Genomic DNA, 57,671 nt, shown 5'->3' on the forward strand with positions numbered 1-57,671 from the left:
GTTCCAAGTGGGGCTCACAATGCTGATATTTATTTAATAAAGCTTGATGTGATGCAGCATCTTGCTTTAGATGAACAAATACAACTATTAGATCAATTCTATCAGGAACAAAAAGATGTCGTAGAAGATACGCAAGATGCACTGCAAGAACTGGCTAAAGAAGATTCAAAAGATCACTGGTATGCAAGTAAAAGGTTTGAGTTACGACTACTGCAAGCAAATGTGGCAATTGAATGGATTGAGAAATTTAAACACGAATTGAAGAAAGGATGGTGAAAGAATGACAAAAGAAATAAAAATAGCCCTTTTAATGGCTGCAAGTCTCTTTATGGAGATTTTAGATGGAACAATTGTAACTACCGCACTACCTAAAATGGCTCAATATTTTCGTACGGGTTCGGCAACAATTGCTTTACTTATCAGTGTGTATTTGATTACAGTTGCCGTTTTTATCCCTCTGAGTGGATGGATGGCTAATCGATTTGGGAAAAAGAAAATTTGGATTATTGCTGTTATTATGTTTACCCTTAGCTCATTAGGTAGTGCAGTAGCGACAAGCTTCATTTTCCTTTTAATAATGAGAATCATACAAGGAATTTCTGGTGCCTTATTGACACCTACAGCAAGACTGATTGTGCTAGAAAAGACACCGCCTTCACTGCTATTGAAAATGTTTAGTTATCTCATTTGGCCTGCACTTGTAGCACCCGCAATAGCACCAGTGATTGGCGGATTTATTGTTACTTACTGGAGCTGGCAGTGGATTTTCCTAATTAATGTGCCAATAGGTTTAATTATCGTATTAATCGGTATAAAATTAATCGATACTGATCAGATAAATAAAACAGCTACTTTTGATCTTTTAGGATTTTTAGAAATTACCTTTTCATCCGCTATAATTTTAGTTGGAGCAGAGCTTGCCACTCACGGAAAAAATTATTGGCTTAGTGCATTAGGATTAATTGTTTTAGGCGTGATACTAGGCTTTATAGTATTCAAGCACTTGAAAAAAGTAGACAATCCATTATTTTCACTTGATGCATTAAAAATAACTTCTTTTAGAATCTGCCAGACAAGTGGTTCTGTTTTATGGCTATGTGTTGGAGCATTGCCATACATCCTAACAATTTTTTTACAAACGGTCTTTCATTGGTCAGCAGTAAAAGCAGGTAGCTATGTGTTATTTGTTTTTATTGGAAATATTGGAATCAAACCTTTTACCAATGCAATTATCCGTAAACTAGGCTATCGTGGGGCACTATTGTCATCATTTGTGATGATATTTACTACATCAATTGCTTTAGCTTTCATTCAAATTAATACTTTTCCTATTGTGATCATGTTTCTTGCATTAGTTTCAGGTGTAGGACGATCACTAGCCCTAACTGCTTACAGTGGATTGAGTTTTTCTGAAGTAGACATTAAAGATCGAAATAGTGCCAATACTTTGAATGCTGTCGTTTCAACATTAGCTCAAGGGATGGGAATATCAATTATGACAGTTGTTGTGGGTTTATTACAAATCTTCTACCCGATTACTATCGCTTACGAATTAGGTTTTGTCTTTCTTGGTCTATTGATGATATTCCCAGCAATTGAAGTACTGTTTCTACCTAAAAATATTGGCTATACGACAATCGGCACTGCATATGTAAAACATTGAGCATGTTTTTGTATGGTTCTAACCTGCATCTCTTATCGTCTTAGTGTGGTTTTTGTCGGGAATGTTAGTGGTACCCCCTCATTCCATGTGAGTGCATGGATGAATAGAGCAAATTTCTTTTTAACGGATTCCTTACACGACCAATTCCCCCTTGCTTTTATGCAATAATTAACTAACATTTATTATGTTGAAGTATAAAATTAACAGGGGAGTTGCTTATGAGGATTTTCATGAGTAAGTTTCTGAAGCGTTATACAGCGGTTTTGTTAAGCTACGCAATAGGTATAGGATTATTTTACGCTTTGGGATATAAGATGAGCGCTATGGGCTTCAATGCGATTTTAACAGGAATTATCGTTGGATTAATAATCAATTTTGTATTATCAAAGCGAGAGAAATAAACTTATGTATCCCTTGATTGCATCCACATCAGGGGATTTTTTATGTTATTAAAAGGAGTCATCTACTGGTGAGAATGCACATAGGGAAATGAATCAGTCGCTGGCAACACTGTGGATCTTTACTTGGCAATCGAATGATTTCAGGATGTTGCCTGTCCAATCTCATTCACGGAACACGTAAGGCCAAAAAATATAGAGAACAAGTATGTCAATTGCTTGGGATCGAAGAATAATCGGCTTTCTCCTACAGGAATACAGGGCAACCTCACTATATGTAAGCTACAGTGGCAAAGGACTCCAGGTTTATTTAATATAGATTGTACATAGGATGCTTAATACAAGGAGTGAATGAGAATGTTCTCTAGAATGGCAGAGCAGAAGATTGCCGAAGCGATGGCCAAAGGTGAGTTTGATCATTTGCCGGGAGCGGGCAAGCCACTGGTGATTGAGGATTTGTCACATGTTCCAGAGGAACTGCGGATGTCATATAAGCTGTTGAAAAATGCAGGCATTTTACCAGAAGAGCTGCAGCTGCAAAAGGAATGTGTCCAGCTACGTGATTTGCTTCACGCTTGTCATGAGGCAGGAGAGCAACAGCGGATCAGTCGCAGGCTGACTGAAAAATCACTTCGTCTTCGTATGCTGCTGGAGGAAAGAGGGCTGAATATGTCGTCTGTATTTTATGAATATGAGTCTGCTGTGCGTCAGCGACTAGAGGAATAGCAGCGAGAGGAGCCAAGGGCAGAATGCCCTTGCCCGTACATTTTGCTTTCCATGCCTTGTCCCATTACCGTTGCAGTGCAGATAATTTCGTGAGACATTGCTTGGTTAGGATAACTGGCTCCCGAGGGAGCTTGTCCAAATGAAAACCATCGATTAAATCCACAGCCTTCACAGGCTCGGGAGAATCCAACAGCCCGGAAAAGTAGGCGAGCCAGCCAATGACGGCTTCCGGTGTAATTCCTTGCCGACGCATGGCTCGGAGTGCTACGCCACCATGTCGTTTGGCCAGTCTTCGTCCATCAGGACCGAGGACAAGGGGAACGTGCGCGAAACGTGGCGGCTCTAAGCCCAGGGCTTGGTATAACAATAGCTGGCGGGGAGTCGAATCGAGAAGATCATATCCGCGTAGCACATCGGTCATATGCATATCCGCATCATCGATGACGACGGCAAGCTGATAGGAAAACATGCCGTCCGCCCGTTTGATGATAAAATCGCCCCCCTCCGACGCACGGAAGGATACATGACCAGCTACATGATCATAAAATGAAATAACAGCATCTGAATGCTGCGGCACTTTAAAACGAAGTGAAGGGAGTTTATGCTGTGCTTTAGCTAGAGCTTCTGAAGAGCTAAGGTTACGACATGTCCCTGAATATGCAGGTCCTTCACCCGACAGTCCGTGCGGAGCATGGGCGGCAGCCATAATGTCTGCCCGACTGCAAAAACAAGGATACAGTAAATCTTGCCCCTGAAGTTTCTCCAATGCAGATTGGAAGCGCTCCAGCCGCTGGCTCTGAGTGTAAGGACCGTAGGGACCGCCAATGTCGGGTCCTTCGTCCCAATCCAGCCCGATCCAGCGCAAATCCTCCATAATTCCTTGCGCCAATGCGCTGCGAGCTCGTGTCATATCAATATCTTCCATACGCAAAATATAGGTTCCGCCCAAGGAACGAACATGCAGCCAGGATAATAAGGCGGTGCGAGCATTTCCTAAGTGTATCCATCCCGATGGTGTTGGGGCGAATCGTCCTCTAATGGGTTGGGCTTGTAATTCCATACGAAAGTTACCTCGATTCTGTATTCCGTGTTTCTATATTCCGTCCTTCAGCCATCCTTATCACCATATTATAAAACGATTTTGGAGCGAGTGCATGTCGGCAGGTATAGGAGTTGGCAACAGAAAGCGTACATACCTGCGATGACCAGACGGGAAATTTAAATATCTGTATAATAGATTTAGAAGAATCAGGCGCGACAGATGAGACGAAGTCCCTGTGCTGTAGACAGCTAACATTTTTTATTCGATTTTCAATAATTACAGGTAGTGAAAAATTCACAATAATAAAAGAATTCAAACTTAGATTCTACGCCTCAAGCGTATCATTGGAGAGATTTCATTGACAGATAAACCATTGCCTATTATGCAAGTCATTCCCGAGCTTAAACGTGCATTGCTATCCCATTCGGCGGCGGTACTGATTGCACAGCCGGGAGCGGGGAAAACAACAGTAACACCATTAGAACTGCTGCATGAGCCGTGGCTAGCGGGGCAAAAGATAATTATGCTGGAGCCGCGACGTTTGGCAGCACGTGCGGCAGCAGCGCAAATGGCAAAAACGCTAGGCGAGTCAACTGGGAAGACCGTGGGTTACCGTGTTCGTATGGATACAAAGGTAGGACCAAGCACGCGGATTGAAGTGGTTACGGAGGGCGTACTGACCCGGATGCTGCAACATGATCAGGCTTTGGAGGGAGTCGGCCTGATTATTTTTGATGAATATCACGAGCGCAGCCTGCATGCAGATTTGGGATTGGCACTTGCCCTGCAAAGTCAGGCGCTGCTGCGACCGGAGTTGAAAATATTAATTATGTCTGCCACCCTGGAGGCAGAGCCTGTATGCAGACTGTTAGGAGATGCACCTTTACTGGAATGTCCAGGCACCGTATTTCCGGTAGAAACCTTTCATATGCCCAAGCCTTCATCAACCTCATTAGAGTCCTTTGCAGCGGAGGCGGTAGAAAAGGCGCTCCATGCTCATGAAGGAGATGTACTGGTGTTTTTACCAGGGGCTAGAGAAATTCATAGAACGGAACGAGAGCTGACGTCCAGAAATTTACCAGCCTACGTCAAAATCATTCCACTGTATGGCAGCATGAAGCTGGAGCAGCAGGATGAAGCAATACGTCCGTCGGTTCCGGGTAGCCGCAAGGTTGTACTAGCCACCTCGATTGCCGAGTCCAGCTTGACCATCGCCGGGATTACGGTGGTGATCGATAGCGGACTGTCACGGGAATCGGTATTTTCCGCGCGAACCGGCATGAGCCGTTTGACCACCGTCAAGGTGTCCAAGGCCTCCGCCGACCAGCGGCGCGGGCGGGCGGGTCGTCTCCAGCCGGGCGTGTGCTACCGGCTGTGGAGCGCGCAGGAGCATGCCGCGCTCCCCGATGCCAGCCGCCCAGAAATCGTGGTGGCAGATCTGGCCCCACTCGCACTGGAGCTGGCAGCCTGGGGCGTGCGCGAGCCCGCCGAGCTGGCCTGGCTGGATGCCCCGCCTGAGGCGGCGTACCGCCAGGCCACAGGTCTGCTGCGCCAGCTTGGCTGCCTGGAGGTCGCAGCCGACGGCACGGCAGGCGGCATCACCGCGCACGGGCGCGAGGTATCCGCCTTGGGCACGCACCCGCGCCTCGGGCACATGCTGCTGCGCGCAGCAGCCCTTGGCTTGGCTCCGACTGCCAGCCGTCTGGCGGCGCTGCTGCAAGAGCGGGACCCGTTCCGTGCTCATGGCGGAACGGATTTGCGCCCGCGGCTGGACGCTCTGCGCGAGGCGGTTCACGCTCGCAGTACGCATAGCCTGCTGGGAGCGGCAGACGATACGGTGATTCGCCGTATCGTGCAGGAGAGTCGGCAGCTACTAGCCACGCTGCCGACCACCGCCACAGCGCAGGACGAGCCTGACGGCTCCGCGGCCTGCGGGCTACTGCTGGCCTTCGCGTATCCGGATCGGATCGCGCAGGGCCGAGGGGATGGCCGCTTTTTGCTTAGCGGCGGCCGGGGAGCACGACTCCGACAAGTGGAGTGGATGTCACGTGCGTCCTATCTCGTCGCCGCCGAAGTGGACGACGAGGGAGCAGATGGCGCCATTCAGTTGGCGGCACCGATTGAACTACAGGAGCTGATCCAGCATTGCAGCGATTTGCTGCTGGAACAAGCCAACGTATACTGGGATAGCTCCGCTTCAGCCGTGAGAGCCCGCAAGGTACTTCGGCTGGGCTCGCTCATCTTAAAGGAAACATCTTACGAGCGACCTCCGGCTGAGGAAATCGCCGCTGCCTTAATGCAGGGGGTGCGGGAACGTGGTCTCAAACTGCTGTCCTGGAATCGACAAACCCTCCAGCTACAGGCACGCTTAATTTTTATGCACTTCTCAGCACCCGAGGAATGGCCAGACAGCTCAGAATCTGCCCTGTTGGGTTCACTGGAATCGTGGCTGTTTCCCTTTGCGCTTGGAGCCAAAAATATAGCTGATCTGCAACGGCTGGACGCTAGCGAATTGCTGCTGGGCAGGTTGAATTGGGAACAGCGGCAACAGCTCGAACAGGAAGCACCGACGCATATACGTGTACCCAGTGGTTCCCGTATTCCTGTCGATTATTCGCAGCCTGAGGCTCCTGCACTGGCAGTGAGACTACAGGAACTGTTCGGCATGAAGGATACGCCCCGTATTGGACGTGGACGTGTGCCGATTGTGCTGCATTTATTGTCACCTGCCCAGCGACCTGTGCAAGTGACTTCCGACTTGTCCAGCTTCTGGGGCGAGACTTATTTTGAAGTCAAAAAGGACCTAAAAGGCAGATATCCCAAGCATTATTGGCCAGATGATCCACTGGAAGCTGTGGCAACCAACAGAGCAAAGCCTAAGCGTTGATTGGTAAAATGAACTTAAAATAGATTCATTTTAATTTTGAAAAATCGTTTAAACGTCAGGATAGTGGGGTAATGAAAAAACGAACCACTCAACAAACAACATATTGGGAGGTAACTATCATGGCTAATAACTTAAACGATTATAATGAAAAGAAAATTGTTGGTGTTTTTGATACCGAGCAAGAAGCATCTCGTGCGATTGGACAGTTGCAGAGTAAAGGAATCCCGAGCAGTGAGATATCTGTCATCACCCGTGACCGTGAAGACCTCAAGACGATTAGTGAAGAGACAGGCACCAAAGCACCGGAAGGTGTGGCCACAGGTGCAGCTACAGGCGGCATTGTAGGCGGTGTTGCTGGCTTACTGGCAGGTATTGGAGCGCTGGCTATCCCAGGTATTGGACCTATTCTTGCAGCTGGACCTATCGCCGCTACCCTTACCGGAGCAGCGGTCGGAGCAGGGGCCGGTGGCTTGGTCGGTGGACTGGTCGGACTTGGCATTCCAGAAGATGATGCCCGTCAATACGAGACATACGTCGATCAGGGCAAGATTTTAGTGCTAGTGGATTCCGCTGATCGTCACAGGGATGTTTATGATATTTTCCGCACTAACCGTTCTCTGAATGCGGATCGTTACAGAACATATGACGATAGTGTTGCGGATACGCGAACAGATGCGTATACAGATACTAGAAGGAATCTGTAATTATCACACGGCTGGTGGAGAACGTCATTTACAACAGTCGGGCTCCTTCTTCATATATAGGCTTTCTACAGCAGCAGTCTCCTGACGGGGAGACTGCTGCTTTTATGTGTTGGCTATTTGTTGAATTACCTAAGACAGATGATGTTTTGCTAGGCATTGGCACGTTTATCCCTCTATATATTTTTATAGAATTGTCGTTATAATAGATTTATAAATTGTTAGATGTAACAGGAGAGTGACATGAGTCAAAAAGAGAGAATTTCCGAGGTCGCTTTGCTGAGGGGGTTGGCTTTTGCAGCCGTTGTTCTTCAGCATTCCATCGCTCACTATGCGTTTGCGCCGGGGGCACGCATTCAGGACGGAGTTATAATGACACTATTACTGCTGTGCTCCAAATTTGCAGTGCCTGTATTTGTGTTCATTACTGGAATGGTACTATTTTATAATTACGATGGCGCCTTAAAGTATGGCACGTTTTTACGTAAACGGTTCATGGACATCATCGTTCCTTATATCATATGGTCTCTTGTATACGAGTTGGGAAATCAGCTTGTCCAAAGTGGAGGATTTATTCACCCGTTAGATTTTTTCCAGAAGCTGTTGAATGGGAAAAGCAGCTATCATTTGTGGTACATCGTTATGATTATCCAATGTTATGTGTTGTTTCCCGTATTTCGTTATGCTGTACGTCGTTTGTCTGCGTTACTGCCGTCAACTTGGCGACCCGCTGCATTAGCTGGATTCGGCATACTCTATATTTTGCTTATGCTGGCGGTGGGACCCGTATATCATGTGATGGATCAGTTCCAGCTTCCCGTCATTTCTTCTTGGTTTACCATATACGCTGATCGAAATGTGATCTACTTTTTCTTTTATTTTATATTAGGAGCGGCGGCTGGGATGAACGTTAAGCGTTGGAATGCTTGGGTCATCAAGGCGCAGCTGGTATATTGGCCGCTATTTATCGTGCTTACAGGATACTTGCTGTATGAGATGATCGGGCACTTCCAGACACCGCGGGGTACGGTTCTTTCCTTTAACTACTTGTCTCTGCTGCGCCCGGTCATGGCTGTATATTGCATCACGTCTATTTTTGTAGCTTATCGGGTAGCGACTTGGATGGCTTACAAAGGAGGACGTGCGGCGCGAATGCTGACCGTCATGGGAACGTTGTCCTATGGAGCGTATCTGATGCATGCCTTTATGCTACGCGTAACCTATTATTTTGATGAAACGTTGTTTGCAGACTGGAGTCACGTTCTTCGTACACTGGCTTCATTCGTTCTCTGTATAATCTTTTCTCTTGCTGGAACATGGTTGCTGGCACATTTGCCTATGGGTAAATGGATCGTGGGGCTTCGGATTCGTTTCCGCCCTGCTGGAAGCCCGCCTGCCCTGCAGAAGCAAAATCTCAAAATCTAGTCATATACCATAAAAAGTAACCCGAAGCTCGGGAAGAAGATTGAGCTTCGGGTTACTTTTTTAAGTTTAATTATGTTATTTCAATATATGAAAAATTCAAAATAGAAAACTGTAAAATCATTCACTCAGCGACATGCATACTACTCTAGAACGCTTCATTTTATTGCACTCGCTACCTTCAAACAGGTCACAAGGAATGGAGAATTATCGTAAGCTCTCATATTTATGAAAGGAAATAGTCTATGGACCCAGAGTGGTTTATAATGGAAGGTAAGCTGCTTAAATAAGGTTTAAATAAGGTGTAGAGGAGGCTGTGAAATGGCGTTTATGATATCCCAGCGGGCTTTTATCAAAATTTATCTGATCACAATGGTAGAGAGGCATCGCGGATATGGATATCAGATGCTCGAATCGATGAAAGATGAGTTTAGTGGTTTCGGATATGTTCCGCCTCAAAGCGAGGTATACCGGGCACTGCATGAACTGGTTCAGGAAGGCGTTTTTTACCGTACCAAGAAGCTAAAAGGAACAGACCCGCGTGTGGATTTTCAGGAGATTGTGCTCTATCATTTTACAGACGATGGGGAGGAGAAAGCCCGGCTGTACAAAAAGCAGGTCAAAGCCGATCTGGACCGTTGCTTAGGTATGCTGCATAAAGCGGAACAAGACAACTATTCCTAACGACGAAAGGATGAGAATGATGGGTAGAAAGCTGAAATGGGGAATTTTAGGCACGGCGGAGATCGCCAAAATCGCTGTAATTCCGGCGATTCAGCAGTCCGAACGCGGAGAAGTGCTAGGAATTGCTAGTCGAAATGCGGATAAAGCCGCTGAGGCCGCCCGGGAGTTCGATATTCCGAGAAGCTATGGAAGCTATGACGAGCTGTTGGCAGATCCCGAAATTGGAGCGGTGTATATACCTTTGCCTAACCATCTGCATGAAGAGTGGACCGTTAAGGCTGCGGAGGCTGGGAAGCATGTTTTGTGTGAAAAGCCTTCCTCGCTCAGCTCGGCCGGGACAAGCCGTATGGTTGAAGCGTGTCGCCGTGCGGGAGTGACTTTTGCAGAAGCTTTTATGTATCGCTATCATCCCAAACACCGAAGAATTAAGGAAATCATCAATAGTGGGGAGATTGGTGACATTCGTGGCATTCATTGCACGTTTACATTCAACAATACCGATCAGGCAGATAATGTACGCTTTAATAAAAGCATGGGCGGCGGCTCGCTATATGATGTGGGCGTGTATCCAATCTCAGCCGCTCGTATGTATTTGGATCGGGAGCCGGAGGCAGTGACGGTACATGCTTTATTTTCGCCGGAGCATGACAACGTTGATATGATGGCCTCCGGTCTGCTGGAATTTCCGGGTGGAGTCAACCTTACTTTTGATTGTGGCATGTGGGCAGCCAACCGTTCCAACATGGAAATCCTCGGTAGCAAGGGGACGATTGCAATGCCCAAAATGTTCGGTTGGGAAAGAACGTCTGTCGTACCGCAAATTTTTGTTCACGTCGGTTCGGTTACGCGTGAGGAACGTCTAAAAGGTTTTAATTCTTTTGAACTGCAAGCCGATGCTTTTGCCGAAGCGGTGCTTGATGGTATTCCGCTGCCATATGAGCCAGAAGATGCGGTAAGTAATATGAAAGTGATCGACGCTTGTATTGAATCAGCTCGCAGTCGGAAGCGGATAGAAATTGGGTAGGCGAGCTTCTCGTATTCCCAGAAGACATAAAAAAAGCAGCCTGTCCAAGGGACAAGCTGCTTTTTTAGATGAACAAATACATAGGTATTTTTTAATGAGTCTTTGCACATTCGAGCATCACATATTTTCATCATAATCTGCGACGTCACGCTTGGCGGCTGTCGCAGGCGAGTTCGATGTGCCGTACTTTTCCACCGCGCCCCATGCGCCCGCATCGTCAAATCGTCCTGCATTGCGTTGGCGAACCTCACCTGCACCTTTGGGTGGTGGAGTCATAACCTGTTCCTCTATTGGACGGTCGTTCGATAAATCTCGTGCTGGCGTGTGCTCGACGGTATAGGCTGTATATGGAATAGCTTGCAACCGTTCAAAAGGAATTTCTTCCCCGCTCTCCACACATATTCCATACGTCCCATCTTCCATCCGTTGCAGCGCTGCATTGACCTGATCCAGCTCGCTTTCCAGCGACTCATTAATCGCCAGATCACGGGATCATTCAAAGGTTTCTGTCCCTATATCAGCGGGATGGTTATCATAGGACGAGAGTTCGCCTGTGGAATCTGTCAGTGTTTCTCCCAATTTCGTATTTTCCTGACCGTTTTGTTTAAAATGTTTTTCTAAATCCTTCTTCTGCTCCAGTAACATATGTTTCAGCTCTGCAAGCTGCGAATCGTTCAAATGGTTCACGATCATCTCTCCCCTTCGTGGTTTGTATGAGTGGCGCGTATGCTCCTTTATACCCGTTCATAGGACTGAGCAATCAGCAGAGACTTTTATTCCCAGCCTAGAATGTGATATAAAAAGAATAGTGTGTTAAGGAGGGAAAACCGATGGATGAACATATGAAGCGTCGTCTGGATAAGCAAAAGCAGTTGTTTAAACAACTGGGCATTCAGCTGGACGCGCTCTCCATTCATGAAAAACAGTTTAAAAATAAAATGCGCGGCTATGATCCAGACGAGGTGGACGCTTTTCTGGATGAAGTGATCAAGGATTATGAACGCTTTTATGCGAATATAGCCGACCTGATGGACAAGTGGCAGGAGCAGCAGGCAACCATACGTGATTTGAAAAATGCACCCAAGCCTGCCGCCGACTTTAATGGACTTGACCGTCGTCAACTGGAGGATATCATTAAGCAGTTGGAGTATAGTGTGCGCCAATTAAAAGTGCGAGTACGTCCAGAAAATGACTATTTTCCGGAGTAAGGAACAGTAAGCACTGTGTCGCTGCCTCTAATGTGGTATGATGTAAACATGCATTTTACCAAGCATTTAATGAGGCACACATATAAAGGTGGTTAACATGAGTACCCATTTTTCCGTTAGTATCCATTGTCTGCTTCTTCTGGCCGAAGGGGCACCCGAGCGAATGACTTCGTCACTTATTGCTTCCAGCATCAATACCAACCCGGTAGTGGTGAGAAGAATTATGAGCCGACTTAAGCAAGCTGGTTTGGTGGATTCGTCACCAGGAGCGCGCGGCTTTCGTCTAAGCATGTCGAGTTCAAACATTAATCTGAAAATGATCTATGAAGCGACCAAGGATGAAGGTCCGTTGTTTGCTATTCATACCGACAGCAATCACAATTGCGAAGTGGGCAGGAACATAGATGCTTTGTTGGATGGTTTATATACCGTGGCAGAGCAGAAAATACAGGCGTTTTTCGAGACCGTTACGTTGCGAGATCTGGAGCAGACGCTTCAGCAGCGGATTGGACAACAAAGTTCATCCGTGTAAAGACGCCGGTAAGGAGAAATTGATATGAAAATCATCGTACTTTCAGACACTCATATGCCACACAGAAGCAAAACGCTTCCTAGTCGGCTTGTCCAGGAGCTAAAAGGCAGTGACCTTATTCTCCATGCCGGAGACTGGACGGATTGGTTCGTCTATGAACGTCTAGCTGAATTTGCGCCTGTGCAAGGCATTGCCGGGAACAATGATGGAACCGACATCGTGGAGCGTCTGGGCTACCAACGAATCGTGGAAGCCCAAGGCAAGCGGATCGGCATGGTTCATGGTCACGGCTGGCGCGGCTCAACAGAAAATATCGCACTGAATACATTTAAGGGAGAGACGCTGGATTGTCTGATTTACGGGCATTCGCATATTCCTGTGGTGAAAAAGATAGATGATTTGCTTGTCCTTAATCCGGGGTCTCCGACGGACAAGCGCGGCGAAGACGAATATTCATTTATTGTGCTGACGATTGAAGACGGGCAAATGGAAGCACAGCTTGTTCTTTATCCAGATAAACATTGATTTTAAGACCAACAACTGTTGATTAAAGGGGAAGCTATGGCTATTTTTGATTTAGAACCAATGAAGCATCATGTCTTGATCTGCAATGGAGGCACATGTATGCGACATGAGGGTGAAGAAGTTACGCAAGCAATTCGGGCTGAAATTCGTAAACAACATGCAGAAGCCTATATTCATACGACCAGAACTCGTTGTAATGGGCGCTGTCATGACGCTGCGGTTGTGATTGTATATCCGCAAGGGGACTGGTATGGTCAAATGACTCCCGCCTCAGGTACAGAGCTGGTGCAGAAGCTCGTAGCAGGAGAAAAGCTGGAGCCGCATCTTTTTCATGAGTGTACACGTAAATCCAGCTCGGAATAATCAAGTCAACTATCTATAAAAAACAATGAGTAGAGAAAATCTTTCGGAGATTTTCTCTTTTTTGCGTTTAATCCCCAACCTGAAAGGTAAAAGTATACTGTGGATACCAAATCCGATAGGGAGGGAAGAAAGATGAAACCATTTGAAGAAAGTCTGCACGGTGAGAATGAGCTAAAGAGCCAGACAAGGAAAGGGACAAAAGAGTCTAAACATCAGGAACAACCGATTAATCGTGATCATGCAGAGCAGTATCCGACAGATCAGGCAAGCTTGTTCGACCGTTTTGAAATTGAGCAGACGGTAGACGCCATTCCCGTAGAGGATTTAAAGATGGAAAAACAGGAGGAGAGAGACAAGGATGCAACTAAGCACACCTCTTCCAGTGAGAAAAAATATAATGGCGGCGTATAATTTTTAACGAACTGGTAATATTTAAAAAGAAATCTCTTGACTTTAAGATATGTACGATGTATATTAAGTTACGAAAAGTAATTAATTTTTCTCAGGAGGTAACAAAATGACTAAAGACTTCTTCACAGCTCTGAAAGACAGACGCTCCTATTATGGCATTAGCAAAGAACAAGTAATTTCTGACCAACGGATTCAAGAGATCGTAGAGGAAGCTGTGAAGTACACACCTACCTCTTTCAACTCCCAAACTTCACGCGCAGTAGTGTTGCTCGGAGAGCATCATGACAAACTGTGGAATATTACAGAAAATATTTTGCGGGAAGTGGTAGGCAATGAAGAACAATTCAAATCTACTGCTGAGAAAATGAACGGATTCCGCAGCGGTTACGGAACGGTTTTATTCTTTGAAGACAACAACGTGATAGCTGGTCTGCAACAACAATTTGAAGCGTATGCTGACAATTTCCCAATCTGGGCCAATCAATCTAACGGCATGCTGCAGCTGGTTGTATGGACGGCTCTGGAGCAAGAAGGACTGGGCGCATCACTTCAGCACTATAATCCTTTGATCGACGAAAAAGTGAAAAACGAATGGAACATTCCTGAGCATTGGAAACTGATTGCTGAAATGCCATTTGGTAAACCGACATTCCAACCAGGTGACAAGGAATTCCAACCAATTGAGGAACGTGTAAAAACATTTAAATAATGATCATAATAGTATGATCATTCAGGTTTGACCTGAATATAGCGCTGTGGATAATCCGCAGTGCTATTTGTCGTTTCATTTTTTTGAACATGTGACCTTTGGAATACATAGAGCATGAGGTTAATTCATCCGTATGTAGGTGATATTATGTTTGAAATTAGATGAGAAGTTTACATACGTGTGACTGCTTTTTTTGTTGATGTTTAGAATTTGTGTGTAATTGAAGGAGGAAATTCGGATATGGACTACGATTGCATTATTGTTGGTGGGGGAATCGCCGGATTGCAAGCAGCGATACAATTGGGCAGATACAGCAGTCATCGGGTGCTGGTGATCGATTCGGGCTATGGTCGATCTACGCTGTGCCATCAGTACCATAATATTCTGGGTTTTCCTGACGGGGTTTCTGGTGAAGAGCTACGACGGCTTGGGCGTAGTGAAGCCTCGAAGCTAGGTACTGAATTTGTTGATGATAAGGCGATAAAAGCGACCAAGAGAGATGAGCTTTTCCATATTGAAGTGGAGGTAGGGTCAGTATATACATCAAAAACGCTATTATTGGCCACAGGGCTGACGGACCGTTTTCCAAAGCTGGCAGGACTGCAAGCCTGCTTGGGCAACAGCGTGTATGTGTGCCCGGACTGCGACGGATATGAGGTCCAGAATCGCAGCACGATCGTGATGGGGGCGGGCAAAGCCGGAGCTTATATGGCCTTGATTTTGTCAGCACGTACCGATCAACTTGTCTATGTCAATCATGAGCGTACAGAGGTGCCGGACGAGCTGATTGTGAAGCTGCGGGAAAAAGGGATTGAATATAAGGAAGCAGCCATTTCTGAGATTATCACAGGACAACCAGGCTGCTTTGAGGGAGTGCGTCTGGCTGATGGACAAGTGATTGGAGCTGAGCGGGGCTTCTTAGCCTTTGGAAGCAACCATGTTCATTCAGAGCTGGCGGAGCAACTGGGTGTACATCTGCTGCACAACAAGCATATTGAGACTCATCCCCGCAGCAAGATGACAAATGTGGAACATGTATGGGTGGCCGGAGACTTGGGGGCCCATGCCGAACAAGCGACGGTTGCAATGGGAGAAGGTGCTATGTCAGCGATCTGGATACACAAGGTATTATCCGGTATGAAAACAAAAATACCGCAACTCTGAGAGCTGCGGTCTAGAACGATGGGCGTGTACTTGGTTGAAGATGAGGCTCGAAGCGTCTTAGTTGATCGCTCATGCCATATTTGCGTAGAATTTCCGTCTGTTTGCTACCGATGAGGTCAAAGTGAGGATAGGGCTGACGCTGATGTATATATTGGGGGTCTAATCCATTATGACTGCACCATAAGCGCAGCTTATCCAAGTCAGAACAGCCCACCTTGGTGACAGTTGTAATGCCTGGAAAGCGGTCATCCAGCCAGTAGTGTGTTAGAAAAGCAATCTCGCCACGGCTGACCTTTCTTTTCCAGCTTAGCAACTCCTGCCGGGTAATGCCAAATGCCATCTGTCTCATCCTTTCCTGGCTCATCCCTGAAAATATGAGCTATTGCCGGTTGTCCCATTATTTTCGTCCTATTGCTTGTATTATGATCCACATGGAGTAACACAATAACAGGAGAGCGTATTTGCCGATCTCCTGTTAGCGGTTTAGAGCCATCTTTCGGCCCAGCTCTCCACACCATTCAATGCATCACCTAGCTCTTTACCCTTACGTGTCAGCGAATATTCGGTACGCACAGGCCGCTCTGTAATGACATTGCGAAGGATTAGGCCGGAAAGCTCTAGTTCCTTGATGCGCTCGTTCAGCATGCGTTTGCTAAGATCAGGTATGGAAACTTGAATTTCACTAAATCGTTTGGGATGTTCCATCAAAGTATGAATGATGAGAGCGGTCCATTTTTTGCTGATGATCTGAAAGGATTGTTCCACCTTACCGCACAAAAGCTTAGGCTGCCTGTCGTCGCTCATCTGAATCCCCTCAATTTCATTGTTGTTTTAAACAGTATACTAAAAGTAACTCTGTATACCAATAGTAACTATAATGCATTGTATCAACTGTGACAATTTTAACAGTTTTTTCTCTTTCCTAGCGTCAATCATACCACAGAAAACGTTATCATTACAGGATATATCGAATGTTCACGATTTCGCTAAAATTTGATTGACTTGCCCCTTATTTTGGGTGTATTATGGGTTACGTTAATTCCTCAGGTAACTTTTAATAACCTCATCTTTTATAATGGGAAGAAGGAATATTTCATGGATTCAATGACATTTGTCTTATTTGGAGCGACAGGGGATTTGGCCAAACGCAAAATTTACCCTGCCTTGTATAATTTGTTTGTAGAAGGTAAAATTCCGGCTTCCTTTTCTGTAATTGGGATGGGGCGTCGTGAAGTGGCAGACGAGCAATTTCAAAGTAATGTAGAGCAATCCATTAAGGATTTTTCCAGACATGTGAATGATAATCGTGCTCAGATGGATCAGTTCTTGAGTGCTTTCCGTTACTGTGCATTGAACGTTAACCACCCGGAAGATTATAAAAAGCTGCTACAGCTTGCTGAGCAACGTGAAAATGACTTAGGAATTCCGGGGAACCGCATGTTTTATTTATCGGTGGCACCGGAATTTTTTGATGTGATTGCCCACAACATTCGCGAAAGTGGTTTGGCTGAAACGAAGGGTTGGAAACGACTCATTATTGAAAAACCATTTGGGCATGATTTGGAATCGGCTCGTGAGCTGAATGATCGCCTGAGCAGAACCTTTGCTGAGGATGAAATTTATCGTATTGACCATTACTTAGGTAAACCTATGGTTCAAAACCTGGAAGCCTTGAAATTTGCTAATCCATTGCTTCAAGGGATATGGAACAACCAGTACATTGCCAATGTGCAAATTACCGCTTCTGAGACTGTAGGCGTCGAGGAGCGAGCAGGATACTACGATCACTCCGGTGCTATTCGTGATATGGTACAAAATCACATGCTACAGGTGCTGATGATGACGGCGATGGACAAACCGGGACATATCACAGCTGATCAGGTGCGTGATGAAAAAAGCAAGGTGATGGACGCGCTTCGTGCCCTCGATCCTTCTGATATTGCTTCCAACGTAGTTAGAGGACAATATACCGCAGGTGAAATCAACGGAAAAGCAGTTCCATCCTATAAAGAGGAGCCGGACATCGGACCTGACTCGCAAAATGATACGTTCATTTCAGCTCGTCTTTGGATTGATAATGAACAATGGGCAGGTGTGCCGTTCTATATTCGTACTGGCAAACGCATGAAAGAAAAATCCACTCGTATCGTCGTGGAATTTAAAAAGGACAACACAGATCCTTATGCTGCTCAAGGGCAGCCTACAGACCCGAACTTGCTGATCATCCATGTTAACCCGGATGAAAAGGTAACACTTCGTTTGAACAGTAGAGATCCGCTGAACAATGGCCAGCTGGAGACGGTTCTGATGAATTATCATTCCGAGGCTAAGGATGTTCCAGAAGCCTATGAACGCCTCATCTATGATGCGCTGCGCGGTGATTCCACCTTCTTTGCTCATTGGAACGAAGTGGAGCTGTCTTGGGTGTGGGTTCAACCTGTACTCGAAGCGTTTGCCCGTGGTGAAGTTCCGCTTCACACGTATGCGGCAGGCTCTTACGGTCCAGAGGCTTCAGATCAATTGTTGAAAGAGCAAGGCTTTACATGGTGGTTGGACGAAAAGACCGAAAGTTCTGAAAAAGCAGCCGTTCGTGCTTAAACCAACCCAATAAAGTGAGAACAGAAATATATTTTTGCTACGGCAGGAGGCCTTTATAATGCAAGTAGGATTAATTGGTTTGGGAAAAATGGGTTTGAATCTTGGCAAAAACTTGATCGATCATAAGCATGAAGTTGTGGCTTACGACGTCAATGCAGCTGCAATCCAAGAAATGAAGGAATATGGAGCTACAGGTGCTTCTACTTTGGAAGAGCTTGTGCAAGCAACTCAATCCCCTAGAGTGCTGTGGATTATGGTTCCTCACCAAATTGTTGATTCTGTGCTGGATCAGCTTCAACCGATGTTGTCCAAAGGGGACATCATCATTGAAGGTGGAAATTCTCATTACAAAGAATCCATCGCTCGCCATGCTCGTCTGAAAGAATACGGTATCAGCTTCATGGATGCAGGAACATCCGGCGGGATGGAAGGTGCACGTAATGGCGCTTGTTACATGATCGGCGGCGATCCAGAAGCTTGGACGGTTGTTGAGCCGATTTTCCGCGATACAGCGGTGGAAAATGGATATCTGTATGCAGGTAAATCCGGTAGCGGACATTTTCTGAAAATGGTTCACAATGGTGTGGAATACGGCATGATGGCATCCATCGGTGAAGGTTTTGAAGTGCTGGAGAAAAGCAAATTTGACTTTGATTATGAACAAGTAGCGCGTGTATGGAACAATGGTTCCGTTATCCGTTCTTGGCTGATGGGCTTGACTGAACGCGCATTTTCCAAAGATGCAAATCTGGACGAAATCCGTGGGGTTATGCACTCTTCCGGCGAAGGGAAATGGACAGTTGAGGAAGCACTGGATCTTCAGGCAGCAACTCCGGTCATTGCCTTGTCCTTGTTGATGCGCTACCGTTCGCTGGATGCCGATACATTCAACGGAAAAGTAGTTGCTGCACTGCGCAATGAATTTGGCGGCCACGCTGTAGAGAAGAAGTAATAACGATATAAGTTAGTATCTATCCCCGTAGCTTCATGACTGCGGGGATATTGCTATATTGTTTTTGAACATCAGGTTTTTGTAAAATCCTCGCTTATGCATATTTTTCCTTGTATATCCGCACAATAGGTAAAAAAAGGCGGAAGGATGAATTGCATATGTGCAAAAGATTTTCGTTATCGGCTGATTTGGATGAGGTCAGGGATCATTTTGGTATACAACGTGTCATGTATTATTATAAAACACGTTATAACATGAGTCCCACTCAGCATGTTCCAACCGTGCTGCATCAGGATGGAGAACGGGTACTTGATGAATTTCGTTGGGGATTTATTCCCTATTGGGGCAAGGATTGTGTCAATGCGGACCTAAATACCGTTCGAGTAAATCCCAGTTATCGCAAGATGGCGGAAACCCGCCGCTGTATTATTCCTTGCAATGGATTTTATTATTGGCGAAAATTAGGAAAACGCATGTGTGCCGTCCGGGTGGTACTGCCGGAACAGAAAATGTTTGCGGTCGCGGGGTTATATGAAATATGGCAGGATAGTCGAAAGGAGCCATTACGTACCTGTACGATGATGACGGTTCAGGCCAATACGGAGATACGTGAATTTGATCGTCGTATGCCAGCTATTTTGGAAGCTGGCCAAATGGATTCATGGCTAGACCCGTCGATCCAGAGCGTCGATGAGTTGCTGCCCTTATTGCGCACGTATGAGCAAGGTGATATGAGCATCTATCCGGTGACCCCGCTGGTGGCTAATGATGAACATGATAACCGTGAATGCATTCAAGAAATGGATTTGCAGTGGTCCTGGATAAAACCTTAAACGTATAAAAATTGAAGATTTGTATCCATTATTGATCATAAGCTTCCCGCCACCTGCATAGGTATGTAGTGGGGAACAAGCGTCATAATCCGGGGAGAGGGGAAACGGCCGAAGGAGTATCTCATATGGGATGGAGGCGATTGGCGTGAGTAACGATACACTCATCCAACTGCTGGTGCTCATGGTGACGATCATCGGTCTGGTCCAAAACCGGTAACTGACAGGTTCCAGAAGGCGGGAGAATTGCCGTAGGCAATCTTCCGTTTTTTTGCGTTAAAAAGCTCGCAGATTCATGAAGCATACGTTACAATAGATGCTGGGCTACAGGTGACAAGACACCTGAATATACGCTACATACGATGCATTTTTAAGGGAGAGCGGATCATGAGTGAATTAACTTCATTACCACCGGCTAAAAAAAGGAAATTACTGTTTAGCGCAGGGCTTAGCTGGCTGTTTGATGCTATGGATGTAGGGCTGCTTTCATTTATAGTAGCAGCGTTAGCTAAAGAGTGGCATCTCGGTTCAGAGCAGATTGGTCTGCTGACTGCGATGAATTCAATAGGAATGGTGTTTGGAGCCGCCTTAGCAGGGATTTTGGCAGATCGTTACGGTAGACGCGCCATTTTAGTGTGGACCTTATTGATCTTTTCCATTGCCAGTGGCTTGTCTGCATTGGCGACAGGTCTAGGTATGCTGCTGGTGCTGCGCTTTATTGCCGGTGCAGGCTTAGGCGGAGAATTACCTGTTGCTTCAACACTGGTGTCAGAATCAGTGCCTGTAAAAGAACGAGGGAGAGCAGTTGTGCTGCTGGAAAGCTTCTGGGCGGCAGGTTGGATTCTTTCGGCTCTTATTGCCTATTTTGTTATTCCGAAGTATGGTTGGCAGCTTGCCTTTATTCTCGGCGCAGTACCTGCCTTGTACGCTCTTTATTTGCGTAGAGCTATTGAGGATTCACCGCGGTACAAGCAGCAGAGCGTCAAACTTCCGTTACGTGCGCGATTGGCCGCGATTTGGTCGGAACCCCATCGTAAGTCTACACTAATGCTGTGGATTTTGTGGTTTACAGTTGTTTTTTCATATTATGGCATGTTCCTGTGGTTGCCGAGCATGATGTTTATGAAGGGATTTGAGCTGGTTAAAAGCTTTGAGTATGTCCTAATTATGACACTTGCACAATTACCAGGTTATTTTACTGCTGCCTATCTGATTGAAAAGCTGGGTCGCAAATTTGTACTAATTATTTACTTGCTGCTCACGGCAATATCCGCTATTTGGTTTGGCACCTCGGAAACGGCAGGAATGCTGCTGGCTGCTGGTATCTGCTTGTCCTTCTTTAATCTCGGTGCATGGGGAGCCATGTATGCTTATACTCCAGAACTGTACCCGACAGCAACCCGTTCTACCGGTGTGGGTATGGCAGCTGCATTTGGCCGCATTGGGGGCGTAATCGGGCCTTTTGTGGTCGGTATACTCGTAGGACAAGGCATAACGTTACCATCCATCTTTGCTATTTTCTTCGTAGCTATCCTGATCGGTGCAGCTGCAGTATGGTTGCTGGGTACCGAAACGAAAAATCAGGAGATTGACTAACCTTTACATTCACCTGTGTAACGATTCATAATACAAGAGAGAGGAGTGACCTAAAATGGAGCATACCTTTCTGCTCAAGGCAGACTGGAATGGGGGACGCAACAGTGACGGACGTATTGAGGCCGGACAGTTGCGGACTGCGATTTCGATTCCGGCTGAAATGGGAGGCCCTGGTGTGGGCACCAATCCGGATGAAATGCTGCTCGGTGCAGCTGCTACTTGCTATCTGATTACTTTGGCGGCGATGATGGAGCGTGCCAGTCTCCCAGTGGTATCACTGGCACTGGAATCCGAAGGGATTGTCGATGTAACGAACAACATTTTTACATATCGCCGAATTGTGCATCGTCCGCGCGTTCTATTGTCCGCCGATGCAACAGAATCGCAAATCGAACAAGCAGTGCGCCTTGCAGAGCAAGCCGAAACCTCATGTATGATCTCGCGTGCCGTAGCAGGCAATGTAGCATTGTCTACAGAACCTGTGGTGGAGCGCGCCTCTTAAGGCAACAATATTGTATCAGGAGCAATCATTTCAATTGCCCATCATTTTTTTAATTCAAGGAGGACACAACCATGACAGCACAACAAAAATTGCTCGTATTCGCAGGCTCTTATGCCGAATTGGAAGGAAACGGAGTTTATTCGTACACTTTTAATGAACAGACAGGAGCCCTGACACTACAGGATGAGTTCTCCGGCTTGAAAAATCCTACATTCCTGAATGTGGACGTTAAAAATCGGAAGCTGTATTCCATTGGAGAGACGACTTCCGCCGCAGGAGCAAAAGTAGGCGAAGCTTCCGCTTTTGAAATTGACCCGGTTAAAGGCACATTTACATTGCTGAATCGTGCGGAAAACGTAGGGTCCACAACTTGCCACATTCAGCGCGATCCATCCGATCGTTACCTGATCGTAGTCAGCTACCACGGAGGTATGGTTGGACTGATATCTCTGACTGAGGACGGACAGATTGGTGAGTTGCTGGATGTGAAACAGCACGAGGGTAAAGGTGCGCATCCTGAGCGTCAGGATCGTCCACATCCACATTCCAGTTTCTTTAGCCCGGACGGCCGCTTCCTGTTCGTACAAGATCTTGGTCTGGACCTGATCCGTATTTATACTATTGATGACAGCAAGGGGCAACTGGTGCTGCACGGTGAAACGAAAACCCATGCAGGTGCAGGCCCACGTCACTTAACGTTCCACCCGAACGGTAAATTTGCTTTTGTGATTAACGAAGTGGACTCTTCCATTACTTCTTTTGCATATGATGCAGAGGCTGGCAAGCTCACTGAGCTGGAGAGTGTACCGACATTGCCGTCTGATTTTACTGGTGAAAACACAACTGCAGAAATTGCGATTTCCCAGGATGGCGCATATCTGTACGGCTCCAACCGTGGACATGATAGCATCGTGGTATACGCTGTAGACGCAGCGACAGGCAAGCTGAGTCTGGTAGAGCACGTATCTGCTGAAGGCCAGCATCCGCGTCATTTTGCTTTGACACCTAATGGGGACTATATACTCGTAGCTAACCGCGACACCAACAATATTGTTACCTTTAAAGTGGACAAGGCAAGCGGTCGCTTGACCTATACCGGACAACAAGTAACTGTATCCAAGCCAGTATGCGTACAGCCTTTTTACTTTTCCGTGTAAAAATAGGGCAAAATCTATATCATGCGAGTGATGTAGTAACGGTATGCGGCTCGTGACCGCTACGAGAACGGATGTACAGAAAAAAATGAATATGCATATGTTGATGGTATCGATGAATTAACCAGGCATAAAAATTTATTAGTAGAAACGGCTCGTAGGGTAACCTGCAGCCGTTTTTATTTTAGCGCTGATTCATTTCTAAGAAAGGTCGTTCCCTACGTAAGCAATATTAAGTTTTAAGATCATAAATAAGATACGAATAATCTCGGTGGGAAAAGGGTACATATGTTATAAGCGGAACAGTTATCCCTTATGAAATTTAGGACAAGCTACAGATAGCAAATCCCACGAGGAGGCAACGTTATGAAAATAATTATTACACAAAAGGAAGCTGCCGACAAAGGAATCTGGACAGAGATTATGGGGATGTTTGCCGTTACCAAAGAGGACGAGGTATGGCAAAATGAAGAATTTATTCTCACCGAGGAACAGGCACGGCAGGTGGGATTACTAAAATAACCAGGTCAATAGGACATATCATCAAGTTTTAAGACCAAGTCTTAAAAAATCGTAACTTATTTTTTATGTATCTGATACACTTTTTAACCGTTCAAAGTTTATGATAGGTACACAAGGGTAATGAAGCTTACAGACACCGTGTACATACCCAAACGGCAAGGAGAGATCAGACATGATGAAATTAGCTTCGAAATGGACCGTATTGACTTTGATGATGATGCTGATTACGACGGCAGGGGCAACCGCCCAAGGCTACACACCTGTAGCAGCTGCCGAAAATCAGGAAACCGTATATATAAATCAAATGGACATTCGCAACGGACAAATGTATTTGTCAGCAGATCCGATTGAATGGTACGAAGGCGCAGCAGCAGACAAAGCATTTTTGGAGCATGAAGGAAATACAGGATTGGATGGAGCGCCGGATGGCTACTACATTGTAAACAATTCCGTGCAAAATGACGTGTATCAGGTTGCACCAGATGCTACGGTAGAGGTGCAGATTTATGACCACACGGGAAATATAGAAGACACAGACGTGCAATGGAACGAATCCATTCCTTTGGCACAGTTTGAGAAGGATTTTGCTAAAAAGGATGTTCTGGACCTCAGCCAATTTCCATACCATGTTACGCTTCGTGACGGTAAGATTGTAAAAATCGTGCAGCAGTTCATTCCTTAATATAGTAGTAAGCTCATACAAACACGTGCTTCTTACTTGATCACTGATCAGGGAAGCACGTGTTCTTTTATATTTTGCAACAAAAAAAGAGGATATCCATCCCATAAAGGGTGCGGACATCCTCTTCTCTTCATATATATAATTAGAACGATTTTGCTGCGTCTACTGCACGTTGTACGGCTGTAGCAACGATTTCTTGTGCTTGGTCTGGAGCTTGGTTATGTCCTTCCAGTACAACTTTTACGATGTCTTTTACACCGAAGAAGGTTAAGATGTTGCTCATGAAGTTCAAAGACATTTCAGCAGCAGCAGCCGGTCCTTCGGAATAAACGCCGCCTCTTGCATTCAACAGAGCTACTTTAGTGTCAGTAACAAGACCAACAGGACCTTCAGCAGTGTATTTGAATGTTTTACCAGCTTGGTTCAAGTAGTCAATGTATGTGTGCAGTACAGCTGGAATAGTCATGTTCCAGAGCGGGAATGCAAATACGACTTTGTCTGCTGCCAAGAATTGATCCAGGTAGCCATTAGCAATGTTTGCCAGGCGAGCTTCTTCTGCGTTCAATTCCATGCCTCTAGCGGATTTGAACGTGCCGTTGATCATGTTAGCATTCAGATAAGGAAGCTCAACGGAGAACAGGTCCAACTCAGTGATTTCATCAGATGGGTGGGAAGCCTTGTAGCTTTCCACAAAGGCGTTATACAATTTAACTGTTGCAGATTCTTCAGCTGTACGGTCATTAGCTTTGACGAATAATACTTTAGACATGATTTATTTCCCCCTAAGTAAGTTGAGTAAGTAAGTTAAGTTAGTAAGTTACCACGTAATATTACAATATAAAGATAATATCTGTCAACACTTCTATATTAAATTTACTTTGAACAGCTACTTTATTTTTTACACTGTAAAATTCACGTGTTTCTTTTGCAAAATATCATTTTTGCGGTAAAATTTAAATGTAAAGTCTAATGAAGAGAATGACTCGAATAAGCGAAGAAGGAAATGAACATGGTGCCAGCAAGAATGGACACTATAGTTGAACGAAAAAAGGTGAGTAGCTTGAAGATAGGTTTTTTTGATTCGGGAATGGGTGGAATTACCGTATTGTCTGAGGCGCTAAGACGTTTGCCAAATGAAAATTTTGTTTACATGGCGGATACGCTCCATGTTCCTTACGGAACAAAAACACCCGAAGAGGTGCTTGGTTATGTCAAGGCTTCGGTACAAACGATCTTAAAAGAGGATATTAAGGCATTGGTAATTGCATGTAATACGGCTACAAGTATCGCGGTGGCGGAGCTAAGGAAGGAATATCAAATTCCGATTATCGGAATGGAACCGGCAGTGAAGCCAGCGGTCGAGATGAACCGGGCCAATGGTAAAAGAGTTCTGGTGCTGGCGACACCGTTGACATTAAAACAATCCGGTTATGCAGCCCTGGTGTCCAGAGTTGACGATCACGGGAGTGTGGATTCACTACCATTGCCGGAGCTAGTACAATACTGCGAACAGTTGAACTTTGACCAAACAGAATTGTTCAATTATTTTAACCATAAGCTGTCTTCGTTTAACCTAGATATTTATGGTACGGTCGTATTGGGATGTACACATTATCCATTCTATAAGGAAATTTTGAGAGAACTGCTGCCTCCTCATATTCAACTCGTTGATGGAAGCCAGGGAACAGTCAGACGCTTGAAACAGGTGTTGTCCGAGCGTAATCTGCTGGCATCTTCGGTAAAAGTGGGTCAATCGCAGGAGGGGCACGTCAAATTTCTATGTACCAGTCAGGATAAGGCCTACGTTCAGAAGATGGAGCGAGCGCTTGAAATCTATGCGGAGCATGAAAAAATCTATTTTTAAGGAAGAACGGCTGGCGAACAGGTGGACTGGATCAGCAATCCGAAGCGCCAGCCGAATTATTTATGGACCAGATGCATAGAAAGGTTTACATGGACGTTTAATTTATCCTGAACAGGGTTCCATGAAAGGAAAAGGAAGCTATGAGCATACAGGGATGGAACCACATTTGCTTTTCGGTATCTGATTTGGAGAAGTCTATACAATTCTATCAGAATGTACTAGACGGAAAACTGCTCGTTAAAGGACGTAAGCTGGCTTATCTGGATTGCCTGGGAATGTGGTTGGCTCTCAATGTGGAAGAGGATATTCCGAGAAATGAAATTCATCATTCCTACACGCATATTGCATTTTCGGTAGCGGAAGCGGATTTTGAAAATATGCTTAACAAGCTGAGAAATTTTAATGTCACTATTTTGCCTGGACGAGAACGGGACGAACAGGATAAATGGTCAGTCTATTTTACAGACCCAGACGGACATAAGTTCGAATTCCATACAGGACAATTACAGGACCGCTTGGAATATTATAAAAATGATAAGAAGCATATGACTTTTTACGAGTAAGTAAGCGTTATCAAATAAATGAGCAAATTTTTGAATTTACATACGGGAGCGGGAGGAATACAGAAGTATGTCATTGTCGCAGGAAAGTGGCTCCAAGCAAGCGCAGGCCGTTAAAACGATGACGGTTTTCGCAATTACTTGGCCGATCTTCATAGAAATGCTATTTCATATTTTGATGGGTAGCGTAGATACGTTCATGCTCAGCCATGTTTCAGACGAGGTTGTCTCGGCTGTCGGCGTTTCCAGACAGTTAATTGAGTTTACTATTATACTTTTCAATCTGCTTGGTCTTGGAGTAGGCGTGATCATTGCTCAGTTATTAGGTGCACAAAAGCATGTGGACGCAAGCCGTGTTACCGCATCAGCATTAACCTTTAATCTGGTATTTGGTCTGGCGCTGAGTTTGATGTTTATTGTGAGCCGGGATTTTTTGCTATCCTTCTACCACATTACTCCGACAATTAAGGAAAATGCAGAAATTTATATGATGCTGGCAGGGGGTTCGCTGTTTCTGGAAGCCCTTATGCTAACCGCAGGACCGGTCATTCGCTCGCATGGCTTTACCAAAGATACGATGATCGTAGGCATTGGCATGAATATATTGCATATTGTGGGGAATGCATTACTCATATACGGCTGGTTTGGTCTGCCGCAAATGGGAGTGGCGGGAGCAGCGATATCAACGCTTATTAGCCGCGTTGTAGCTTGTGTGTGGATTTTTATATTGCTGTACAAGCGTGTAAGTGCGCCGATTCGCATCCGATATTATGTTCAGCTTCAGTGGAGCAAGCTGGTGGCGATTCTGAAGATTGGTATTCCTGCCGGGCTGGAATGGCTGTCTTACCAGCTTAGTCAAATGATGGTGACCCGATTTGTCAGCTTTATGGGGACAACGGCGATTGCCACTCATTTTTATACGAATACGATTGTATACTTTTTTATGGTATTTGGAATGGCCGTAGGTGAGGGAACCGAAATTATTGTGGCTCGCCTGATCGGAGCGGGAGACAAGGAAAAAGCGTATCATCAACTTTTACGGAGCCTGAAATGGTCTCTAGTTATTACAATTGCTGTGATCGTGGCTGTATCCTTTTTCCGATATGAAGTGATGGCGATCTTTACGGATGAGCCAGCGATCATTCAATTAGGGGCAGCGATTTTGTTGTTCTGTATATTGCTGGAGCCGGGCCGTGTGTTCAACCACGTAGTCATTAACTCCTTGCGAGCAGCAGGAGATGTTCAGTTCCCGTTAATGATGGCCATGATTTCAATGTGGGGGATTAAAATCCCGCTGGCATATGTGCTGGGTATTCATATGGGATATGGTGTGCTGGGTGTGTGGATAGCACATGCATGTGATGAATGGGTACGAGGAATTTTTCACTATTTACGCTGGAAAGGCCGGAAATGGCAGCACAAATCGCTGTTATCTAAGGCTGAGCTACAAGCAGAATCCGTATAAGTCTTTTAGGAGTACTAGAGCAGACATTTTCCAATTGAATTGGTGAATGTCTGTTTTTTTACAAAAATAAGCAAAATGGGATGTTCAAACTTTTCAAAAATTGCTAGAATATAGTAACCTCGAATGCAGTAGAGGTTTTCAAAGTTTCAAAGACGGATGGTTTCCGATTGAATCCATGAAGGAGGGAATAGGATGGAACGTAAAGTGCATATCATTCCTTACCAAGTGATCAAGCAGGAGCAACAAGTGAATGAAATACCGCGAGGTGTGGAGCTGATCCAGGCTCCAGCGGTATGGAACCAGACTCGAGGCCGAGGCATAAAGGTGGCGGTGCTGGACACGGGCTGTGATTCGGACCATCCAGATCTGAAGGCACGCATTATTGGCGGCCGTAATTTCACAGATGATGATGAAGGTGATCCAGAAATTTTCAAGGATTACAACGGTCATGGTACACATGTGGCAGGAACCATTGCGGCAGCTGAAAATGAGGCCGGTGTCGTAGGTGTCGCCCCGGAGGCAGATCTACTCATCATCAAAGTGCTAAACAAGCAAGGCTCCGGTCAATATGACTGGATTATTCAAGGTATCTATTATGCAATTGAGCAAAAGGCGGATATTATCTCGATGTCGCTGGGCGGTCCTGAGGATGTGCCTGAGCTTCATGAAGCAGTAAAAAAGGCTGTAGCCAGCCAAATCCTGGTCATCTGTGCAGCTGGCAATGAGGGAGACGGTGACGACAGAACGGACGAGCTCGGCTACCCTGGCTGCTATAATGAAGTGATCAGCGTAGGTGCTATCAACTTTGACAGACATGCCTCAGAGTTCAGCAACTCTAATAATGAGGTGGATTTGGTTGCACCAGGAGAAGATATTTTGTCCACAGTTCCGGGCGGGAAATATGCCACCTTTAGCGGAACTTCGATGGCTACTCCTCACGTAGCAGGTGCATTGGCGTTGATTAAGCAGCTGGCAAATGCGAGCTTTGAACGTGATCTCACCGAAGCGGAATTATACGCACAACTTATCAAACGCACGATCCCACTCGGCAATTCTCCTAAGCTGGAGGGCAACGGGCTACTGTACTTGACGGCAGTAGAGGAGCTATCCCGTATTTTCGACACGCAACGTGTAGCGGGAATACTAAGCACAGGATCGTTGAAGGTTAAATAGGGGTAACAATTGGGTCTATAGCGGCTCTCCTAAACGGAGAGTCGCTTTTTGTGTCTCATATTTTTGGGAAACGTCCATTTACATCGTATTCAAATGTCGGGTAACATGTATCTCAAGGAAATAGTCAAAAAAAAGTGGGGATTAGCATGGAACAAATGATTACAAAAGTCAGCGAGCTAAGACGTACGGGACAGGCAATGGAAGCACGTGTGCTCTTATTAGAGGCCCTTGAGCAGGACCCGAAAGAAGCGGAGTTATGGTATCAGACAGCCTGGACGCACGACGTATTGGGCATGGAAAGGGAGGCGGTTCCCTTTTATGAAAAAAGCCTAAGTATGGCACTATCCGCAGATTCCAGGAGAGGAGCCATCCTAGGATTAAGTAGTACATATCGTGTATTGGGGGATTACGCCAAGGCGAAAGTGTGGTTGGACACAGGAATGAACGAATTTCCGGATTACAGACCGTTTCGGGTATTCTACGCTATGGTGTTATATAATCTGGGGGAACATGGAAAGGCCATGAAGGGGCTGCTCATGGAGTTGGCTGAAACGACCGCAGACAATTCATTACAGGAGTACTCCCGTGCCATTCAATACTATGCAGATAAGTTGGACCAAATCGAGGAATGAATAGGCCAGAGTGTGAGCATAAGCGGCATTGTATATAAGCGTTTCCTACATAAAAAGATCACAGTCAGAGAGCAGGAAGCCTCTTTTTCTGACTGTGATCTTTTGCTTTTTATTGTCTAGCTATAGGGTCGTACCTGGATGAGGTATATGCCGTGATTATTGCGCACCCTCCGTAACGGCGATTTCTTTCTCCAGATTTTCTCTGGACAAGTTGGCGGTCAAGTAATCTGGTGTTTCGGGTAAGACGAGGTGCAAATTGGATTTTTGACAAATGCGGATTGTGCACTTGTCGACAACAAAGTCAAAGACATGCCCGCCTCCAGTGCGTTCATCATTAATAAAATGAAGATGAAATCCGGCAACTCCAATTCCTTGGGCATAAGCAGGCGTCCAAAAGCCTGTGATTACACCAGAAGCTTCGTTGAAAGTAAAGGTAGGCTGTGACTTGGTTGCTTCGATAAAAGGTTTGTAAGGCTTCATTTGATGAGGCACGGTACGTGTCTTTACTTCTCTAAAGGTACCATCCATACGGAAGGCATAGAACAGATTACGACTTGGAAACAGCTTTAGCAGCAGGGCTTCCAGCTCTTCACGCTGCATGGGATGGTCAATAGTATATGTGAAATCTTCACGGAAAAAGGTGACGGTGGAAAACGGAGTGGTTTCTTCCGGTTTTACGCGATGGGCCGTACCGTCTGGAAGCAAGTGGTAAAATTCACCATCGAACGCGATCATCTCGCCGTTCAGTTGATCAAAGGTACCGAGTCCGAAATCCCCGTGCTTTTGTAGCTCCTCAAAGGCAACAACACCGTCATAAAGACCATCTAATAAAGCAAGCATGGTGGACGTTTGGTAAATATCATGATCAGTTGCTTGCTTGGTTTCCAGTTCTGTAACGGTCATGGCAATACACTTCCTTTGTAATTGTATACATTTATTTTCTTTCTTTTTCAATAATAAACGTAAAATTTCAGTGAATAACATGAATGAATCAAAAAAAGTCATAAAAAAACGGCAAATTCCCTAATTGTCACAAAGCCGTCACGAGTGAGCTATAGTGAAGATTAGTTTAATTGGTTTGGCAGTAGTTTGCGTCCCAATTGGATATTATCCTGATAATCAATCGGGATATCAACGACCACGGGACCATCCGTATGAAGCGCCTGCTGCAATACGCTTTCCAGCTCTTCAGGAGAGTGCACGCGTAATCCAGTAGCCCCGAAACTTTCCGCATATTTGACGACATCGACATCTCCAAATTTCACGCCAGACGTTCTGCCATATTTAATTTGTTGTTGGAAAGCGACCATGTCATAGGAACCATCTCTCCATACGATATGCACGAGTGGAGAGTTAAGGCGTACGGCGGTTTCCAGCTCCATGGATGAAAAGAGGAATCCTCCGTCTCCAGAAATAGAAACGACTTTTTGACCGGGATTAACGAGTGTAGCAGCAATTCCCCAAGGCAGTGCTACGCCCAGTGTCTGCATTCCGTTGCTGAATAAAAGGCGCCGCGGTTCATACGAGCGGAAATAACGTGCCATCCAAATGTAGTGTGAGCCGACATCACAGGTGACTGTAACATTATCATCAATCAGGCTGCGCAGTGTGCGAATAAATTGCAATGGATGAATCAGAAAATCATGCTTGTGTGCTGGAACAGCTGCTTGTTCGTTCAGATCATGGCGCAAACGATTCAATTGGTCGCAGGAGGATTTAGGTAGCTTTAAGGTAGGCAATTCTTCTGCGAGGCTACTCACAATCAGGCCTATATTCCCGATTAACTCGTAGTCCGGTTGATAATCATGATCAATATCGGCTTGATGGTCATCCAGATGGATGAGTGTCCGGTTCGCCGGAATATTCCAGTTTTTAGGATCGTATTCGATAGGATCATAGCCAATGGTCAGTACCAGATCCGCAGCTCCAAGAAGCATATCACCCGGTTGATTTTGAAACAGCCCCACTCTTCCAAAATAGTGGTCTTCCAGTTCACGGGAGATGGCTCCAGCGGCCTGGAAGGTTTCGACAACAGGCAGATCTGTATCTCGAATGAGAGCACGGATAGCTGCGGTGGCTTCAGGCGTGCTGGCTTTCATACCGAGAAGAAGTACGGGCAGCTTGGCTTTTCTAATTTGACCTGCGACTTGTTTGATAACCCCGGCGGGCGCGGTTCCGAGTTGGGGAAGAGAAACCTTCTCAATAACTGTTACTTCGGATGACGAAGTCAACACGTCCTGCGGCAGACTGACAAATGTGGCTCCAGGCTGGGCTGAGGTCGCAATCCGAAATGCATTAGCAATCGCCTCCGGTACATTATCGGGATGTTCTACTTCTACACTGTACTTGGTGATGGGCTCAAATAGTCCGGCGTTATCCATAGATTGATGTGTGCGTTTCAAGCGTTCGGATCTTGGGACTGCACCCGCAATAGCGACGACAGGGTCACTTTCTGCATTAGCGGTGACAAGTCCTGTCGCCAAGTTAGACGCGCCTGGACCTGACGTAACAATGCATACGCCCGGTTTACCAGTTAACCGACCGACCGCTGCTGCCATAAAGGCGGCATTTTGTTCATGACGGCATACGATCAATTCTGGGCCCCGATCTTGAAGAACATCAAAAACAGAATCGATCTTGGCACCTGGAATACCAAAAATATGCGTCACTCCCTGCTTGATCAAACAATCAACAACAAGGTCGGCTCCTTTTGTATCGGTTATAGTTTTAGTTTGAACAGCTTGCACTTTTGTACTCAATGCTACCACCTCTTCTTTTTCTCTTTGAAATAAATTAATGAAATACTTTCAATGTAAAACAATGGATGTATATGACAATTATAATACAATAACTGGTATTTTCAAGAAAGAAATTTTCTGAAAAAGAAATGAAAATATATAAAACGTTTTCAAAGTTTGATCCATTAGGAAAAATAAAAAGTGTGGAATTTTCTTTTGGGTCGGCTGTTGAGGAAATATGGAACAGATTTGCCCCCAGTGGCGGTCGATCATTTTTTACCTGCTCACATGATAAAAATCACTTTCCTCTACAAAGGATAGCGGTTACAATGTAATTGTTGTTAACGTAAACATTAAATTTAAGGTGAAGTAATCCAGCGTAGTTTGATGTACAGGTATCATATTATAGGTGTGTTGTCCTGTATAATCATATGTATTCTTATGTTATGTGGATTATAATTGTTAAAAGGAAAGTAGTGCTTCGGACATTTTTGTTAACGTTAACAAATCGCTGGGAAACACGATTATAGAAGGGATGAGAAAGTAATGACCAAAACGTTTTTAGACGAAAACTTTTTGTTGAGCAATCCAATGGCTGAAACCTTATATCATCAGTATGCCAAGGATATGCCGATTATCGACTATCATTGCCATTTAAGTCCGCAAGAAATTTATGAAAATAAAAAGTTCAAGAATATTACGGAAGCTTGGCTGTACGGGGATCATTACAAGTGGAGACTTATGCGCGCGAATGGGGTAGAGGAGCGATTAATCACGGGTGATGGTGAAGATTATGACAAGTTTCTGGCCTGGGCCAAAATTGTACCTACACTGATCGGCAACCCGTTATACCATTGGACGCATTTGGAGCTTCAACGCTTTTTTGGCGTCTATGAGCTGCTGAATGAACAGAATGCACCTGTAATCTGGGAAAAGGTAAACCAAAAGCTGCAGGGACCGGGTTATGGAGCGCGTGATCTGATTGTGAATTCCAAGGTAACTGTCGTGTGCACCACGGATGATCCGACCGACCATCTCGAATATCACAAACAAATTAGCAAGCTGACTGATTTCCCAGTAGCTGTGCTGCCAAGCTTCCGCCCTGACAAAGCCTTGGAAATTAATCGCGAAACCTTCCAGCCTTGGGTGACCCGATTGGGGGAAGTCAGCGGATTGGATGTTTCCGGGCTTGAAGGATTTTTGAATGCGCTGGCAAGTCGTGTGCGTCATTTTCATGCTGCCGGAGGGCGGGTATCTGATCATGCGCTGGATACTGTTGTCTATGAAGAAACAACACTTGAGGAAGCGGCAGCCATATTTAGCAAGGCGCTGAAGGAAGGCCATGTGACTCCGGTAGAAGAAGCCAAATATAAGTCATACATTTTGGTCTTCCTTGGCAAACAGTATGCTGAGCACGGCTGGGCGATGCAATACCACATTCACGCCCTGCGTAACAACAATACGGCGATGTTCCGTTGTTTGGGGCCAGATACAGGCTACGATGCTGTAAATGATGGTTCCATCGCTCGTCCACTGGTAGCATTGCTGGATGCTCAGGAACTGGCCGGAGGATTGCCGAGAACGATTTTGTATTCGCTTAATCCGGTTGACTATCCAGTACTGGCAAGTCTTGCAGGCAGTTTCCAATCCGGCGGTACAGTTGGAAAAATCCAGTTTGGTACGGCATGGTGGTTTAACGACCATATCGAAGGCATGCTGGAGCAGATGAAGCTGCTGGCTAATTACGGAGTGCTCTCCCGCTTTATTGGTATGCTGACGGATTCTCGCAGTTTTCTATCCTACACACGCCATGAATATTTCCGCCGTATCCTTTGCGATTTAATTGGAACATGGGTTCAGGAAGGCAAGGCTCCTGAGGATCTGGAACTGCTCGGAGCCATGGTACAAAATATTTGCTACAATAACGCCGAGCAATATTTTAACTTCCCAACGGTTGTTCATAGTAAGTGAGGTTACTCTTTAGGGTGAGAACTCACTAACTTCAGAGAAAAAGAGCTCTTGCTAGGAGCTTGTTGCAAACTCCCGGCAAGGGCCATTGAGTACAAAGAAGATATTAATAACTATGTGAAAATAATTACAATTAAAGAGGAGTGTGTAGGTATGGGAGTGCCTATCGTGCAGGGGAGCGTCCAAACTGACAACAAGACAGGTGAGCATATTAGCCTGAAAGAAAAAATTTCGTATGGTATGGGTGACTTTGGAAACGGATTCATGTTTGACTTGGGACAGTTGTATTTGCTGAAATTTTTTACGGATGTAGCAGGAGTTTCTGCAGGAGCCGCCGCAGGCATTTTCTTGGTCAGCAAGTTGTTTGCCGCCGTCTGTGATCCCATTGTCGGGTCCTTTGTTGACTATCGTAAACATATCGGTACACGTGGGAAATTTAGACCTTTTCTTGTCTTTGGAAGCGTTATCCTTGCTATTCTTACGATTCTTACCTTTATTTCGCCGAATATATCACCTACAGGAAAACTCATATACGCCTACGCGTCCTATATGATCTGGGGGATCGGCTACTCGATTGTAAACATTCCATACGGCTCGCTGGGTGCCGCCATTACGCAGGATACTCATCAGCGTGCCTCATTGTCATCTTTCCGTCAGGCGGGATCACTGGGCGCATTATTCGTAACCAGTGTCGTGGTCATGCCGCTTATTTTATTGTTTCCTAACCATCATGTGGGCTATCCGGTGGTTATGGGGATAATGTCGTTTATTGGTGTGATCGCTTTCATCATATGTTACCGGGGAACGAAAGAACGTATTATTAGCCAGTCCGGGCCAAAAGAGAAGCTGTCTTTAGGCGTGATCGTGCATACCTTTACGAATAACAAGCCTTTGCTGGTACTCGTTTTGATGACGATTTTCACCATTTCCGCGTACAATATCAAGTCCGCATTGTTGATCTATTTTGCCGAATATAATTTGGGGCATGTAGAATTAATGGCGTATATGAATTTTATTATCATTGGTTCGTCACTGCTGGGTGTATTGTTCCTGCCCAAACTGGTACGGCGCTTTGGTAAACGAAAAACAGCCATCCTCGGGATGCTGGTTAGCGTCATTGCCGATTCCATTAACTTTTTTATGCCTTCCAACGTATATATTTTCACAATTTTGGCCAGTATTTCGTTCATTGGCATTAGTATTCCCAACGGGGTTACCTGGGCATTTGTGTCCGATATCATTGATTACGGCGAATGGTCATCCGGGGAGCGCAAGGAAGGGATTACCTACTCTCTATTCAACTTTTCACGTAAATTGGCTCAATCCTTGTCTGGTTTTCTATCGGGTATAGGATTGGCGCTTGTCGGGTATGTACCGAATGTAGTTCAATCCTCTGGAACACTGCTTGGAATCAAGGCCTTGCTTTGTCTTTATCCGGCTGTTGCCCTGGCTTTGGCCATGCTGGTGATCGGTAAAATGTACAAGCTGACAGACAGCAGACATGCAGAGATGGTCCAAGAATTACAACGTCGACATGCGGATAACCGCGTATAATTTGTGAAAGTCTTCTTTTCCGGGCGGCTCCTGTGGTATGGTGGGTATATAATTTTTTTAGAGCCTCACTAAGGAAAGGATACGTATATGGCAGCTACTATTAAAGACATTGCCAAACTGGCTAATGTTTCCCATACGACCGTCTCCCGGGCGCTCAATAACAGCCCGCTGATTAAAGAAGATACGAAACGCAAAATTATGGAGTTGGCAGAGCAGCTCAATTACATTCCAAATTACAATGCCAAAAGCCTGGTTCTCCAGCGCTCGCATACGATCGGCCTGTTTTTCACCAGTATTTCAGAAGGCACCAGCTCCAGTTTTTTTGCGGATACCATCCGTGGCGTTAATAACGTCATTGGGGTGGATTACAATCTGTTTGTGCGAGGAATTGACGATTACGCTGATTTTTCTGCTATTCATCGCAAGCGTTTTGATGGCATTATTCTGATGAGTCAAAGCGAAGCGGACAACCCTTTTATTTATCATGTGCTTGGGCAAGGTATTCCGCTTGTTGTACTGAACCGTCAGGTGTCTGGGGCTGGGATTGTAAACGTGATTTCTAACGATAAAGAAGGTTCCTATGAAGCGGTCTCCTTTCTCATTGAAAGTGGGCATGAACGAATTGCGATTATCGAAGGGGTAGAAGGCTTCAAGTCTACTCAGCAACGCCGCGAGGGTTTCATGAATGCATTAATTGATCGTGGCAAGCCAATTCGGCACGAATATATCGTGCAGGGTCACTATGACACTGAAAGCGGAAGCCTGGCAATGAAGCAGCTGCTTGCCTTGGAGGAGCCACCAACAGCGGTATTTTGCTCTAACGATGATATGGCTATTGGCGCGATGAATGCGGTATTTGAAAATGGTCTGAAAGTACCAGAGGATATCTCTGTCATTGGTTTTGATGATATCGGCTTCTCAATGTATACGACACCACCGTTAACGACGGTCAAGAGACCCATTGAGCAGATTAGTGAGCGCGGAGCCGCTTGCATTCTGGAACGAATTCAGTCACCGTCCAATGAGGGCGAGCTTATATTTATGGAAACCGCGCTCATGAAGCGGAAATCGACGGCAGACAGATCACGCTGAGTTTGTTATGTAAAAAGAGGCAGCCCCCAAGGGACAGGAACAATGCTCACGCGCTGTTCCCGTTCCTTTTTTGTTGAAATGAGCACTGCTTCGTCATGGATTTAACGAAAGAGATTGGTTTTAGCCAGTTCAACAATCTCGTCTCCGCGTCCGTTCAGCACGGCTTTCATCATCCACAGCGTAAAGCCTTCTGCTTGCTTAAGATTAATTTTAGGTGGCATGGACAGCTCCTGACGGTTCACCACCACATCTACCACAACAGGGCCATCATGAGCCAATGCTTGCTGAATAGCATCTTCCAGCATGGTCGGATCTTCAACACGGATGCCCTTGAGTCCCATAGCTTGCGCTACAGCACCAAAATCAGGGTTAACCAGTTCAGTTCCGTTTTCCAGAAATCCGGCGGCTTTCATTTCCAACTCGACAAAACCGAGAGCGCCGTTATTAAAAACAATAACCTTTACAGGCAGTTGATGCTGTTTTAAGGTGAGCAGGTCGCCCATCAGCATCGTAAGTCCGCCATCGCCTGAGAGGGCAATCACTTGTCGGTCAGGCTCAGTGGCCTGCGCACCGATTGCCTGCGGCAGTGCATTTGCCATCGTGCCATGATTGAAGGAACCGAGAAGCCGGCGCTGACCATTCATTTGCAAATAACGCGCCGCCCATACAGTGGGGGTACCGACATCACAAGTGAAAATAGCATTTTCCTGGGCTGTATCACTGATAACCTTGGCTAAATATTGCGGATGGATCGGCATATGACCTGGTTTACCAACCGCCAGATCGTCCAACTCCTGGCGTACCTTAGCATAATGGGAGACGGTTTTTTCCAGATGTTTGGAATCATGCTTCGATGTCAAATGAGGAAGCAGCATTTCCAACGTTGCCCTTACATCCCCGCATAATCCATATGCCAACGGAGTACGTCTGCCGAGATGGGAAGGATCTATATCTACCTGTAGGACAATTGCATGTTCAGGATAAAATTGTCTGTAAGGAAAGTCTGTTCCAAGCATAAGCAGGACATCACAATCCATCAAAGCATGGTACCCGGAAGAATACCCGATCAATCCTGTTAATCCAGCATAATAGGGGTTGTCATATTCCAGATATTCCTTGCCTCGCAGGGCGGATACCATAGGAGACTTTAGCTTGTCGCACAGCTGCATAAGCAAGTCGTGAGATTGAGCACAGCCAGCGCCGCATAGCAGGGTAATTCGTTTGCCGTTATTCAAGTATTCGGCCAGCCGGGAAATTTCTGAAGCGGACGGATGGACGACAGGCGCTGTAGGATGATAGACATGTTCAGGGGTGGGGACCTTTTCTGCTTCTAAAGCTGCCACATCCCCGGGAAGCACAATGACGGAGACACCTGAACGTGAAACGGCCTGCTGAATAGCCATGGTCACTGTTCTTGGAATTTGGCGAGGTGTCGTAATCACCTCACAAAAGTGACTGCATTCTCCAAAAAGATGCTCGGGGTGCGTAGCCTGAAAATATTCACTTCCGATCTCATCGCTTGGAATATGAGCCGCAATAGCGAGTACAGGCACTCGATTGCGGTGGCAATCATATAAACCGTTAATCAAATGCAGATTTCCGGGTCCGCTACTACCGGCACATACAGCAATGCTGCCGCTAAGGTCAGCATCTGCTCCAGCTGCAAAGGCAGCCACTTCTTCGTGCCTTACGTGAATCCATTCAATTTGACCGTTGCTACGAATGGAATCCACCATATTATTTAATGAATCTCCAACGATACCATAGATCCGCTTGACCCCTGCATTGACCAAAACTTGTACAATAGTATCTGCGATTGTCTTCATAGATGTTCCTCCTGCTTAGTAAGTAGTTTTATCCTGCCCGTGCTTTCTTGCGTCTATTCTGCTGAAAATATATATGGACAAGGTCTCAGGATAGGGTGATAGTTAGCCTTAACCGTCTTGACTGAGATGCGAAACAATAGAAAAAGGACGAGATACTCGCAGATTTTTGTATAGACGCATATGTTAACGTGTTCATATTATTGTCATTATTTTTTTTATAAACTAAAAATGTTGATAAAACTATTTTGTTAACGTGTGCATTGTGATAAAATAACGATGAAATCATTATGGTACTAGTGGGAGGCTACTCCGGATGAAACAAGTAGATGAATTAGACCAATTAAACAGAAAAAGCTTTATTGTTACAGAACCGTTTCCTGAGAGGGTGCTGCAATTCGGGGAAGGCAACTTCCTGCGTGCTTTTGTAGACTGGCAATTTGAAAAAATGAATAAGCTGGCAGAATGGAATACAGGAGTTGTAATTGTACAGCCACAGCCAGGAGGACTTGTGGAGAAGCTTAACGTGCAGGATGGTCTCTATACGGTTATCCTTGAAGGAATTAAGGATGGGCAGGCCATGAAGGAACATACCGTTGTGGAATGCGTCACGCGTGGAATTAATCCATACGGCTCGGAATTTTTGGAATATGAAGCATTATCCCAAAAGCCGGAGCTGCGCTTTATTGTATCAAACACGACGGAGGCAGGGATCGCTTATGCACCTGAGGACCAATTGGACGATCGCCCGCAAAAGAGCTTTCCTGGCAAGCTGACCGCCTTTCTGTACAAGCGCTTTCAATTTTTCGGAGGCGATCAATCCAAGGGACTGGTGATCATTCCATGCGAGCTCATCGACCGAAATGGAGACGCTCTCAAGGAAATCGTGCTGAAATACGCAAACCAATGGGAGCTTGGGGCTGAGTTTATTGCATGGATAAAGGAATCGAATACGTTCTGCAACAGTTTGGTGGATCGGATTGTACCTGGTTATCCCAAAGACCGTATTCATGAAATCCAAGCAGAACTGGGTTACAAGGACGATTTGGTTGTTGTGGGCGAACAGTATCATTTATGGGTTATTGAAGGGCCACAGTGGCTTAAAGAAGAATTGCCTGCTCATTTGGCCGGATTGAATGTACTGATTGTCGACGATATGGCGCCATATCGTACACGGAAGGTGCGTATTTTGAATGGGGCACATACGGCGCTTACACCTGTAGCTTATTTATATGGCCTGGAAACGGTGGGGCAGGCGGTCGAGCATGATGTTATGGGCGATTATATCCAGTCGTTGATTCGAGAAGAAATTATTCCGACACTGGACTCACCAGAAGCGGAATTGAATGTATATGCGGACGATGTGATTGAACGATTCCGTAATCCCTATGTAAGTCATTATGTCATGAGCATCGCATTGAATTCGGTGTCCAAGTTCAAGACACGGAACTTGCCATCCTTGCTTCAGTATGTGGCACAGCGTAAGGTGCTGCCTGCCAAACTGGTATTTTCGCTGGCGTCCTTACTCGTATTCTACCGGGGGGACCGAGAAGGCGAGTCGATTGCATTGGCAGACGAAGCGGAAGTATTAAGCACGTTCGGCGAACTGTGGAGTACGTATGACGGAACTCTTGCTGGAGCGAAGCAATTGACTGAGCAGGTACTTGGCAAGCAGACGTGGTGGGGCCAAGACCTGAATCAGATCGAAGGGCTGGCTGAACAAACGGCGCAGCACGTGTATGAAATTACAAGCAGAGGAATGAAGGAGACGCTTGATTCTCTAACCGGGAACAGCGTGCCCGGAGCATAAGCAAGGAGGAGACTGGAATGCTGGAATTCATTCAAATTCATGATCAAGATAACGTGGCTGTCGCTTTGCGTGATTACAAGCAGGGAGAGATGCTGGCATGGGGAGCACAACAAGAACAATGCGTGGAGCTGACCGAGGATGTAGCACGTGGACATAAAATTGCGTTGCAGGACATCCCTGAAGGTGGAAATGTCCTGAAATACGGATATCCCATCGGTCATGCCATTCAGCCCATTCAGGCAGGTCAGCATGTGCATACGCATAACACGAAGACGAATCTGACGGGTGTGGAGGAATACACTTACAATCCTAAGCCAGCGCCTCATATCTATGAACAGGAGAATCGAACGTTTCAAGGGTTTCGACGAAAGGACGGTCGTGTAGGGATTCGCAATGAGTTATGGATCGTGCCGACAGTTGGCTGTGTGAACGGAATTGCCGAACTCATTTTAAATCGCTTCAAGCAGGAAGTGGGAGATATCTCCCCTTTTGAAAACGCACTTGTGCTCAAGCATAACTATGGATGCTCTCAATTGGGCGACGACCATGCACATACGCGCACGATTTTAATTGATGCGGTGAAACACGCAAACGCGGGTGGCGTATTGGTACTTGGTTTGGGCTGTGAGAACAATGAAATGAAAGAATTCAAAGAAGCCATCGGCGAATACGACGCGGAGCGGGTGAAGTTTTTGCTTTCCCAAGAGGTGTCGGATGAAGTGGAGGAAGGGGTAAAGCTGCTCCATGAAATTTTTGCGGCTGTGCAAGAAGATCGTCGCGAGCCTGTACCTTTGTCTGAGCTGAACATTGGCTTGAAATGCGGCGGATCTGACGGCCTCTCAGGTATTACTGCCAATCCACTACTTGGACGTCTGTCGGATTATATGGCAGCGCAAGGTGGAACGACCGTACTAACGGAAGTGCCCGAAATGTTTGGCGCGGAGACGATTTTAATGGAGCGCGCTGCCGATGAGCAAGTATTTGATAAGATCGTACATTTGATTAACGATTTCAAACAATACTTTCTGGATTATAAGCAGCCAGTATACGAAAATCCATCACCAGGCAATAAAGCAGGCGGCATCACAACACTAGAGGATAAATCACTGGGCTGTACGCAAAAATCCGGGTCCTCCACGGTGACTGATGTCATACAGTACGGGGAGCGTCTCAAGACCAAGGGACTTAATCTGCTCAGCGCGCCAGGGAACGATCTGGTTGCTTCTTCGGCTCTTGCTGCAGCGGGCTGTCAGCTTGTCATATTCACAACCGGACGCGGCACGCCTTTTGGCTCCTTCGTTCCGACGATGAAGGTGTCAACCAACTCGCCGTTATATAAGGGCAAACCTCACTGGATCGATTATAACGCCGGTTCATTGGTGGAGGATGTTAGTATGGAAGATGCGCTACGCAACTTTGTCGATTACATTATCGATGTAGCCAGCGGAACCTGGGTGAACAATGAGAAAAACAATTTCAGAGAGCTTGCTATTTTCAAAAATGGTGTTACATTGTAAAGGATTGCAACAAAAAGGAGGCGGAAGAATCCGCCTCCTTTTTTGTGTTTGAATGCTTTTAAATGCACATGTTAGACTTACCACAAACCATGCTATATGGATATTCGCACAAGGGGGAAATACAGTGCTACATGAAATTATTGCTTACCGAGAAGAAAACCATGATCAACTCGTAGATATTTGGCATCGGGCAGTACGCCAAACGCACACATTTTTGTCTCAAGAGGACATTCAATTTTACCATCACATCGTAAGTAACGGCGCTATTAGAGAACTTGAAGTTTGGCTGGAATGTACTGAACTTCAGGAGCCGACGGGTTTTATCGGACTGGACGGGCAGAAAATAGAGATGCTGTTTGTCGACCCTGAACGGCACGGACAGGGCACAGGCAGCCGACTCATCCAGCATGCTGAAAAAATAAAAGGGACGCACCTCAAAGTGGATGTGAACGAGCAAAACGAGAAGGCGCATGCTTTCTATAAACATTATGGCTTTAAAGAAACAGGACGATCTGCGCTGGATGGATCAGGCCGGGCATTTCCGTTGCTTCATATGGAACTGAACAAATGAACGCTCTATAGGCATCTACATTTTGAAAATTGGAATAATTTATAATTTTCCTTGTCATATTGTTGATTTTATGATATAACTTAATTACGTAATAAGTACGTAATTAAGTTATTTTTAGAAGGAATATAGATCATGTTTTTGTTTGATGAGTACAAAAGTCGGACAAGGAGGTGGGGAGGGTGGATGATCTTATTCACTCTGACATCACAGATCTAGACACACTTGTTAACATGATTAAGCTGTCCTTTTCTATTATGGATGGTGCCAATATGATCGCTTTATGCGACCAGCTGTATTCCCTTGTCAACCAGAAGTATCAGGAATTGCAGCTTTACAAAGCGTGCCAGAAGCCTGTACAACCCATACATACCAAACGGCCGTTAGTTTACTACTACGGCTACAGTCATCTTATGAGAGGCATGGCCTTCCAAAAACAGGGCAAGTATGAAGCCGCTCGAGACTGCATTGAAAAATATGCAGAGTTGGGCTGGTTTAACGGTCTTGATCCATATGGAGAAGCAGAAGTGGACTATTATCGCCATGCTGCGAGAGCCAATTTATATGCTCTTGATATTTTGTCAGGTCGTTCTGACGTGTTGCAGGAATACGTTCAATTTCTTCGTGACAATCCAGAAGAACTGTTACCAGGGCTTCTTTCCATTGTGGAGGGAGCGGCCAGACATGATTATCCTTTAGAGCGTGTGCTTCAATCATTTGCCGAACAAATCGAAGATTTTAAATATTTTGAAGAGCCTGTGAATGTATCGTATTATTTTCGCTTCTGCTATCAGCTGGCTCTTTATCATATAAAGCTGCGACAGTTTACGGTTGCGCTGGACTATATTCTGCAATCTCTCAAGCTGTCCGATACTCTGGGGATGGAACATGAGCATGAGTTTAGAAAATGTACTGCCATATTTGAGATTTTCAGATCCCAAGCTACAGCAACACAGCAAGACCAATATATAACTATTTTAAAAGGAGTGTTAAAGGATGAAAAAATTGATTTCACGTCCGCTGTCGCTCAGTCTGTTTAGTTTGCTGGTGTTTGTTACGAGTCATGACCTCATCACTGTGTTTTATCATGGAGCTAATCATTAATAAGGGAAGTTAGTAGGAAATTCGTTTGTTTAATTAACCCAATAGCAAGTAAGCTCATTCAGTTCCAGGGCTTGCTTGCTATTGGGCGTTTTTATGAGGGATTATTAAGCAGTTGTAGGCTTGTGCAACAAACCTTGTTCTAATGGATGCAAGGAAATCCTTGTCTGTTGGTAAACGGGGAATGTTTCTTCCGTACTGTATGATCCAATTTTTAACGCTGCGTCCAGTGCTCGCAGCAAGGAACCCACGAATTGTTCTGGAGAAAAGTAAATGCTTTTCCCGACCATATGAATGTGAAGCTCGTTATGGTCACGGTTGCTTACAGACAGCAGTAAACCTTGCCCCTGAAAACCTGTACTAATGGCGCGTACTTTATTTATACCTGAAAGTAGTATTTCCGTTTTTAACGCACGTCCTTGTTCCTCTACAAATACAGATATCAGCCGTTTGTCTGTAACGATAACAATTTGATTGCCCTGAAACGTATGGCTAAGGTGTAGGAAATCTTTATAGACTCCAATAGTCTGTTCATGCGGCGAAACAATCCCCATCCGTACAAACTCATCCAATTCCGTGACATCGGGTTTCTGATGATTTTTGATTCGTTTTTTAATACTAAACTGAATGGTCAGGATACCCAAAATAGCTATAAGAAATGCACTAAGACGGACGTGATATATAAAGAACATTAGGACGATAAAGCCACCGAGTAACCATTGTCCCCAAGTCAAATAACGCAGCTTTTGTTGTACCGTACGGCGATAATAACCGTATCCCTTTCCTGGTTGATACTCTTTACTATATTTCGTCATGCCACGCATCATGGTTAATCCATAGATCGATAAGACGGTCATGCCGAGCCCCAAGAGCGTCATAAGCCATTCCTGAGCTGCAACCCCAACTAAAGTACACAGGCCAAACATGATGAGCCCTGCCCAGCAGGCAACCTTTTTTATCCGCACCTGTTTCTGAATCGAACGAACCAATTCTTCCATTCTTAATCCTCCTAATCTAGGCACATAGGTAATGATTGGAATTTCATATAGTCTTATCGTACCATCTGATAGTCTTTTTCGTAAATTTAATAGATATAGAAAATCCAAAGACAGGAAGAAATATTTTGCGTATTCACTTATCCCCACCTGAACTTTAGACACCAAAATCAAAAAATCCGGTACTACTCATTAGAAGCAGAAGTCCCTAAAATAATAAATGTAAGTGTTTACATTATAGAGAAGGGAGGTTTTCTATATGAGTACAGGATGGAAAAATCCTCAGCCACAGCCGCCGATTCGATCAGGGAGATGGACGTCACTAGCCCGCAGATGGAGGGGGCAAACACATTTGCAGACCATGGCGCTGCTTGGTGTGGTATGGATGATTATTTTCCATTACATTCCGATGTATGGCATTTTGATTGCTTTCAAACATTTTGACATTATTGGTACCCTATCAAGTGCACCTTGGGCGGGATTAGAACATTTTCGTGCCTTTTTAGAGGATGATAACTTCTGGTATATTGTCAAAAATACGCTGGGTATTAGCCTGCTCAAGCTAGCGATTGGCTTTCCGTTACCCATTGTATTTGCTCTATTTCTGAATGAGATCCGATCTACGCGGTTCAAAAAATCCATTCAGACCATTTCGTACCTTCCTCACTTTCTATCATGGGTCATTCTTGGCGGAATTTTAACCACATGGCTGGCAGATACCGGGATGATCAATCAGCTGTTACTAGCTTGGGGCTGGATCGACCAGCCGATTAGTTATTTAGCGGAGCCGGGCTATTTTTGGACTATCGTTGTCAGTTCGGATATCTGGAAGGAGCTTGGATGGTCAGCCATTATCTATTTGGCAGCCATGGCGGGCGTATCTACGGACATGTACGAAGCGGCCACCATTGATGGTGCAGGACGGTTTCAAAAAATGTGGTATGTCACACTTCCCGCCATCAAGGGCACAATATCCATTTTGTTTATTTTAGCAGTCAGCGGCATTTTGAACTCCAATTTTGATCAAATTCTCGTTCTGCGTAACTCGCTGAATGAAAGTGCAAGTAATGTAGTTGACATTTATGTGTATCAGATGGGGATTCAGCAGGGGCGCTTCTCGTATTCTACAGCGGTAGGATTGCTAAAATCGGTTCTTGCTCTCATTTTGCTGCTGATAGCTAATTCGGTGACCAAACGGATGAATAACACCTCTCTATTTTGAAGGAGGACGGATGCATGCAACTATTGCGACGCAGAACAGCAGGCGAAGCGATATTCGATTTCTTCAACAACGTCTTTATGCTGGTTATTTGTTTTGTAACGTTATATCCCGTGTGGTATGTGCTAGTGAACTCTTTTAACGAAGGGGCAGACGCTATGAGAGGCGGCATTTACTGGTGGCCGAGACTCTTTAGTCTGGACAGCTATCAGGCTGTTTTTTCCAATAGCGGCATTATGACTGCGATGGGGGTAACGGTTGCCAAGACGCTAATCGGCACGCTTGTACATGTGTTTTTTACCGCCATGATTGCATATGCATATTCCCGTAGAGAGCTGATCGGGCGCAAGCTGTATATGCTGATTGGTACCATTACCCTGTTTTTTGGTGGGGGGTTGATTCCGACGTACTTGCTGATTCGTGATCTCGGGCTGCTGGACAGCTTTTGGGTGTATATTATTCCTGCGATGTTCAGCTTTTTTGACCTTATTATTTTTATGGCTTTTTTTCGGGAACTGCCAGATGCATTGGAGGAGGCAGCGAAAATAGACGGGGCGGACGATTTCAGCATCTTTTGCCGGATTATACTTCCTGTATCTATGCCGGTAGTAGCGACCATTTCGTTGTTTCATGGGGTGTACCAGTGGAACGATTATTTTACAGGAATGATCTATATCAATAATACCGATCTTCAGCCGATCCAGACGTATTTATACCGGGTTGTTGCCCAATCCAGCTCCAATCAAATGATGTCGGCCGCACCCGGAATTGTCGCCCAGTCCGTTACTTCGCAGTCCATCAAGCTGGCGACGATGGTGATAACGACACTGCCGATTGTACTTGTATACCCATTTCTGCAAAAATATTTTGTCAAAGGACTAATGATCGGTTCAGTCAAGGGATAACACATCATTCAAGGGGGAGATTTATGATGAACATTCGCAAATGGCAGAAGGGGCTGTTGGCTATCGTGCTGCTGATAGGACTGCTCGCGGGATGTACGTCCGGTGGCAGTGGTGCTGTCGTGGAGTTGAAGGACGAGAAGACCAAAGCTTCGGCAGATTCACCAGGCTGGAAGGCGGATACAGAGCCGATTACATTTGACTGGTATTTAAATTTTTCCTGGTTCCCGAATAAGTGGGGAACGGATATGACTTCGAAGTATGTGACGCAAAAGACTGGAGTCAGTGTTAATTTTATCGTACCCGCAGGAAATGAAAATGAAAAGCTGAATACTATGCTTGCCTCTGGCAAACTGCCTGATTTTGTCACGCTCAGTTGGGGGGAAGATGCTATCAAAAAAATGATCGAGGGCAAGATGGTTCTCCCGCTTAACAAGCTGGCCGAGAAATACGATCCTTATCTGATTAAAGTGGCTGACCCGGCCAAAATGTCTTGGTATCGCCAAACGGACGGGAATGTATATGGGTACCCTAACGCGTCCTCTTCACCGCAGGATTATCAAAAATACGGCCAAAATTTTGTCTCCAATCAGACGTTTATGGTACGTAAGGATATGTACGAGGCGATTGGCAAGCCGGATATGAGAACACCGGAAGGATTTTTGAAAGCGCTTCAAAAAGCAAAAGAGAAATATCCGGAGATAAACGGTCAGCCGCTGATCCCGATAGGTTTTCATGAATTTACGGATAACGGAAATTATTCTTTTGAAGACTATTTGCTCAATTTTCTAGCCGTTCCACATGAGAAGGACGGAAAGCTGTATGACCGTCGATCAGATGAAGAATACATTCGCTGGCTCAAAACATTCCGTCAAGCCAATGAGCAGGGCTTAATCGCCAAGGACGTATTTATCGACAAACGTCCGCAAATGGAAGAAAAGGTGGCACAAGGACGATATTTTGCCATGCTATATCAGCGCTCCGACTTTGCTACACAGCAAGTGATGTTACATGCGAAGGACCCAAACTCCGTCTATATTGCGGTGGATGGACCTTCCAATAGTAAGCTGGACCCGCCGAAGCTGGCCGGACCGGGCATTTCCGGTTGGACGGTGACGCTTATTTCCAAGGATGTCAAAGACAAAGAGCGGGCTATTGAATTTCTGACTTATCTGATTAGTGAGGAAGGAAATCGCGATCTGTATCTAGGGGAGCAGGGAAAGCTGTGGGACACAGCTAACGGTAAACCAGCTTTCAAGCCGGAAGTGCTGGAGCTTCTGAACAAGGATCGTTCTGCTTTTGACAAAAAGTATGGCGCCTCCTTCACTTTCTGGATGCTGATGGATACGAATATGAATTTGCAGTGGGCGCCGCCCAGCGTCGAGCCGTATAAGCAGCCGGAGGATTGGACGAAAGGCAAGACCCACAGCTTTTCCCAATATGAAAATATCAAGCCGACCGGAACCTCTACAGAAGGCATTGCGTCAGGCCAGATAGACAAAATTTGGGGTAAGGCCTTGCCGAAGCTGCTGCTGGCTTCCTCGGATGAGGAATTTGACCAGCTGTTTGCCCGTTTTTTGGAAGACCGCAGAAAAGCAGGCTATGACAAAGTGCTGGCTTATCAGCAAAAAGCCTATGAGGAAAACCTCAAGAAAATGGAACAATTTACGAAATGATCTTATTCAATAATTTATTTATTAAATGCTAAGGAAGTGATTTCATGTCAGGCCGTATACGTTCACAGATGAAGAGCCTGCTGCGCCTCCGTATATGGCAGTGGCTGACGGATACGGCCGATCGGCTTGGCGGCGGTTGCTCCCTTCAAGTTAAGCTCATTGTCGCTTATATCGGAGTCATTTTAATCCCGGTTGTATTGTTCTCGCTATATACTTTTCATCAATTGTACGAGAACACCATGCACGACATTACCGTACAAAATCAGTATGTACTGGATACAGAGCTGGCCCAAATTCACGACAATATGGAAATTATGGAGCGGGCCGCACAGCTTGCGATTTCCGATCGCAACGTACTTCATTATCTAACCGAGGAACGTGAAATAAGTAGTGATGAGCTGGTTCAATTCAATTTAAATGTGTTTCCCAATTTACAGCACCTGCTTTACAGCAATCCCAACGTAGAGAATATCCGGCTCTATACAAGTAACCCCCAGGCACATGAAATATGGCCCATGATTTTCAATGAATCACGCCTGCCTAAGAATTCCTGGCTGACAACAGCTCAACATCAGCAAGGAAAAGTATGGTGGGATATATACAAGGGACCGAAGAGCTTATTACTGGGGCAAGCAGGGCGGGAAAGCGAAGCGGTACAATATATGGCATTGCTGCGCGAGATTCAGGCTAGTGGAGGAAGACACGCAGGCTTGGTAGAAACAAACATGAGGCTGGAGCTCTTTTCACCTAGAGTATTTGGTACACCACAACGTGATTATGCATGGAAAATGTTCATTCTGAACGGCGGGGATTCCATCTCAGACGGTGGAGTATCAGTGTCTTCTACTAATATTGCTACAGTTTCCTCTCAACCTGAACCCATTCCGATCCCTCTGTCCCATGTGCACCATCTGTTACAGTCCCGTGTTCAGGGACAGGGTGGTGCTTTTGACTTTACCTATGGGAATAAGCCTTATCTTGGTTTGTACCGTTATATAGAAGGGCTGGATGCGTATCTGCTAAATGTGGTAGCGCTGGACGGTCCACTGGGTGACCTCCGTCATAAACGCAATGCCATGCTGCTCATTATTTGTATGCTGATATTGCTAATGTCCGTCATTTCTTATACCTTGCACGCCCTTATTCTCAAGCAGCTGCATACACTGCGTGAATCTATGAAAAAAGTACAGCAGGAGGGTGATTTTCAGCTTGAAATTCCGATATATGGGCGGGGGGAAGTCGCAGAGCTGGCACTATATTTTCGCAGTTTGCTAGGTCGGATTAACGTGCTCATAGCTGAGGCTGTACACAAGCAGGCCGCTGCTCAGGAGGCTGAGCTACAAGGGCTCAAGCATCAGATTGATTCGCATTTTCTTTATAATACTCTGGAAAATCTAAAAATGATGGCGGAGATAGAACGCCAGTATCCACTGTCAGATGCACTTACTTCCCTGGGGTCGATGATGCGTTATAATCTCCAATGGTCCCGGCCATGTGTTGCATTACGGGATGAAATTCGTCATATACAGCATTATGTTGCCATTATGAACATTCGCCATGACAACCAAATTGGACTGGATATTCGGCTATCGTCAGCGTTTATGGAACAAGAAATGTTGAAAATGTCGCTACAGCCTATAGTAGAAAATGCGATAAAGCACGGTTGGAGTGCATTGCAAGGTCCATTCTGCATCAGCATTGAAGCTTGCTCCAAGCAGGATATCGTTGAGCTGCGTATACAGGATAATGGAGTAGGGATATCTGAGAAAAGAAAAAATGTCATCACGGCTGGTCTGATGCAGACGGATATGGATTCCTACGAGCCCGGAATGAATGGAGGGATCGGTTTGTATAATGTGCATCGCCGTTTGAGTATGCAATATGGCGAAGGTTATGGCATAAAACTGGACAGTATTCCCGGCCAATCCACGACAGTCACTCTGATTTTGCCTAGACGTCACATCACGAAGGGGGGCGAACAATGACGACTAAGCTGTTGATTGCAGATGACGAGAAGAACATCCGAATGGGGCTTCAAGCCATGATCGATCGGGAATATTCTGGTCTTTATGAATGTGTGCTGGTCAAGGACGGAAGGGAAGCCTGGCAGCATATAAAGGAGTTTTCACCCGAGTTGGTAATAACGGATATCCGTATGCCTGTTATGGATGGAATTATGCTGATGCAGCATATTCGCAAGCTGGAGCCAACAGACAGACCTTTGGTAATCATTCTCAGTGGATATGACGAATTCCAGTATGCGCGCGAAGCGATTCGCTGCGGAGCACGGGAGTATTTGCTGAAACCGATCGTGAGAGAGGAACTGTTCGGTGCGTTGGCGGTTTTAAATGAGGAATTGCGGCAGAGGAACTCTCTATTCAATGATCATGTTGTTAGCGGGGAGCTAGAGAGACTGCCCGGGAGAACGGACCCTGCTAATGCGGTTGCCGATAGAAGCGGCAGCATGACGCGGGCTATCCAGTACATCCATGATCATTTCAGCGAGGATTTGAACATGGCGGTAGTATCTAATGTAGTATCCTTGAACTATACGTATTTTAGTCAGGCGTTCAAAGCCTATACAGGTCTTAGCTTTGTTCAATATCTTAAAAGGCTGCGCATTGCAGAAGCCAAAAGGCTGCTGGAGTGTCAGGAGGGCAGGATTTATGAAATTGCGGCTGCGGTGGGTTTTGACAATGCCAAGCATTTTAATAAGGTATTCCGTGAGCTGGAAGGGATGACTCCGCAGCAGTTTCGATTGAAGAATATAAGGGGTAATTGAAAGCAAGGATGGAGAAAACTTCACTGCCTTTTTATCCTTATCCTGATATAATGAATGAAGATAAACATAACCATGGCCTTCGATCAGAAAGTTCGTACACATATCAGTTAGACGCCTAACGGAAGGAGATAGCATATGGTTATTTATGAAACGGATCAAGCTTATATCATGACGACGCAGCATGACCATGCCCATATTTCAGGTGAGTTGGCTTCACAGTGGGAAGACAGTGCTTTTAAAAATCGACGTCATAAACAGGATTTTATATATGCAGCGAGGGAGCATGACCGGGGGTGGATTAGACTCGACGCTGCTCCTTTTTGGAATGATTATGTGTCTGCACCGTATACGTTTATCGATTTTCCGCTCAGTCCACGATTCGTTTTCTATCGTCTCGGGATTGATGAAGTCGAGCAAGAAAATGCGTACGCGGCGTTGCTGTGCAGCTTGATGTACAAGGAACTCGTCGGACGGACCGAGCATGAAAAAGCTCAGGACAAGCAGATTGTGCATGCTTATCAGGAAGCAGAGGAACAGCGTCGTCAGAAGCTCAAACAGGGGCTGACATGCGGTGTAACCTTCGAGCATCAAGTGCGGACGGATGTACGGAGAATGTTGTTTTGCGACGAATTAAGTCTATTTTTATGCAGTCGAGAGCCGGGTACCCCAACAGCAGATTATGAATGGTTTGCTGAAGGTTTGAGCTTCCCGGCTGTTCGGCATGAAAGCGGGCGGGTTCGAGCTGAATGGTTATCGGATCAGACCGTAGGTCTCTCCTATTTTCCATTCAAGGGCAAGGTAGAGATTACTCATACCTTTAAGAAGGTGAACAAAGAGGACATCCGCACCTCGGGTCTTCTAGAAGCGTATCGTGCCTCCGAATGCACGCATCGAACCTTTACCATTGAACATATCATGGAAGTAGGAGAACAGAAGGAGAATGCATGACCGCATCTACTGACACTGCCTCGAACCGATATGTTGCGGGTTGTGCATGGATGCAAAGTGGCGTTAGAGCAAAGCCTCCCTGAACTATTATTCAGAGAGGCTCGCTTGTTTGTTGCTTTAAAATTGTTCGTTTACGATTTTGCAGATGTTTTTGCACGGTTGACCATAGTTTGTACCTTGTCCAATAGCTTATCGCGTGCGTCTTTATTTTTCATCAGATACGTAACGCCCATTCCCAATGCTGCTACTACCCATTTTTTATTCTTCATCAATAACGCCTCCTTATGATCATGTTGTCATACCCTAATGCCTAAAAAGCATCCAAAATGTGAAATGATGAACGGGATTTTACGATTTAGTGATTCCTTGCACTCGTTCCGCATAACTATGATTTACCCTTTCCAACACATCTTACCCGTTTCCTTGGTAATGAAACGATTACGACTGCCTTTTCACGTTTAATGGATATTATCAAATATCCTGCCACAATTGCTTCAGACGCACATGACAGGGAGGTCTTTGTTATGAGAAAGAAGGAAGTGGTTGCCATGCTGCTCGCCGGCGGACAAGGCAAAAGACTCAAAGGACTGACCCGTACATTAGCCAAACCGGCAGTATTTTTTGGAGGAACCTACCGTATTATTGATTTCCCTCTCAGCAATTGTTCTCATTCGGGAATAGACACTGTTGGCGTATTGACCCAATATGAACCGTTGGTGCTTCACTCCTATATCGGCGTAGGCAGCGACTGGGATTTGGATCGTCTGGATGGAGGAGTTTTCGTTTTACCACCTCATGAGAAAGAAAATGGGAACAACTGGTATCGGGGCACGGCGGATGCGATTTATCGGAACCTGCATTTCCTGGATCAGTATGATCCAGAGCATGTGCTCATTCTGTCAGGGGATCACATTTATAAAATGGACTACAGTCTGATGCTCGACTATCACAAGGAAAAGGGAGCCGACTGCACCATTTCTGTCATCAACGTCACGATTCAGGAGGCCCAACGATTTGGGATATTGAATGCCGACGAGGACTTGAGGATATATGACTTTGAGGAGAAGCCTGAACAGCCGAAAAGCACATTGGCCTCTATGGGTATTTATTTATTCAAATGGGATGTATTGCGTCACTACTTACTGGAAAGCGCAGGCGATTCTGAATCTTCACATGATTTTGGCAAGGATATCATTCCGCTACTTCTTCAGCATGGCCGGTCGCTCTATGCGTATCCGTTTGCCGGGTACTGGAAGGATGTGGGCACCATTCAGAGCCTGTGGGAGTCTAATATGGATTTGCTGGTTCAGGACCCGCCGCTAGATCTGAATGACCCTTTCTGGCGCATCTATACCCGCAGTCCCAATCAACCTGCCCAGTACATCACCCAACGGGCGATCCTGAAAAACAGCATCGTCAATGAAGGCTGCATGGTGGATGGAGAGGTAAGGCACTCTGTACTGTTTTATGGGGTTGAAGTCGGTGAAGGGAGTGTCATTACCGATTCTGTCATCATGCCGAATGTAAAAATCGGACGCAATGTACGTATTCACCGGGCGATCGTGAATGAGAACATGGTTATTGAAGACAACGCAGTCATTGGGCCTGAAGATCATCTGGATGAGATTATTTTGTTCGATCAGGAAAGCCAGCTTCATGCACGAATATAACTCGGATAAGGACGGTGTCCGCTATGAGCCGACTCATTGGAGTGATCAACCTGGATCACGAATTGGATCAATTGAAGGAGTTGACTTATTTCCGGTGCGGGGCCGCAGTGCCCTTTGCTAGTCGATATCGGCTCATTGATTTTACCTTATCCAATATGATGCATGCAGGGGTGCATGATATTGCACTGTTTATTCGCCGCAAATACCGTTCGCTGCTGGATCATTTGGGTGAAGGTCGGCCATGGGATCTAGACCGCAGAAGAGGTGGGTTATTCATTTTACCACCAGACTGGAACGATCCGACGGATGCATCACGTGGGGATTTGCAGCATGTGCACAACAATCTGGACTTTTTCCATCGCTCATCGGGGCAAACCATTGTTCATGCAGGGACTCAGCATGTGAACAAAGTTGATATAGAGGATGTATATCGATATCATCTGGAAAAGAATGCAGATGTCACCCTCGTCTATAAACCCATCCACCAGCTCGAAACGGAGCATGCACCTTGTGTGCGGCTGGAGATTGATGAGAGCGGACGAGTGACCGGTATTCATCAGGAGCAGGACCACCATAATATTTATCTAGAAATGTTTGTGATGGACAAAAGCTTGTACCTGGATCAGGTGAAGCATTGCATTGCCCATCAGGATAATCATTTCTTTCGTGATGCAATTCAGAGAAATCCAAGTGGACTGCGCATCTATGCGTATCGCTATGAAGGCTATCATGCGGTCATTAATTCCATCGAGAGCTACTATAAAAATAGCATGAAGCTGCTGGATCAGGAGCAATATCAAGCCCTGTTTCAGAATCAGCCGGTGCATACCAAAATCAAGTATGAAGCCCCGACTCGCTATACGTACAGCGCCGAGGTGGATCATTCCCTTGTTGCCAATGGCTGCACGATTGGGGGGAAGGTCGAGAACAGCATTCTTTTTCGTGGCGTTCGGGTTGAGGAAGGCGCGCGGGTAAGCAACTCAATTATTATGCAGAAATGTGTCATCCGCAAAGGCGCAGTTGTACAGAATGTGGTTTTAGATAAGGACGTGCAGCTTTCAGCAGATCGAACTCTGATTGGAGACATTAGAGTTCCCTATGTGATTGCCAAGAATAGCGTGATTTAAAAGATCATACTTAGCCATTAAAACGGAATTAACAGGAGGTACAACTTTGTTCAGCAATAAAGAAGCATTCAAGCAGGCTTTTCGAGAACAGCTGGTCGGAAGGCTGGGCAAACCGATGCAGGAGGCTCAGTCGGAAGACGTATATAAGGTTTTGGGTGGCATGATTCGTGAACAAGTTGGCAAGAATTGGGCAGAGACCAACCAAGCCTACAAAGAAGGGCAAGAGAAGCAGATTTATTATTTTTCACTTGAATTTTTAATAGGTCGCCTATTGGGCAGTAATCTGCTGAATTTAGGCGTATTGGATATGGTTAGGCAGGCATTAGGGGAATTGGGCTGGGATCTGGAGGAAATTGAAGAGCAGGAAGCGGACGCAGGGCTGGGCAATGGCGGTCTTGGCCGTCTGGCAGCTTGCTTTATGGACTCCTTAGCATCCCTTGGCTATGCAGGGCATGGCTGCGGGATTCGATATAAATACGGTCTGTTTGAGCAGCGTATTGTGGACGGAAATCAGGTCGAACTGCCGGATTACTGGCTACAGAAAGGCAATGTATGGGAGGAACGCCGTCCTGACAAAAAAGTCGAGGTTCATTTTTGGGGACGTGTTGAAACTCGTGAACAGGAGGGACGTCTCGTGTTCGAGACACGGGATGCCGAAACGGTCTGGGCTGTCCCTTACGATATTCCGCTGGTTGGCTACGGTCATGCGCAGGTAAATACGTTGCGGATTTGGAGTGCAGAATCCGCGCTTGATCCCGTTCGAGGACCGATTCGAGGCGAGGGCGGTTACTACCGCTTTCTCGATTACAATCGATCGGTAGAGTCCATCTCGGCATTTCTTTATCCTGATGACTCCAATTATGAGGGCAAGCTGCTTCGTTTGAAGCAGCAGTATTTCCTCTGCTCGGCCGGATTACAGAGTATTTTGCGTACGTTTGAGAAGCTTCACTTACCTTACAGCCAGTTACCCAATAAAATAGCACTGCACATTAACGATACCCATCCGACGCTGGTTATACCAGAACTGATGCGCATTTTGATGGACCTGAAAGGCTTGGGCTGGGATGAAGCATGGGATATTACGACACGGACCGTTTCATATACGAATCATACGATTTTAAGTGAGGCGCTGGAACAATGGCCCGTCAACATGGTGCGGGAACTGCTTCCTCGTATTTTCTTGATTATTGAAGAAATGAACAAACGTTACTGCGCTATGCTATTAGAGCGTTATCCGGGTCAGGATATCAAAATTGGTGAAATGGCGATTATTCACGGTGAACAAATTCGCATGGCTCATTTGGCCATCGTCGGTAGCCACAGTGTTAATGGAGTAGCAGCACTGCATACGCAAATCTTGAAGGAACGAGAGATGAAGTCATTTCATGAATTGTATCCTGATCGCTTTAACAATAAAACAAATGGGATTGCTCATCGCCGCTGGTTGATGCATGCCAACCCGGAGTTGGCAAGCTTATATGATGAGACCATTGGAATACACTGGAGGACTCGTCCACGAGATCTCATCGATCTGCTTCGTTACAGTGAGGATGAGGCGTTCCAGAAACGGATTCAGGCGATTAAACGAAAAAATAAGATCAGGCTGGCTGAGCATGTGTTTGCAAAACAAGGTGTACGACTGGATACCTCCTCTATTTTTGATGTACAGGTCAAACGGTTACACGGATATAAGCGCCAATTGCTCAATATTTTGCATGTGATGCATCTATACAACCAGCTCAAAAGAAATCCTGCGCTGGATGTCACGCCACGCACCTTTATTTTTGGTGCGAAAGCAGCCCCTGGTTATTTTCTCGCCAAACAGACGATTAAGCTCATAAATAACGTGGCAGATACGATCAATCGGGATGTAGATGTCAAGGACAAGCTGAAAGTGGTTTTCCTTGAAAATTATTCGGTCTCACTAGCGGAGCTGATTATTCCTGCAGCGGATGTCAGTGAACAGATTTCTACGGCCGGCAAGGAAGCATCAGGCACAGGGAACATGAAATTTATGATGAACGGCGCGCTCACACTGGGTACATTGGACGGAGCCAATGTTGAAATGCACGAAATGGTGGGTGATGCCAACATGTTCATTTTTGGATTGAAGGTCGATCAGATTGAGGACTATTATCGGAATGGACAGTATTCGGCACGCAAAACAGCCAACAGTGATGAAAGACTGCGTG

General features: G+C 45.7%; 55 protein-coding genes and 1 pseudogene (2 of these 56 only partly in view). 46 read left to right on the forward strand and 10 right to left on the reverse strand.

Going from position 1 to position 57,671, the window contains the following annotated elements:
- The 4 genes from ABEW32_RS22150 to ABEW32_RS22165 form a co-directional block, all read left to right on the forward strand.
- On the forward strand, positions 1-276 hold the 3' portion of the coding sequence (locus ABEW32_RS22150; RefSeq protein ID WP_430191786.1) for a PadR family transcriptional regulator. 255 nt of this gene lie to the left of the window's left edge; only the last 276 of its 531 coding nucleotides appear in the window; its start codon lies beyond the left edge, outside the window; its stop codon occupies positions 274-276.
- Between the two features lie 4 nt (positions 277-280).
- Positions 281-1,663 carry an MFS transporter gene (locus ABEW32_RS22155; protein WP_430191788.1) on the forward strand — a complete coding sequence of 461 codons (1,383 nt, stop codon included), beginning with the start codon at positions 281-283 and terminating at the stop codon, positions 1,661-1,663.
- Between the two features lie 230 nt (positions 1,664-1,893).
- Complete coding sequence (locus tag ABEW32_RS22160) at positions 1,894-2,064, forward strand: hypothetical protein (RefSeq protein WP_430191790.1); 171 nt, start codon at positions 1,894-1,896, stop codon at positions 2,062-2,064.
- Between the two features lie 348 nt (positions 2,065-2,412).
- A complete protein-coding gene (locus ABEW32_RS22165) occupies positions 2,413-2,787 on the forward strand; it encodes a DnaJ family domain-containing protein (RefSeq protein ID WP_430191792.1) in 375 nt (124 codons plus the stop codon).
- A gap of 64 nt (positions 2,788-2,851) precedes the next feature.
- Here ABEW32_RS22165 and gluQRS read toward each other — a convergent pair whose 3' ends face one another.
- On the reverse strand, positions 2,852-3,847 hold the full coding sequence (gluQRS, locus tag ABEW32_RS22170) for a tRNA glutamyl-Q(34) synthetase GluQRS (RefSeq protein ID WP_430191794.1): 996 nt from the start codon (positions 3,845-3,847) through the stop codon (positions 2,852-2,854).
- A gap of 340 nt (positions 3,848-4,187) precedes the next feature.
- On the opposite strand from gluQRS, the gene hrpB reads away from it, so the two are divergent.
- From hrpB to ABEW32_RS22200, 6 genes are all read left to right on the forward strand, one after another.
- Complete coding sequence (hrpB, locus tag ABEW32_RS22175) at positions 4,188-6,716, forward strand: ATP-dependent helicase HrpB (RefSeq protein ID WP_430191796.1); 2,529 nt, start codon at positions 4,188-4,190, stop codon at positions 6,714-6,716.
- A 119-nt stretch (positions 6,717-6,835) separates the two neighbouring features.
- Positions 6,836-7,420: a general stress protein gene (locus ABEW32_RS22180; protein ID WP_430191798.1), complete on the forward strand. Its 585-nt coding sequence runs from the start codon at positions 6,836-6,838 to the stop codon at positions 7,418-7,420.
- Positions 7,421-7,434: 14 nt separating this feature from the next.
- Positions 7,435-7,623, forward strand: a complete 189-nt coding sequence (locus tag ABEW32_RS22185) for a hypothetical protein (RefSeq protein ID WP_430191800.1) — start codon at positions 7,435-7,437, stop codon at positions 7,621-7,623.
- A gap of 37 nt (positions 7,624-7,660) precedes the next feature.
- Positions 7,661-8,842 (forward strand): acyltransferase, encoded by a 1,182-nt coding sequence (locus ABEW32_RS22190; protein WP_430191802.1) that lies wholly within the window; start codon positions 7,661-7,663, stop codon positions 8,840-8,842.
- Positions 8,843-9,160: 318 nt separating this feature from the next.
- A complete protein-coding gene (locus ABEW32_RS22195; RefSeq protein WP_430191804.1) occupies positions 9,161-9,523 on the forward strand; it encodes a replication termination protein in 363 nt (120 codons plus the stop codon).
- Between the two features lie 19 nt (positions 9,524-9,542).
- Complete coding sequence (locus tag ABEW32_RS22200; RefSeq protein ID WP_430191806.1) at positions 9,543-10,547, forward strand: Gfo/Idh/MocA family protein; 1,005 nt, start codon at positions 9,543-9,545, stop codon at positions 10,545-10,547.
- Between the two features lie 117 nt (positions 10,548-10,664).
- Here ABEW32_RS22200 and ABEW32_RS22205 read toward each other — a convergent pair.
- A pseudogene (locus ABEW32_RS22205) lies at positions 10,665-11,234 on the reverse strand (TraR/DksA C4-type zinc finger protein).
- Positions 11,235-11,377: 143 nt separating this feature from the next.
- Between ABEW32_RS22205 and ABEW32_RS22210 the strand changes: the two are divergent.
- From ABEW32_RS22210 to ABEW32_RS22240, 7 genes are all read left to right on the forward strand, one after another.
- Positions 11,378-11,755 carry a DivIVA domain-containing protein gene (locus tag ABEW32_RS22210; RefSeq protein ID WP_430191808.1) on the forward strand — a complete coding sequence of 126 codons (378 nt, stop codon included), beginning with the start codon at positions 11,378-11,380 and terminating at the stop codon, positions 11,753-11,755.
- A 97-nt stretch (positions 11,756-11,852) separates the two neighbouring features.
- A complete protein-coding gene (locus ABEW32_RS22215) occupies positions 11,853-12,287 on the forward strand; it encodes an Rrf2 family transcriptional regulator (RefSeq protein ID WP_430191810.1) in 435 nt (144 codons plus the stop codon).
- A 24-nt stretch (positions 12,288-12,311) separates the two neighbouring features.
- Positions 12,312-12,812, forward strand: coding sequence for a metallophosphoesterase family protein (locus tag ABEW32_RS22220; protein ID WP_430191812.1), 501 nt, complete (start codon positions 12,312-12,314; stop codon positions 12,810-12,812).
- Positions 12,813-12,848: 36 nt separating this feature from the next.
- A complete protein-coding gene (locus ABEW32_RS22225; RefSeq protein WP_430191814.1) occupies positions 12,849-13,175 on the forward strand; it encodes a (2Fe-2S) ferredoxin domain-containing protein in 327 nt (108 codons plus the stop codon).
- A gap of 132 nt (positions 13,176-13,307) precedes the next feature.
- Positions 13,308-13,586, forward strand: coding sequence for a hypothetical protein (locus ABEW32_RS22230; protein ID WP_430191816.1), 279 nt, complete (start codon positions 13,308-13,310; stop codon positions 13,584-13,586).
- A gap of 106 nt (positions 13,587-13,692) precedes the next feature.
- Positions 13,693-14,295, forward strand: a complete 603-nt coding sequence (locus tag ABEW32_RS22235) for a nitroreductase family protein (protein WP_430191818.1) — start codon at positions 13,693-13,695, stop codon at positions 14,293-14,295.
- Positions 14,296-14,535: 240 nt separating this feature from the next.
- A complete protein-coding gene (locus ABEW32_RS22240) occupies positions 14,536-15,459 on the forward strand; it encodes an NAD(P)/FAD-dependent oxidoreductase (RefSeq protein ID WP_430191820.1) in 924 nt (307 codons plus the stop codon).
- A 10-nt stretch (positions 15,460-15,469) separates the two neighbouring features.
- Here ABEW32_RS22240 and ABEW32_RS22245 read toward each other — a convergent pair whose 3' ends face one another.
- Both ABEW32_RS22245 and ABEW32_RS22250 read right to left on the reverse strand, forming a co-directional pair.
- Positions 15,470-15,799 (reverse strand): hypothetical protein, encoded by a 330-nt coding sequence (locus tag ABEW32_RS22245; protein WP_430191822.1) that lies wholly within the window; start codon positions 15,797-15,799, stop codon positions 15,470-15,472.
- A gap of 143 nt (positions 15,800-15,942) precedes the next feature.
- Complete coding sequence (locus tag ABEW32_RS22250; RefSeq protein WP_014599691.1) at positions 15,943-16,263, reverse strand: winged helix-turn-helix transcriptional regulator; 321 nt, start codon at positions 16,261-16,263, stop codon at positions 15,943-15,945.
- 291 nt (positions 16,264-16,554) lie between these two features.
- On the opposite strand from ABEW32_RS22250, the gene zwf reads away from it, so the two are divergent.
- The 8 genes from zwf to ABEW32_RS22290 all read left to right on the forward strand — a co-directional run bounded on the left by zwf (position 16,555) and on the right by ABEW32_RS22290 (position 24,295).
- On the forward strand, positions 16,555-18,057 hold the full coding sequence (zwf, locus tag ABEW32_RS22255) for a glucose-6-phosphate dehydrogenase (protein WP_430191824.1): 1,503 nt from the start codon (positions 16,555-16,557) through the stop codon (positions 18,055-18,057).
- 58 nt (positions 18,058-18,115) lie between these two features.
- Positions 18,116-19,009 carry a phosphogluconate dehydrogenase (NAD(+)-dependent, decarboxylating) gene (gnd, locus tag ABEW32_RS22260; protein ID WP_430191826.1) on the forward strand — a complete coding sequence of 298 codons (894 nt, stop codon included), beginning with the start codon at positions 18,116-18,118 and terminating at the stop codon, positions 19,007-19,009.
- 158 nt (positions 19,010-19,167) lie between these two features.
- Positions 19,168-19,842, forward strand: coding sequence for an SOS response-associated peptidase (locus tag ABEW32_RS22265; protein ID WP_430191828.1), 675 nt, complete (start codon positions 19,168-19,170; stop codon positions 19,840-19,842).
- A gap of 384 nt (positions 19,843-20,226) precedes the next feature.
- Positions 20,227-21,435, forward strand: a complete 1,209-nt coding sequence (locus tag ABEW32_RS22270; protein WP_430191830.1) for an MFS transporter — start codon at positions 20,227-20,229, stop codon at positions 21,433-21,435.
- Positions 21,436-21,490: 55 nt separating this feature from the next.
- Positions 21,491-21,937, forward strand: a complete 447-nt coding sequence (locus ABEW32_RS22275) for an OsmC family protein (RefSeq protein WP_430191832.1) — start codon at positions 21,491-21,493, stop codon at positions 21,935-21,937.
- 71 nt (positions 21,938-22,008) lie between these two features.
- Positions 22,009-23,094 (forward strand): lactonase family protein, encoded by a 1,086-nt coding sequence (locus ABEW32_RS22280; protein WP_430191834.1) that lies wholly within the window; start codon positions 22,009-22,011, stop codon positions 23,092-23,094.
- Between the two features lie 363 nt (positions 23,095-23,457).
- Complete coding sequence (locus tag ABEW32_RS22285) at positions 23,458-23,613, forward strand: hypothetical protein (protein ID WP_013370850.1); 156 nt, start codon at positions 23,458-23,460, stop codon at positions 23,611-23,613.
- Positions 23,614-23,785: 172 nt separating this feature from the next.
- Entirely contained in the window at positions 23,786-24,295 is a 510-nt protein-coding gene (locus ABEW32_RS22290; RefSeq protein ID WP_430191836.1) for a hypothetical protein, read from the forward strand.
- A 142-nt stretch (positions 24,296-24,437) separates the two neighbouring features.
- On the opposite strand, the gene ABEW32_RS22295 is transcribed toward ABEW32_RS22290, so the two are convergent.
- Positions 24,438-25,064 (reverse strand): FMN-dependent NADH-azoreductase, encoded by a 627-nt coding sequence (locus tag ABEW32_RS22295; protein ID WP_430191838.1) that lies wholly within the window; start codon positions 25,062-25,064, stop codon positions 24,438-24,440.
- Positions 25,065-25,304: 240 nt separating this feature from the next.
- On the opposite strand from ABEW32_RS22295, the gene murI reads away from it, so the two are divergent.
- The 5 genes from murI to ABEW32_RS22320 all read left to right on the forward strand — a co-directional run bounded on the left by murI (position 25,305) and on the right by ABEW32_RS22320 (position 29,989).
- Positions 25,305-26,159 (forward strand): glutamate racemase, encoded by an 855-nt coding sequence (gene murI, locus ABEW32_RS22300; RefSeq protein WP_430191840.1) that lies wholly within the window; start codon positions 25,305-25,307, stop codon positions 26,157-26,159.
- Between the two features lie 140 nt (positions 26,160-26,299).
- Entirely contained in the window at positions 26,300-26,722 is a 423-nt protein-coding gene (gene fosB / locus ABEW32_RS22305) for a metallothiol transferase FosB (RefSeq protein ID WP_430191842.1), read from the forward strand.
- A 67-nt stretch (positions 26,723-26,789) separates the two neighbouring features.
- The gene (locus tag ABEW32_RS22310) at positions 26,790-28,184 is read left to right on the forward strand and encodes an MATE family efflux transporter (RefSeq protein WP_430191844.1); all 1,395 of its coding nucleotides are present in this window, start codon (positions 26,790-26,792) and stop codon (positions 28,182-28,184) included.
- A gap of 192 nt (positions 28,185-28,376) precedes the next feature.
- On the forward strand, positions 28,377-29,357 hold the full coding sequence (locus tag ABEW32_RS22315; protein ID WP_430191846.1) for a S8 family peptidase: 981 nt from the start codon (positions 28,377-28,379) through the stop codon (positions 29,355-29,357).
- Positions 29,358-29,503: 146 nt separating this feature from the next.
- Positions 29,504-29,989 carry a tetratricopeptide repeat protein gene (locus tag ABEW32_RS22320; RefSeq protein ID WP_430191848.1) on the forward strand — a complete coding sequence of 162 codons (486 nt, stop codon included), beginning with the start codon at positions 29,504-29,506 and terminating at the stop codon, positions 29,987-29,989.
- Between the two features lie 156 nt (positions 29,990-30,145).
- Here ABEW32_RS22320 and budA read toward each other — a convergent pair whose 3' ends face one another.
- Positions 30,146-30,892: an acetolactate decarboxylase gene (gene budA, locus ABEW32_RS22325; protein WP_430191850.1), complete on the reverse strand. Its 747-nt coding sequence runs from the start codon at positions 30,890-30,892 to the stop codon at positions 30,146-30,148.
- 161 nt (positions 30,893-31,053) lie between these two features.
- Positions 31,054-32,757: an acetolactate synthase AlsS gene (gene alsS, locus ABEW32_RS22330; protein ID WP_430191852.1), complete on the reverse strand. Its 1,704-nt coding sequence runs from the start codon at positions 32,755-32,757 to the stop codon at positions 31,054-31,056.
- 516 nt (positions 32,758-33,273) lie between these two features.
- On the opposite strand from alsS, the gene uxaC reads away from it, so the two are divergent.
- The 3 genes from uxaC (at position 33,274) to ABEW32_RS22345 (ending at position 37,341) form a co-directional block, all read left to right on the forward strand.
- A complete protein-coding gene (gene uxaC, locus ABEW32_RS22335) occupies positions 33,274-34,698 on the forward strand; it encodes a glucuronate isomerase (protein ID WP_430191854.1) in 1,425 nt (474 codons plus the stop codon).
- A 150-nt stretch (positions 34,699-34,848) separates the two neighbouring features.
- Positions 34,849-36,249: an MFS transporter gene (locus tag ABEW32_RS22340; RefSeq protein ID WP_430191856.1), complete on the forward strand. Its 1,401-nt coding sequence runs from the start codon at positions 34,849-34,851 to the stop codon at positions 36,247-36,249.
- Positions 36,250-36,336: 87 nt separating this feature from the next.
- Positions 36,337-37,341: a LacI family DNA-binding transcriptional regulator gene (locus tag ABEW32_RS22345; RefSeq protein WP_430191858.1), complete on the forward strand. Its 1,005-nt coding sequence runs from the start codon at positions 36,337-36,339 to the stop codon at positions 37,339-37,341.
- Positions 37,342-37,442: 101 nt separating this feature from the next.
- Here ABEW32_RS22345 and poxB read toward each other — a convergent pair whose 3' ends face one another.
- Positions 37,443-39,167 (reverse strand): ubiquinone-dependent pyruvate dehydrogenase, encoded by a 1,725-nt coding sequence (gene poxB / locus ABEW32_RS22350; RefSeq protein WP_430191860.1) that lies wholly within the window; start codon positions 39,165-39,167, stop codon positions 37,443-37,445.
- A gap of 313 nt (positions 39,168-39,480) precedes the next feature.
- On the opposite strand from poxB, the gene ABEW32_RS22355 reads away from it, so the two are divergent.
- From ABEW32_RS22355 to ABEW32_RS22370, 4 genes are all read left to right on the forward strand, one after another.
- On the forward strand, positions 39,481-40,974 hold the full coding sequence (locus ABEW32_RS22355) for a tagaturonate reductase (RefSeq protein ID WP_430191862.1): 1,494 nt from the start codon (positions 39,481-39,483) through the stop codon (positions 40,972-40,974).
- 17 nt (positions 40,975-40,991) lie between these two features.
- Positions 40,992-42,491 (forward strand): UxaA family hydrolase, encoded by a 1,500-nt coding sequence (locus tag ABEW32_RS22360; RefSeq protein ID WP_430191864.1) that lies wholly within the window; start codon positions 40,992-40,994, stop codon positions 42,489-42,491.
- A 124-nt stretch (positions 42,492-42,615) separates the two neighbouring features.
- Positions 42,616-43,062, forward strand: a complete 447-nt coding sequence (locus tag ABEW32_RS22365; RefSeq protein ID WP_430191866.1) for an acetyltransferase — start codon at positions 42,616-42,618, stop codon at positions 43,060-43,062.
- Positions 43,063-43,241: 179 nt separating this feature from the next.
- Positions 43,242-44,099 (forward strand): DNA-binding protein, encoded by an 858-nt coding sequence (locus ABEW32_RS22370; RefSeq protein ID WP_430191868.1) that lies wholly within the window; start codon positions 43,242-43,244, stop codon positions 44,097-44,099.
- A gap of 168 nt (positions 44,100-44,267) precedes the next feature.
- On the opposite strand, the gene ABEW32_RS22375 is transcribed toward ABEW32_RS22370, so the two are convergent.
- On the reverse strand, positions 44,268-45,158 hold the full coding sequence (locus tag ABEW32_RS22375; RefSeq protein WP_430191870.1) for a hypothetical protein: 891 nt from the start codon (positions 45,156-45,158) through the stop codon (positions 44,268-44,270).
- A gap of 256 nt (positions 45,159-45,414) precedes the next feature.
- Between ABEW32_RS22375 and ABEW32_RS22380 the strand changes: the two genes are divergently transcribed.
- The 6 genes from ABEW32_RS22380 (at position 45,415) to ABEW32_RS22405 (ending at position 52,682) form a co-directional block, all read left to right on the forward strand.
- Positions 45,415-46,377, forward strand: coding sequence for an ABC transporter permease (locus ABEW32_RS22380; RefSeq protein WP_430191872.1), 963 nt, complete (start codon positions 45,415-45,417; stop codon positions 46,375-46,377).
- Positions 46,378-46,391: 14 nt separating this feature from the next.
- Entirely contained in the window at positions 46,392-47,279 is an 888-nt protein-coding gene (locus tag ABEW32_RS22385) for a carbohydrate ABC transporter permease (protein ID WP_430191874.1), read from the forward strand.
- A gap of 26 nt (positions 47,280-47,305) precedes the next feature.
- Positions 47,306-48,952, forward strand: coding sequence for an extracellular solute-binding protein (locus ABEW32_RS22390; RefSeq protein WP_430192031.1), 1,647 nt, complete (start codon positions 47,306-47,308; stop codon positions 48,950-48,952).
- 44 nt (positions 48,953-48,996) lie between these two features.
- Positions 48,997-50,937 (forward strand): sensor histidine kinase, encoded by a 1,941-nt coding sequence (locus ABEW32_RS22395; RefSeq protein WP_430191876.1) that lies wholly within the window; start codon positions 48,997-48,999, stop codon positions 50,935-50,937.
- Positions 50,934-51,734 carry a response regulator transcription factor gene (locus ABEW32_RS22400; protein ID WP_430191878.1) on the forward strand — a complete coding sequence of 267 codons (801 nt, stop codon included), beginning with the start codon at positions 50,934-50,936 and terminating at the stop codon, positions 51,732-51,734. Before ABEW32_RS22395 ends, ABEW32_RS22400 begins: the two co-directional genes overlap by 4 nt.
- Before the next feature lie 135 nt (positions 51,735-51,869).
- A complete protein-coding gene (locus ABEW32_RS22405) occupies positions 51,870-52,682 on the forward strand; it encodes a DUF3891 family protein (protein WP_430191880.1) in 813 nt (270 codons plus the stop codon).
- 131 nt (positions 52,683-52,813) lie between these two features.
- On the opposite strand, the gene ABEW32_RS22410 is transcribed toward ABEW32_RS22405, so the two are convergent.
- Positions 52,814-52,951 carry a hypothetical protein gene (locus ABEW32_RS22410; protein WP_430191882.1) on the reverse strand — a complete coding sequence of 46 codons (138 nt, stop codon included), beginning with the start codon at positions 52,949-52,951 and terminating at the stop codon, positions 52,814-52,816.
- A gap of 255 nt (positions 52,952-53,206) precedes the next feature.
- Here ABEW32_RS22410 and ABEW32_RS22415 point away from each other — a divergent pair, with 255 nt between their 5' ends.
- The 3 genes in view from ABEW32_RS22415 to ABEW32_RS22425 are tightly spaced (at most 46 nt apart) and all read left to right on the forward strand, a layout consistent with a single transcriptional unit that may run on beyond the window.
- On the forward strand, positions 53,207-54,352 hold the full coding sequence (locus ABEW32_RS22415) for a glucose-1-phosphate adenylyltransferase (protein WP_430191884.1): 1,146 nt from the start codon (positions 53,207-53,209) through the stop codon (positions 54,350-54,352).
- 23 nt (positions 54,353-54,375) lie between these two features.
- Positions 54,376-55,479, forward strand: a complete 1,104-nt coding sequence (gene glgD, locus ABEW32_RS22420) for a glucose-1-phosphate adenylyltransferase subunit GlgD (protein WP_430191886.1) — start codon at positions 54,376-54,378, stop codon at positions 55,477-55,479.
- Between the two features lie 46 nt (positions 55,480-55,525).
- A protein-coding gene (locus ABEW32_RS22425; protein WP_430191888.1) for a glycogen/starch/alpha-glucan phosphorylase crosses the window boundary here: on the forward strand, positions 55,526-57,671 show its 5' portion. The gene runs 308 nt beyond the window's last position; 2,146 of the gene's 2,454 nt are visible here — the first part of the coding sequence; its start codon is at positions 55,526-55,528; the stop codon falls past the right edge of the window.

It is taken from the genome of Paenibacillus jamilae (genome assembly GCF_050482105.1).
Taxonomy (GTDB): Bacteria; Bacillota; Bacilli; order Paenibacillales; family Paenibacillaceae; genus Paenibacillus; species Paenibacillus jamilae_B.

Coding starts and splice junctions, on each gene's coding strand:
- ABEW32_RS22220 (WP_430191812.1), top strand. CDS start 12,312: ATGAAAATCATCGTACTTTCAGACACTCATATGCCACACAGAAGCAAA.
- ABEW32_RS22280 (WP_430191834.1), top strand. CDS start 22,009: ATGACAGCACAACAAAAATTGCTCGTATTCGCAGGCTCTTATGCCGAA.
- ABEW32_RS22345 (WP_430191858.1), top strand. CDS start 36,337: ATGGCAGCTACTATTAAAGACATTGCCAAACTGGCTAATGTTTCCCAT.
- ABEW32_RS22270 (WP_430191830.1), top strand. CDS start 20,227: ATGAGTGAATTAACTTCATTACCACCGGCTAAAAAAAGGAAATTACTG.
- budA (WP_430191850.1), bottom strand. CDS start 30,892: ATGACCGTTACAGAACTGGAAACCAAGCAAGCAACTGATCATGATATT.
- ABEW32_RS22285 (WP_013370850.1), top strand. CDS start 23,458: ATGAAAATAATTATTACACAAAAGGAAGCTGCCGACAAAGGAATCTGG.
- ABEW32_RS22360 (WP_430191864.1), top strand. CDS start 40,992: ATGCTGGAATTCATTCAAATTCATGATCAAGATAACGTGGCTGTCGCT.
- ABEW32_RS22235 (WP_430191818.1), top strand. CDS start 13,693: ATGACTAAAGACTTCTTCACAGCTCTGAAAGACAGACGCTCCTATTAT.
- uxaC (WP_430191854.1), top strand. CDS start 33,274: ATGACCAAAACGTTTTTAGACGAAAACTTTTTGTTGAGCAATCCAATG.
- ABEW32_RS22415 (WP_430191884.1), top strand. CDS start 53,207: ATGAGAAAGAAGGAAGTGGTTGCCATGCTGCTCGCCGGCGGACAAGGC.
- ABEW32_RS22400 (WP_430191878.1), top strand. CDS start 50,934: ATGACGACTAAGCTGTTGATTGCAGATGACGAGAAGAACATCCGAATG.
- ABEW32_RS22410 (WP_430191882.1), bottom strand. CDS start 52,951: ATGAAGAATAAAAAATGGGTAGTAGCAGCATTGGGAATGGGCGTTACG.
- ABEW32_RS22250 (WP_014599691.1), bottom strand. CDS start 16,263: ATGAGCGACGACAGGCAGCCTAAGCTTTTGTGCGGTAAGGTGGAACAA.
- ABEW32_RS22200 (WP_430191806.1), top strand. CDS start 9,543: ATGGGTAGAAAGCTGAAATGGGGAATTTTAGGCACGGCGGAGATCGCC.
- gnd (WP_430191826.1), top strand. CDS start 18,116: ATGCAAGTAGGATTAATTGGTTTGGGAAAAATGGGTTTGAATCTTGGC.
- ABEW32_RS22165 (WP_430191792.1), top strand. CDS start 2,413: ATGAGAATGTTCTCTAGAATGGCAGAGCAGAAGATTGCCGAAGCGATG.
- fosB (WP_430191842.1), top strand. CDS start 26,300: ATGAGCATACAGGGATGGAACCACATTTGCTTTTCGGTATCTGATTTG.
- ABEW32_RS22210 (WP_430191808.1), top strand. CDS start 11,378: ATGGATGAACATATGAAGCGTCGTCTGGATAAGCAAAAGCAGTTGTTT.
- ABEW32_RS22290 (WP_430191836.1), top strand. CDS start 23,786: ATGATGAAATTAGCTTCGAAATGGACCGTATTGACTTTGATGATGATG.
- ABEW32_RS22240 (WP_430191820.1), top strand. CDS start 14,536: ATGGACTACGATTGCATTATTGTTGGTGGGGGAATCGCCGGATTGCAA.
- ABEW32_RS22375 (WP_430191870.1), bottom strand. CDS start 45,158: ATGGAAGAATTGGTTCGTTCGATTCAGAAACAGGTGCGGATAAAAAAG.
- poxB (WP_430191860.1), bottom strand. CDS start 39,167: ATGAAGACAATCGCAGATACTATTGTACAAGTTTTGGTCAATGCAGGG.
- ABEW32_RS22405 (WP_430191880.1), top strand. CDS start 51,870: ATGGTTATTTATGAAACGGATCAAGCTTATATCATGACGACGCAGCAT.
- ABEW32_RS22195 (WP_430191804.1), top strand. CDS start 9,161: ATGGCGTTTATGATATCCCAGCGGGCTTTTATCAAAATTTATCTGATC.
- ABEW32_RS22380 (WP_430191872.1), top strand. CDS start 45,415: ATGAGTACAGGATGGAAAAATCCTCAGCCACAGCCGCCGATTCGATCA.
- ABEW32_RS22180 (WP_430191798.1), top strand. CDS start 6,836: ATGGCTAATAACTTAAACGATTATAATGAAAAGAAAATTGTTGGTGTT.
- ABEW32_RS22385 (WP_430191874.1), top strand. CDS start 46,392: ATGCAACTATTGCGACGCAGAACAGCAGGCGAAGCGATATTCGATTTC.
- ABEW32_RS22395 (WP_430191876.1), top strand. CDS start 48,997: ATGTCAGGCCGTATACGTTCACAGATGAAGAGCCTGCTGCGCCTCCGT.
- ABEW32_RS22215 (WP_430191810.1), top strand. CDS start 11,853: ATGAGTACCCATTTTTCCGTTAGTATCCATTGTCTGCTTCTTCTGGCC.
- ABEW32_RS22310 (WP_430191844.1), top strand. CDS start 26,790: ATGTCATTGTCGCAGGAAAGTGGCTCCAAGCAAGCGCAGGCCGTTAAA.
- ABEW32_RS22390 (WP_430192031.1), top strand. CDS start 47,306: ATGAACATTCGCAAATGGCAGAAGGGGCTGTTGGCTATCGTGCTGCTG.
- ABEW32_RS22230 (WP_430191816.1), top strand. CDS start 13,308: ATGAAACCATTTGAAGAAAGTCTGCACGGTGAGAATGAGCTAAAGAGC.
- ABEW32_RS22355 (WP_430191862.1), top strand. CDS start 39,481: ATGAAACAAGTAGATGAATTAGACCAATTAAACAGAAAAAGCTTTATT.
- ABEW32_RS22160 (WP_430191790.1), top strand. CDS start 1,894: ATGAGTAAGTTTCTGAAGCGTTATACAGCGGTTTTGTTAAGCTACGCA.
- ABEW32_RS22295 (WP_430191838.1), bottom strand. CDS start 25,064: ATGTCTAAAGTATTATTCGTCAAAGCTAATGACCGTACAGCTGAAGAA.
- zwf (WP_430191824.1), top strand. CDS start 16,555: ATGGATTCAATGACATTTGTCTTATTTGGAGCGACAGGGGATTTGGCC.
- ABEW32_RS22275 (WP_430191832.1), top strand. CDS start 21,491: ATGGAGCATACCTTTCTGCTCAAGGCAGACTGGAATGGGGGACGCAAC.
- ABEW32_RS22315 (WP_430191846.1), top strand. CDS start 28,377: ATGGAACGTAAAGTGCATATCATTCCTTACCAAGTGATCAAGCAGGAG.
- ABEW32_RS22225 (WP_430191814.1), top strand. CDS start 12,849: ATGGCTATTTTTGATTTAGAACCAATGAAGCATCATGTCTTGATCTGC.
- glgD (WP_430191886.1), top strand. CDS start 54,376: ATGAGCCGACTCATTGGAGTGATCAACCTGGATCACGAATTGGATCAA.
- ABEW32_RS22265 (WP_430191828.1), top strand. CDS start 19,168: ATGTGCAAAAGATTTTCGTTATCGGCTGATTTGGATGAGGTCAGGGAT.
- ABEW32_RS22340 (WP_430191856.1), top strand. CDS start 34,849: ATGGGAGTGCCTATCGTGCAGGGGAGCGTCCAAACTGACAACAAGACA.
- ABEW32_RS22245 (WP_430191822.1), bottom strand. CDS start 15,799: ATGGCATTTGGCATTACCCGGCAGGAGTTGCTAAGCTGGAAAAGAAAG.
- murI (WP_430191840.1), top strand. CDS start 25,305: ATGGTGCCAGCAAGAATGGACACTATAGTTGAACGAAAAAAGGTGAGT.
- gluQRS (WP_430191794.1), bottom strand. CDS start 3,847: ATGGAATTACAAGCCCAACCCATTAGAGGACGATTCGCCCCAACACCA.
- ABEW32_RS22190 (WP_430191802.1), top strand. CDS start 7,661: ATGAGTCAAAAAGAGAGAATTTCCGAGGTCGCTTTGCTGAGGGGGTTG.
- ABEW32_RS22320 (WP_430191848.1), top strand. CDS start 29,504: ATGGAACAAATGATTACAAAAGTCAGCGAGCTAAGACGTACGGGACAG.
- ABEW32_RS22155 (WP_430191788.1), top strand. CDS start 281: ATGACAAAAGAAATAAAAATAGCCCTTTTAATGGCTGCAAGTCTCTTT.